Source organism: Phocaeicola dorei, assembly GCF_013009555.1.
Classification (GTDB): Bacteria; Bacteroidota; Bacteroidia; order Bacteroidales; family Bacteroidaceae; genus Phocaeicola; species Phocaeicola dorei.
This window is the reverse complement of sequence record NZ_CP046176.1, coordinates 873,528-931,198: the sequence shown is the minus strand read 5'-3', so window position 1 is coordinate 931,198 and position 57,671 is coordinate 873,528. Positions and strand designations below refer to the sequence as shown.

51 protein-coding genes, 1 tRNA gene and 1 pseudogene (2 of these 53 cut by a window edge) are annotated in these 57,671 nt (G+C 41.0%); 23 read left to right on the top strand and 30 right to left on the bottom strand.

The features are described 5' to 3' along the window. The 3 genes in view from GKD17_RS03620 to GKD17_RS03610 are tightly spaced (at most 23 nt apart) and all read right to left on the bottom strand, a layout consistent with a single transcriptional unit that may run on beyond the window. A protein-coding gene (locus tag GKD17_RS03620; RefSeq protein WP_008656313.1) for an SAM-dependent methyltransferase crosses the window boundary here: on the bottom strand, positions 1 to 353 show its 5' portion. It extends 352 nt beyond the left edge of the window; 353 of the gene's 705 nt are visible here — the first part of the coding sequence; it begins with the start codon at positions 351 to 353; its stop codon lies beyond the left edge, outside the window. Between the two features lie 23 nt (positions 354 to 376). Next, on the bottom strand, positions 377 to 1,378 hold the full coding sequence (locus tag GKD17_RS03615; RefSeq protein ID WP_007836120.1) for a gliding motility protein GldB-related protein: 1,002 nt from the start codon (positions 1,376 to 1,378) through the stop codon (positions 377 to 379). Between the two features lie 7 nt (positions 1,379 to 1,385). Beyond that, positions 1,386 to 2,243, bottom strand: coding sequence for an enoyl-ACP reductase FabI (locus GKD17_RS03610; RefSeq protein WP_005845903.1), 858 nt, complete (start codon positions 2,241 to 2,243; stop codon positions 1,386 to 1,388). A gap of 376 nt (positions 2,244 to 2,619) precedes the next feature. Here GKD17_RS03610 and GKD17_RS03605 point away from each other — a divergent pair, with 376 nt between their 5' ends. The 9 genes from GKD17_RS03605 (at position 2,620) to GKD17_RS03565 (ending at position 16,602) form a co-directional block, all read left to right on the top strand. Continuing rightward, entirely contained in the window at positions 2,620 to 4,239 is a 1,620-nt protein-coding gene (locus GKD17_RS03605; RefSeq protein ID WP_007836126.1) for a glycoside hydrolase family 28 protein, read from the top strand. 138 nt (positions 4,240 to 4,377) lie between these two features. Then, on the top strand, positions 4,378 to 5,592 hold the full coding sequence (locus tag GKD17_RS03600) for a DUF4861 domain-containing protein (RefSeq protein ID WP_007836128.1): 1,215 nt from the start codon (positions 4,378 to 4,380) through the stop codon (positions 5,590 to 5,592). 13 nt (positions 5,593 to 5,605) lie between these two features. Continuing rightward, complete coding sequence (locus tag GKD17_RS03595; protein ID WP_007836130.1) at positions 5,606 to 7,270, top strand: glycoside hydrolase family 43 protein; 1,665 nt, start codon at positions 5,606 to 5,608, stop codon at positions 7,268 to 7,270. A gap of 100 nt (positions 7,271 to 7,370) precedes the next feature. Beyond that, positions 7,371 to 7,955 carry an RNA polymerase sigma factor gene (locus GKD17_RS03590; RefSeq protein ID WP_007836132.1) on the top strand — a complete coding sequence of 195 codons (585 nt, stop codon included), beginning with the start codon at positions 7,371 to 7,373 and terminating at the stop codon, positions 7,953 to 7,955. Between the two features lie 66 nt (positions 7,956 to 8,021). Further along, a complete protein-coding gene (locus tag GKD17_RS03585; RefSeq protein ID WP_007836134.1) occupies positions 8,022 to 9,182 on the top strand; it encodes a FecR family protein in 1,161 nt (386 codons plus the stop codon). 55 nt (positions 9,183 to 9,237) lie between these two features. Further along, positions 9,238 to 12,555, top strand: a complete 3,318-nt coding sequence (locus tag GKD17_RS03580) for a SusC/RagA family TonB-linked outer membrane protein (protein WP_007836137.1) — start codon at positions 9,238 to 9,240, stop codon at positions 12,553 to 12,555. A gap of 20 nt (positions 12,556 to 12,575) precedes the next feature. Continuing rightward, entirely contained in the window at positions 12,576 to 14,066 is a 1,491-nt protein-coding gene (locus tag GKD17_RS03575) for a RagB/SusD family nutrient uptake outer membrane protein (protein WP_007845836.1), read from the top strand. Positions 14,067 to 14,084: 18 nt separating this feature from the next. After that, positions 14,085 to 15,251, top strand: coding sequence for a thioredoxin family protein (locus GKD17_RS03570; RefSeq protein WP_007836142.1), 1,167 nt, complete (start codon positions 14,085 to 14,087; stop codon positions 15,249 to 15,251). A 1-nt stretch (position 15,252) separates the two neighbouring features. Continuing rightward, complete coding sequence (locus tag GKD17_RS03565) at positions 15,253 to 16,602, top strand: TlpA family protein disulfide reductase (RefSeq protein WP_007836144.1); 1,350 nt, start codon at positions 15,253 to 15,255, stop codon at positions 16,600 to 16,602. A 197-nt stretch (positions 16,603 to 16,799) separates the two neighbouring features. On the opposite strand, the gene GKD17_RS03560 is transcribed toward GKD17_RS03565, so the two are convergent. The 4 genes from GKD17_RS03560 to GKD17_RS03545 all read right to left on the bottom strand — a co-directional run bounded on the left by GKD17_RS03560 (position 16,800) and on the right by GKD17_RS03545 (position 20,948). Continuing rightward, entirely contained in the window at positions 16,800 to 18,035 is a 1,236-nt protein-coding gene (locus GKD17_RS03560) for a sodium ion-translocating decarboxylase subunit beta (protein ID WP_007836146.1), read from the bottom strand. Further along, positions 18,035 to 19,897: a biotin/lipoyl-containing protein gene (locus tag GKD17_RS03555; RefSeq protein ID WP_007836148.1), complete on the bottom strand. Its 1,863-nt coding sequence runs from the start codon at positions 19,895 to 19,897 to the stop codon at positions 18,035 to 18,037. Before GKD17_RS03555 ends, GKD17_RS03560 begins: the two co-directional genes overlap by 1 nt. Positions 19,898 to 19,927: 30 nt before the next feature. Beyond that, complete coding sequence (locus GKD17_RS03550) at positions 19,928 to 20,179, bottom strand: OadG family protein (RefSeq protein WP_007836150.1); 252 nt, start codon at positions 20,177 to 20,179, stop codon at positions 19,928 to 19,930. Positions 20,180 to 20,447: 268 nt separating this feature from the next. Further along, the gene (locus GKD17_RS03545) at positions 20,448 to 20,948 is read right to left on the bottom strand and encodes a nitroreductase family protein (RefSeq protein WP_007840726.1); all 501 of its coding nucleotides are present in this window, start codon (positions 20,946 to 20,948) and stop codon (positions 20,448 to 20,450) included. Between the two features lie 62 nt (positions 20,949 to 21,010). Between GKD17_RS03545 and GKD17_RS03540 the strand changes: the two genes are divergently transcribed. Continuing rightward, entirely contained in the window at positions 21,011 to 21,664 is a 654-nt protein-coding gene (locus tag GKD17_RS03540; RefSeq protein WP_007836153.1) for an HAD family hydrolase, read from the top strand. 9 nt (positions 21,665 to 21,673) lie between these two features. On the opposite strand, the gene pfkA is transcribed toward GKD17_RS03540, so the two are convergent. Beyond that, complete coding sequence (pfkA, locus tag GKD17_RS03535) at positions 21,674 to 22,654, bottom strand: 6-phosphofructokinase (RefSeq protein ID WP_005845888.1); 981 nt, start codon at positions 22,652 to 22,654, stop codon at positions 21,674 to 21,676. Positions 22,655 to 22,913: 259 nt separating this feature from the next. On the opposite strand from pfkA, the gene GKD17_RS03530 reads away from it, so the two are divergent. Continuing rightward, entirely contained in the window at positions 22,914 to 23,354 is a 441-nt protein-coding gene (locus GKD17_RS03530) for a DoxX family protein (RefSeq protein WP_007836156.1), read from the top strand. A 5-nt stretch (positions 23,355 to 23,359) separates the two neighbouring features. Here the strand turns inward: GKD17_RS03530 and GKD17_RS03525 are convergent, their stop codons facing one another. Together GKD17_RS03525 and GKD17_RS03520 are read right to left on the bottom strand one after the other, a co-directional pair. Next, positions 23,360 to 24,355: a DUF4435 domain-containing protein gene (locus GKD17_RS03525; protein WP_007836159.1), complete on the bottom strand. Its 996-nt coding sequence runs from the start codon at positions 24,353 to 24,355 to the stop codon at positions 23,360 to 23,362. 21 nt (positions 24,356 to 24,376) lie between these two features. Further along, positions 24,377 to 25,198 (bottom strand): AAA family ATPase, encoded by an 822-nt coding sequence (locus GKD17_RS03520; protein WP_007836167.1) that lies wholly within the window; start codon positions 25,196 to 25,198, stop codon positions 24,377 to 24,379. An 82-nt stretch (positions 25,199 to 25,280) separates the two neighbouring features. Between GKD17_RS03520 and GKD17_RS03515 the strand changes: the two genes are divergently transcribed. Further along, positions 25,281 to 26,207: a DMT family transporter gene (locus tag GKD17_RS03515; protein WP_007836169.1), complete on the top strand. Its 927-nt coding sequence runs from the start codon at positions 25,281 to 25,283 to the stop codon at positions 26,205 to 26,207. Between the two features lie 108 nt (positions 26,208 to 26,315). Here GKD17_RS03515 and GKD17_RS03510 read toward each other — a convergent pair whose 3' ends face one another. From GKD17_RS03510 to GKD17_RS03480, 7 genes and pseudogenes are all read right to left on the bottom strand, one after another. After that, the gene (locus GKD17_RS03510) at positions 26,316 to 27,176 is read right to left on the bottom strand and encodes an SDR family NAD(P)-dependent oxidoreductase (RefSeq protein ID WP_007836171.1); all 861 of its coding nucleotides are present in this window, start codon (positions 27,174 to 27,176) and stop codon (positions 26,316 to 26,318) included. Beyond that, entirely contained in the window at positions 27,173 to 28,399 is a 1,227-nt protein-coding gene (locus GKD17_RS03505; protein WP_007836172.1) for an NADH:flavin oxidoreductase, read from the bottom strand. The genes GKD17_RS03510 and GKD17_RS03505 overlap by 4 nt, the downstream gene beginning before the upstream one ends. Before the next feature lie 59 nt (positions 28,400 to 28,458). Continuing rightward, a complete protein-coding gene (locus GKD17_RS03500; RefSeq protein ID WP_007836177.1) occupies positions 28,459 to 29,223 on the bottom strand; it encodes a DUF1295 domain-containing protein in 765 nt (254 codons plus the stop codon). A 407-nt stretch (positions 29,224 to 29,630) separates the two neighbouring features. Continuing rightward, a complete protein-coding gene (locus tag GKD17_RS03495; protein WP_007836180.1) occupies positions 29,631 to 31,196 on the bottom strand; it encodes an AAA family ATPase in 1,566 nt (521 codons plus the stop codon). Next, positions 31,193 to 32,053 (bottom strand): DNA adenine methylase, encoded by an 861-nt coding sequence (locus GKD17_RS03490; RefSeq protein ID WP_007836183.1) that lies wholly within the window; start codon positions 32,051 to 32,053, stop codon positions 31,193 to 31,195. Before GKD17_RS03490 ends, GKD17_RS03495 begins: the two co-directional genes overlap by 4 nt. A 4-nt stretch (positions 32,054 to 32,057) precedes the next feature. Then, positions 32,058 to 33,446, bottom strand: a complete 1,389-nt coding sequence (locus GKD17_RS03485) for a hypothetical protein (protein ID WP_007836184.1) — start codon at positions 33,444 to 33,446, stop codon at positions 32,058 to 32,060. Between the two features lie 294 nt (positions 33,447 to 33,740). Next, a pseudogene (locus tag GKD17_RS03480) lies at positions 33,741 to 34,772 on the bottom strand (phage integrase SAM-like domain-containing protein); the annotation flags it as partial. 399 nt (positions 34,773 to 35,171) lie between these two features. Here GKD17_RS03480 and GKD17_RS03475 point away from each other — a divergent pair. Both GKD17_RS03475 and GKD17_RS03470 read left to right on the top strand, forming a co-directional pair. Then, positions 35,172 to 35,633, top strand: coding sequence for a GNAT family N-acetyltransferase (locus GKD17_RS03475; RefSeq protein WP_005848970.1), 462 nt, complete (start codon positions 35,172 to 35,174; stop codon positions 35,631 to 35,633). Between the two features lie 194 nt (positions 35,634 to 35,827). Then, positions 35,828 to 36,055, top strand: coding sequence for a hypothetical protein (locus GKD17_RS03470; RefSeq protein WP_007836193.1), 228 nt, complete (start codon positions 35,828 to 35,830; stop codon positions 36,053 to 36,055). A 235-nt stretch (positions 36,056 to 36,290) separates the two neighbouring features. Here GKD17_RS03470 and GKD17_RS03465 read toward each other — a convergent pair whose 3' ends face one another. From GKD17_RS03465 to GKD17_RS03455, 3 genes are read right to left on the bottom strand one after another with little or no spacing between them, the layout of a single operon-like run. Beyond that, entirely contained in the window at positions 36,291 to 37,634 is a 1,344-nt protein-coding gene (locus GKD17_RS03465; RefSeq protein WP_005848990.1) for a citrate/2-methylcitrate synthase, read from the bottom strand. Between the two features lie 12 nt (positions 37,635 to 37,646). Then, entirely contained in the window at positions 37,647 to 38,792 is a 1,146-nt protein-coding gene (gene icd, locus GKD17_RS03460; RefSeq protein WP_007836194.1) for an NADP-dependent isocitrate dehydrogenase, read from the bottom strand. 3 nt (positions 38,793 to 38,795) lie between these two features. Then, positions 38,796 to 41,039, bottom strand: coding sequence for an aconitate hydratase (locus GKD17_RS03455; RefSeq protein ID WP_032936420.1), 2,244 nt, complete (start codon positions 41,037 to 41,039; stop codon positions 38,796 to 38,798). Between the two features lie 171 nt (positions 41,040 to 41,210). Here GKD17_RS03455 and GKD17_RS03450 point away from each other — a divergent pair, with 171 nt between their 5' ends. Next, the gene (locus GKD17_RS03450; RefSeq protein WP_007836196.1) at positions 41,211 to 43,103 is read left to right on the top strand and encodes an AAA domain-containing protein; all 1,893 of its coding nucleotides are present in this window, start codon (positions 41,211 to 41,213) and stop codon (positions 43,101 to 43,103) included. 187 nt (positions 43,104 to 43,290) lie between these two features. Here GKD17_RS03450 and GKD17_RS03445 read toward each other — a convergent pair whose 3' ends face one another. Beyond that, the gene (locus GKD17_RS03445; protein WP_007836198.1) at positions 43,291 to 43,665 is read right to left on the bottom strand and encodes a thioesterase family protein; all 375 of its coding nucleotides are present in this window, start codon (positions 43,663 to 43,665) and stop codon (positions 43,291 to 43,293) included. Positions 43,666 to 43,899: 234 nt separating this feature from the next. Further along, positions 43,900 to 44,766: a PepSY-like domain-containing protein gene (locus GKD17_RS03440; RefSeq protein ID WP_007836200.1), complete on the bottom strand. Its 867-nt coding sequence runs from the start codon at positions 44,764 to 44,766 to the stop codon at positions 43,900 to 43,902. Between the two features lie 273 nt (positions 44,767 to 45,039). Here GKD17_RS03440 and GKD17_RS03435 point away from each other — a divergent pair, with 273 nt between their 5' ends. After that, the gene (locus GKD17_RS03435) at positions 45,040 to 47,181 is read left to right on the top strand and encodes a DNA topoisomerase 3 (protein ID WP_007836205.1); all 2,142 of its coding nucleotides are present in this window, start codon (positions 45,040 to 45,042) and stop codon (positions 47,179 to 47,181) included. Positions 47,182 to 47,318: 137 nt separating this feature from the next. Here the strand turns inward: GKD17_RS03435 and GKD17_RS03430 are convergent, their stop codons facing one another. Beyond that, positions 47,319 to 48,746 (bottom strand): methyltransferase RsmF C-terminal domain-like protein, encoded by a 1,428-nt coding sequence (locus GKD17_RS03430; RefSeq protein ID WP_007836211.1) that lies wholly within the window; start codon positions 48,744 to 48,746, stop codon positions 47,319 to 47,321. A gap of 131 nt (positions 48,747 to 48,877) precedes the next feature. Here GKD17_RS03430 and GKD17_RS03425 point away from each other — a divergent pair, with 131 nt between their 5' ends. The 5 genes from GKD17_RS03425 (at position 48,878) to GKD17_RS03405 (ending at position 51,903) form a co-directional block, all read left to right on the top strand. Next, positions 48,878 to 49,585 (top strand): DUF6249 domain-containing protein, encoded by a 708-nt coding sequence (locus GKD17_RS03425; protein ID WP_007836212.1) that lies wholly within the window; start codon positions 48,878 to 48,880, stop codon positions 49,583 to 49,585. 2 nt (positions 49,586 to 49,587) lie between these two features. Beyond that, positions 49,588 to 50,136 carry an RNA polymerase sigma factor gene (locus tag GKD17_RS03420; RefSeq protein WP_005845869.1) on the top strand — a complete coding sequence of 183 codons (549 nt, stop codon included), beginning with the start codon at positions 49,588 to 49,590 and terminating at the stop codon, positions 50,134 to 50,136. Further along, on the top strand, positions 50,120 to 50,449 hold the full coding sequence (locus tag GKD17_RS03415; protein ID WP_032936373.1) for a DUF5056 domain-containing protein: 330 nt from the start codon (positions 50,120 to 50,122) through the stop codon (positions 50,447 to 50,449). The genes GKD17_RS03420 and GKD17_RS03415 overlap by 17 nt, the downstream gene beginning before the upstream one ends. An 81-nt stretch (positions 50,450 to 50,530) precedes the next feature. Beyond that, positions 50,531 to 51,325 (top strand): thymidylate synthase, encoded by a 795-nt coding sequence (locus tag GKD17_RS03410; protein WP_007836216.1) that lies wholly within the window; start codon positions 50,531 to 50,533, stop codon positions 51,323 to 51,325. An 83-nt stretch (positions 51,326 to 51,408) separates the two neighbouring features. Beyond that, the gene (locus GKD17_RS03405; RefSeq protein ID WP_007836218.1) at positions 51,409 to 51,903 is read left to right on the top strand and encodes a dihydrofolate reductase; all 495 of its coding nucleotides are present in this window, start codon (positions 51,409 to 51,411) and stop codon (positions 51,901 to 51,903) included. Positions 51,904 to 51,906: 3 nt separating this feature from the next. Here GKD17_RS03405 and GKD17_RS03400 read toward each other — a convergent pair whose 3' ends face one another. After that, entirely contained in the window at positions 51,907 to 52,383 is a 477-nt protein-coding gene (locus GKD17_RS03400) for an Lrp/AsnC family transcriptional regulator (protein ID WP_007836220.1), read from the bottom strand. Positions 52,384 to 52,510: 127 nt separating this feature from the next. Here GKD17_RS03400 and GKD17_RS03395 point away from each other — a divergent pair, with 127 nt between their 5' ends. Together GKD17_RS03395 and GKD17_RS03390 are read left to right on the top strand one after the other, a co-directional pair. Beyond that, positions 52,511 to 53,797, top strand: a complete 1,287-nt coding sequence (locus tag GKD17_RS03395) for an IgA Peptidase M64 (RefSeq protein WP_008656274.1) — start codon at positions 52,511 to 52,513, stop codon at positions 53,795 to 53,797. A gap of 33 nt (positions 53,798 to 53,830) precedes the next feature. Further along, positions 53,831 to 54,367 carry a GNAT family N-acetyltransferase gene (locus GKD17_RS03390; protein ID WP_007836222.1) on the top strand — a complete coding sequence of 179 codons (537 nt, stop codon included), beginning with the start codon at positions 53,831 to 53,833 and terminating at the stop codon, positions 54,365 to 54,367. A gap of 198 nt (positions 54,368 to 54,565) precedes the next feature. On the opposite strand, the gene GKD17_RS03385 is transcribed toward GKD17_RS03390, so the two are convergent. The 6 genes from GKD17_RS03385 to GKD17_RS03360 all read right to left on the bottom strand — a co-directional run. Further along, positions 54,566 to 55,030: an ExbD/TolR family protein gene (locus GKD17_RS03385; RefSeq protein ID WP_007836223.1), complete on the bottom strand. Its 465-nt coding sequence runs from the start codon at positions 55,028 to 55,030 to the stop codon at positions 54,566 to 54,568. After that, the gene (locus tag GKD17_RS03380; protein ID WP_007836224.1) at positions 55,030 to 55,620 is read right to left on the bottom strand and encodes an ExbD/TolR family protein; all 591 of its coding nucleotides are present in this window, start codon (positions 55,618 to 55,620) and stop codon (positions 55,030 to 55,032) included. Before GKD17_RS03380 ends, GKD17_RS03385 begins: the two co-directional genes overlap by 1 nt. Positions 55,621 to 55,665: 45 nt before the next feature. After that, positions 55,666 to 56,124, bottom strand: a complete 459-nt coding sequence (locus GKD17_RS03375; RefSeq protein ID WP_007836225.1) for a hypothetical protein — start codon at positions 56,122 to 56,124, stop codon at positions 55,666 to 55,668. Positions 56,125 to 56,132: 8 nt separating this feature from the next. Then, positions 56,133 to 56,906, bottom strand: a complete 774-nt coding sequence (locus GKD17_RS03370) for a MotA/TolQ/ExbB proton channel family protein (RefSeq protein WP_007836226.1) — start codon at positions 56,904 to 56,906, stop codon at positions 56,133 to 56,135. Positions 56,907 to 56,994: 88 nt separating this feature from the next. Then, positions 56,995 to 57,082 (bottom strand) — tRNA-Ser (locus GKD17_RS03365). Positions 57,083 to 57,251: 169 nt separating this feature from the next. Then, a protein-coding gene (locus GKD17_RS03360) for a TatD family hydrolase (RefSeq protein WP_007836234.1) crosses the window boundary here: on the bottom strand, positions 57,252 to 57,671 show its 3' portion. It continues 354 nt past the right edge of the window; 420 of the gene's 774 nt are visible here — the last part of the coding sequence; the start codon falls outside the window, past its right edge; it ends in the stop codon at positions 57,252 to 57,254.

Below are 57,671 nucleotides of genomic sequence, written 5' to 3'. Positions count from 1 at the left end.
AAAGGCACCACTTTAAGATTCTTACGCTGAGCAATAGCAACCACATCCGCTCCAGGATCGGCAACAGCCGGACAACCGGCTTCAGAAATAACTCCCATGGACTGTCCGGCTAACAAAGGTTTCAGATAACCGGAAATATCTTCAGGAGAAGTATGTTTGTTCAATGGATAAAAAGTCAATGCATCTATGTCAATCCCACGATCTACCTTTTTCAAAAAGCGACGTGCCGAGCGTACATCTTCTACAATAAAATGTTTGATGCCGAGAATGACCTCTTTATTATACACAGGTAACACATTTTCCACAGGAGTTTCGCCCAATGTGACAGGCAATAGATACAAAGCAACTTCCATCATACTACTAATCAGTCAAAATATCAAGGTTTGAAATCTGTTTCAGCTAACATCTGATGATAATCTGTTTTAGCCAACAAATCCTTTATTGTCATATCAGGATGCTTTTTCATATATTCATCAATCAGCAAAATCCCCATCCATACTCCAATGCTTGCAGGAGTTTTCTCACCCATAATAGAAATAAAGGGATCCTTGCGTATATAAGTACGTACAACAAGAGGATCGGTAGCATATAAATGACCATTTTCAACCATTGTCTTCCACAGACTTATTTTGTTCTTCCTGCACCACTCAGCCTCATCCTCACTATATCCCATCTCTTTCTCAAAAGATTCATACCCTAAAATATGAGCCACTATCCAATTTATCTTTCCACGATGCATAATCATATCTAATAAAGTACGACCAGGCTGCCATGGCAAAGGATACTGACTCAGCAAATAAAAGGTAAAACAATCCGGAACAATACGATCAGGCTCCATACTGCGACATTGATAGTCATAATAGAAGCGTTTATATAAAGGATAATCCGCCCCCATATACTTATCAATACTAAAGCCCAAAATACTATCCCCAACTACAACCGACTGATTCAGCGCAGCTATTTGAGCATAAAAATGAGGTACAAACAATGCAGGAACCTCTTTCTTCAAACGTTTGAAACCTTTAGTCAGTTTTTCCTCAACCCAACTAAGATCCTTAAATTTCTCTTCGGCATCGTGCATCAAAGTCAATAAGGTAGAATCCGAATAATATTCCAACATCCGGTCGTTAATCTTCATGTCATCCACCTCACCTATCGCCAATACATCTTCTATCAACAGCTTGGTAACCTGAGGATAGTCCGTATTCATTTTTTGCAGTGCCGAGAAACTATTCATCGTAACATACTCATACTGCAAACGATCATAACGGGCAACTCTTACATCCACATCAGCAGTATTGCCACTCTTCCCATCCCATTGACAGGAGGAAAGAGCAACAAGACATCCCACTAATATGAATATAATTTTGCGTATCATCTATTTCTTATCCGTAAATGATATTTCCGTTTTCGTCTTTATATTCGTCCAAACCTTTTTCATAAGTTGCCATGGCACGCAAACTCATACCTACACTGGAGAAGCCTCCATCGTGATATAAATTCTGCATAGTCACTTTGCGAGTCAGGTCAGAGAACATTACAATACAGTAATCTGCACATTCGTCTGCCGAAGCATTGCCTAATGGTGACATACGGTTAGCAAAATCAAACAGTTTATCCATACCTTTCACACCTGAGCCGGCAGTAGTCATAGTCGGCGACTGAGATATGGTATTCACACGCACATGATGTTCACGACCATAAATGTAACCAAAACTGCGCGCGATAGATTCAAGCAATGCTTTTGCATCCGCCATATCATTATATCCATAGAATGTACGTTGCGCAGCAACATAACTCAATGCCAGAATTGAACCATACTCTGCAATAGCATCCAGCTTTTTAGCAGCTTGAATCATTTTGTGGAACGAAACGGCAGATATATCCAAAGTCTTGCTCAACATATCATAATCGAGGTCATCATAAGTACGTTTCTTACGAACGTTAGGAGACATACCGATAGAATGAAGAACGAAATCTATTTTTCCACCTAATATTTCCATCGAACGTTTGAAAACATTCTCCAAATCTTCAACGCTAGTTGCATCTGCTGGAATTACCTCACAATTCAGTTTCTCAGCTAAAGCAGAAACTTCTCCCATGCGGACAGCTACCGGAGTATTGGACAATGTAATGGACGCACCTTCTTCTACAGCCTTTTCAGCAACTTTCCATGCGATAGACTGTTCGTTCAATGCACCAAAAATAATACCTCTTTTTCCTTTCAACAAATTGTAACTCATACCTTCTTTATTGTTAAATTAGTTTGCAAAGATACAAACAAATAAATTAATCATAGCTTTTTTTGCACACAAATGAAGAAATAATGCAATTATAAAACTAATTTTTACCATTTAAGGTTTCAGCTAAATGAGAATTTAACAAAAAATCCACTTATTCTATCAAATAGTGCACATAAAGGACAATTCTTTCAGTTATATTTGCCATCGAATTAAGAGGTTTTTTCATAATATTTATTTAAGGTTAGAATTAGGTTAACATGAAACATTATTGCTACTCCCGTAAATAGCCCGTGAGGGTCTTTTACGGGAGAGTGATAAGACTTCTTAAAGCAACAATCAACTAGATAATTATTAATCTTAAACATATATAATACCAATGACTACTTTAATAAAGAAGATTCTATTACTTCCTGCCACATGTTTAATCCCCCTTTTGACCGGATGTAATAATTGTCCGTCTACGACTATTGTAGAAGATATCATAGATCCCGCCATCTATACAAGTCTCCCTTTCAAGATGGATAAAGTTGAACAACCTACTTTCCCAGACTATTCGGTAAACATCATAGATTTCGGTGCCAAACCAGACGGTATTACTTTAAACACAAAGGCTATTAATGATGCAATCCAACAGGTTAATGCCAAAGGCGGTGGTAAAGTCATTATCCCTGAAGGCTTGTGGTTGACCGGTCCCATCGAACTATTAAGCAATGTGAATCTATATACAGAAAAGAATTCATTAGTATTATTCAGTGCAGACCATTCACTATATCCCATTATAAACACGTCTTTTGAAGGTTTGGAAACCCGTCGTTGCCAGTCTCCTATTTCAGCACGTAATGCTGAAAATATAGCGATTACAGGTCACGGAGTATTTGATGGTAATGGAGACACATGGCGTCCGACCAAGAAAGATAAACTGACTGAAGGTCAATGGAAAAAATTGATCGCCTCTGGTGGTGTAGTAGATGCCGACGGAAGAATCTGGTATCCCAGTGAAGGTGCATTGAAAGGTGCTATCCTATCAAAAGACAACTTCAATGTACCTCGTGGAGAACTTACCGATTCTGACTGGGACTACATGCGCGATTGGTTACGTCCTGTATTGCTAAGTTTCATCAAATGTAATAAGGTATTGCTGGAAGGAGCGACATTCAAAAATTCACCTAGTTGGTGCTTACATCCGCTATCATGTGAAAATATTACAATTAATAAAGTTACAGTTTCTAATCCTTGGTACTCACAAAACGGAGATGCTCTTGATTTGGAATCATGTAATAAAGCATTGATTATCAACAACTCATTTGATGCAGGAGATGATGGTATCTGTATAAAGTCAGGAAAGGACGAACAAGGGCGCAAACGCGGTGAACCTTGTCAAAATGTCATCGTTATGAACAACACCGTATTACATGGACATGGAGGTTTTGTTGTAGGTAGTGAGATGTCAGGAGGCGTAAACAACATATATGTAGACAATTGTACTTTCATGGGTACAGATGTTGGCTTACGCTTTAAAAGTAATCGTGGGCGTGGCGGATTGGTAGAGAATATCTACATCAGCAATATCAACATGATTAATATTCCGAACGAAGCATTAATATTCAATTTATACTATGGTGGAAAAGGTCGTGGTGAAGACCCTAATCAGGATGAAAAGAAAGCAGAAACTACCATCCCTCCTGTAACAGAAGAAACTCCGATATTCCGTAATATCTTTATCAAAGATGTAACCTGTAACGGAGCAGGCAGGGCTGTGTTCTTCAATGGCTTGCCTGAGATGAGAATCAAGAATATCAATATGGAGAATATCATCGTATCTAATGCTAAAGAAGGTGTAGTATTAAGCGAAGCCGACGAAGTTAATATGAAAAATATCAAAATAGAGTTATTAAAAAGTGGAAAGAACTTGAAGATGCAAAATGTTTCCAATGTAATGATAGACGGAAAGAATCATGCTGAAATCGGGGCACAAGGAGAAGAACTCAACTTCTAATTCTTACACCCATTAGTGCATTTCTCCACTTAATTTATAAAAATAGTAAAGCACGGATTGCACGGATAAACACGGTTTTCATACTAACACTGTGTAATCCGTATGATCCGTGCTTAAAATAATAAACTATACATCATTATGAAAAAGCGCTCAATTATTGTCCTCACATTATTAGCAGGATGCTTTACCAACTCTTTTGCACAAAAAGGCGAAAAGACACTGACCGTAGAAGTCAGTAATGAATGGACTCAAAATAAGACCGATGAACCGGTAGTGATAGATTTAAATAACCTGAAAGCAGGTTTCAACATCAAATCCGCCACTGTATGGGAAGGTAATAAAGAAATTCCGTCCCAACTAGACGATCTGAACGGTGACGCACGTGCTGACGAACTGGCTTTCCTTATCGATATGCCAGCCAAAAGCAATAAAAGTTTCCGTGTAATTCTCTCTTCAGAAAAAAGTGAAAAAAACTATCCGGCACGTACTTATGCCCAAATGAAAGCTTACGGACATAACAACAAATTCGCCAATATTACGGGATTTTCAGCGGCAGGAACCGAGAATGTATATAGTTTTGTTTACCATCACGGACCGGCTATAGAGAGTGAATTAGTTGCCTATCGTATCTATTTCAACGAAAAACAGACGGTAGATCCATATAGCAAAGTAAATAAAAGACTGGAAATAAAAGAGACTTGTTTCTACCCTACCAAAGCGCAACGTGCCAACGGCTACGGAGATGATGCGCTACGTGTTTACAATAGTGGTGGTGTAGGTGCATTAAAAGGTTGGAATGGTACTGAAGCGACCCACATAAAACCAGTAGTAAACCGCACGGAACGTGTACTAGCCTCCGGACCTGTACGTGCCATCGTCGAAGCAGAAGTCATCGGTTGGGAATATCAAGGAAACGATTTGAACATGATCAATCGATATACCATCTATGGCGGTCATCGAGACATGAAGGTAGATGTCCTGTTTGACCGTCCGCTTAAACAGGAAGTCTTTGCAGCAGGTGTACAGATTCTGAAAGAAGGAGGTCACATGAGCGACCATAAAGGACTGACTGGAAGCTGGGGAACCGACTGGCCTGTCACAGACACCATAGGCTATGTGAAGGAAACAACAGGTATGGGAACTTTCATTCCTAAATATATCGGTAAAGAAGTACAAGACGGATCAAACTACTTATATACCTTACAAGCACCGGGGCAACAGCATTTCCACTATTACGTTACTTTCACCTCAAAAAAAGAAAGTTTCGGATTTAAAGATATGAAAGACTGGTTCAATTATCTTCCCCAATGGAGAAAAGAATTGGAACATCCTTGCAAAATTACGATTAAATAAAAAATCTAAAACCATGAAACGACTAATCACTCTCTGTCTGCTAGGAAGCTGTTTTTTATCTGCTCCCGCACAGAATTATGTATCCCAAGCCTGGGTGGCCGATCAAGGCAATGGAACCTACAAAAATCCAGTCCTGTATGCGGATTACTCCGATCCGGACATTTGCCGTGTAGGAAACGATTATTATTTGACCTCATCCAGTTTCAACTGTCTGCCCGGTTTACAAATATTACACTCCAAAGACCTTGTCAACTGGACTATCATAGGTGCGGCTGTACCCTACGCACTGCCCCCTGTTACCGATGTCCGTCCTGAACATGGCAACCGTGTATGGGCACCCAGTATCCGTCACCATAACGGTGAATTCTATATATTCTGGGGTGACCCGGACCAAGGAGTATTCATGGTGAAAGCCAAAGATCCGAAAGGTCCCTGGAGCGAGCCAGTTTTGGTGAAAGCTGGAAAGGGCATCATCGACACGACCCCATTATGGGATGATGACGGTCGTGTATATCTGGTTCACGCTTATGCAGGAAGCCGGGCCGGACTGAAAAGTGTAATTACAATTTGTGAGCTAAGTGCTGATGCAAGTAAAGCTATCACACAATCCCGTATCATTTTCGATGGTCATGAAGCACATCAAACTTGTGAAGGGCCCAAATTCTATAAACGTAATGGATACTATTACATCTTCCATCCGGCAGGCGGCGTTCCTACAGGATGGCAAGTCGTACTTCGCTCAAAAAACGTATACGGTCCATACGAATGGAAAACAGTATTAGCGCAAGGCAACTCTCCCGTCAACGGACCTCATCAAGGCGGTTGGGTAGACACCCCTACAGGAGAAGACTGGTTCATGCACTTCCAAGACGTAGGAGCTTACGGACGCTTAGTCCACCTGCAACCTATGAAATGGGTTGATGACTGGCCCGTTATAGGTGTTGATAAAGACGGCGATGGTTGTGGTGAACCTGTTCTGACTTATAAAAAGCCTAATGTAGGTAAGAACTATCCTATTTGTACCCCGCAAGAAAGTGACGAGTTTGATGGTTATACATTGTCTCCTCAATGGCAATGGCAGGCTAACATCAATGAAAAATGGGCTTATTTCAACGGAGGAGAAGGATTTGTACGTCTATACTCCTACCCAGTTCCCGAAGATTATAAAAGTTTATGGAATGTTTCTAATCTGATGCTACAAAAAACCCCGGCTCCCAATTTTACTGCCACCACCAAGCTTACTTTCAAGCCGACAGAAAAATATAAAGGTGAACGTACGGGACTGGTTGTAATGGGAATGGATTATGCCGGATTAGTTGTTGAAAACACAGACAACGGACTTGTCCTGTCACAAGTGGAGTGCCTGAAAGCCGATCGGGGGGCTACTGAAAAAGTAAATGCTTCCGTTCCCTTAAAAGGCGGCACAATCTATCTTCGCGCTAAATTTTCTGCAAAAGGAGACAAGATTAAAGCCAGTGAAGGCGGTCACGACTTATTAGTGAAATGTAACCTCAGTTACAGTACGGACGGCAAGAAATTCCAGCCATTAGGAGAAACTTTCCAAGTAAAAGAAGGTAAATGGATAGGAGCCAAGGTAGGTATCTTCTGTACGCGCCCCGCTATTGTAACCAATGACGGAGGATGGACAGACGCTGACTGGTTCAGAATTGAAAAATAAAGAAAATATTCATAATACATTGTACTTTTTGCATTTTTAATCGGTGAAAGTCGTATATCGTGTCGGTTAAATTCCTAATTTTGTGCCGCAAAAGGCATCCATGAACAATAATGCAAGAAAATACAATAGATATAATGAAGTAGACGAAAGGATACTAGCTCTCTTTGCTGAAAACAAAGAAAAGGCCTTTCGTCTACTGTATGATACTTATTATCTCCCTTTATGCCTCTACTCTGTACAATTCACAGGCTCTACGGAAACTTCAGAAGATATTGTACAGAATCTATTTGTCAGTTTTTGGGACAAAAACTCACATACCACCATTTCCTCCAATCTGCACGCATGGTTGTTCAATGCCGTCCGTTTCTCTTCACTGACAAAAGTGCAGCGAGAACGTTACTTTTCTTTAGACGAAATGGAAGAAGAATCTTATTCTCCTATCGATGACTTTTATGATGAGGAAGAACTATTGCAAAAAAGAAACCAGCTACTGACTGAATTAAAAAAATTGCCAGAACAAGAGTACAATGTTCTAGTCAAAATTGTTCTGGAAGATAAAAAGTACAAAGAAGTAGCTGAAGAGCTCCATATTTCCGTAAATACAGTAAAAACCCATCTATCACGCGCACTAAAAATGTTGCGTCGTTTCAATATGATAGAAATTCTAATCTTATTTAATTTATAAATTTATTCAGATTTTTGTCACCCATTTTGCGTATTTGTGATACTTCTGTTAAACTGTACAACAATTATGCAAAAGAGTAAAACGGAAACACTAATTCAAAAATACCTGTCCCATCAGCTTAACGAGCAGGAATTGGAAGAATTAAAGCTATGGATTGAAGAAGACGCATCGCATAGAGAAATCTTTGTGAAGTTACTTTCACTCCACCATGTAAACAACCAACTTAACTTATTACATCAGTTTGATAAAGAAGCCTCATGGAAGTCTATTCAACACCGTTGTAACCGGTCCCATACTATTCATCGCCGTATCGCTATTTATTCCTCGGCCGCTGCAATAGCAATACTAATAGGAATTACCTCCATTTTATATTTCAATGGCCAGAAGCCAGTACCTGCCATTGCCCAAAACGAACAGCCACAACAATCCCCTCTTCCCAAAAACACAGAAACTCCTAAAGCCACCTGGGTACAAGCAAACCATTCTGTAGTTCCCCTCTATGAAAACCAACGGGAAATCAATGGAAGTCATATCAACAATGGAGAAATCATATTTCCTCAAGAAAGTGATTCCCCCCACAAACCCAAACTGGATACTGAATTATTACAGAATAAAATTATAGTGCCAAAAGGTTCGGAGTACGCAATAGTATTAGCTGATGGCACAAAAGTAAAAATGAATGCGGACTCTCATATTGATTTTCCGGTTCAATTCGGAGATACCCGAGAAGTCACTTTGGAAGGAGAGGCCATGTTTGAGGTAACACACGATGAAGCCCGCCCTTTCATAATAAAAACACACGACCATGCTATTTATGTATTAGGAACAACTTTCAATATCTCGGCTTATCCCGATGAAGAATTATCAGTAACCTTAATTGAAGGAAAATTAAAGGTAAATGCTCCATCAGGTGAATATTATCTACTACCAGGCGAACATTACTCTTCTGCACAATCAAAAGTTTCCAAAGTAGATACTGAATTCTATATTTCATGGACTGAGGGTGCTATGGAGTTTGACGCAATGCCATTTCCTTTGCTGATAGCCCGTCTGTCCCGATGCTATAATGTAGATATTCAAATAGCATCCAAGGAATTAGAAACCATGAAATTCACCGGAGTTATTTTCCGTAACAAGCCTTTGGACTTTGCACTAGACATCATTCATCGTGTATCCGATGTCAAGTTTGAGAAAAAGGGAGAAACCATATTAGTAAAAAAACAATAATCAAGCCCTGTATAACAGGAACATTCTAAATTATTAAATAAGTTATTTGAGTTTTATGAAAAGAAACGAGCTTTGGAAGCGTTTAGTAGCTAAACCTCCAAAAATGAGGTTTTTAGTAATGCTAATGTGCATATTCTGCACATTCAACGCTGTGTTTGCAAATGTATCAGCTGACAAGACAGTCACTATCAAAAGTGAAAACATCAGTGTGAAAGAGGCCCTTAACATGGTCAAAAAGCAAACCGGCATTAATATCATGTACGAAGATGCAACTTTAAACAATGTACCTTTGAAACTAACATTAAACAAAGAACCTCTGGAGCAAGCACTTTCAGTGATTTGTAGCCAGGCAGGTATGCGTTATGAGTTGGTAGAAAACAATTATGTGTTAATATTACCGATTGACAGAAATGCCAAACGCAGAACGATTACCGGAGTTATCAAAGATGATACGGGTGAACCGGTCATTGGAGCTTCTATTGTCATCCAAGGTACAACTTTCGGTACTGTAGCCAATATGGATGGGCAGTTCATGTTGTCTTATCCCGAAAATACTAAAAACGACGAACTGATGATCAGCTTTATCGGTATGCAGACGGTTAAGGAGAAAATTGGTAACAGACATGTCTTCAATATAAAAATGGAAAGCGAAGTAACCAATCTGGATGAAGTGGTCGTAGTAGGTTATGGTACTTCTTCTGTAAAAGATTTGACCGGTTCTGTGGCTTCAGTAGGGTTAAAACAATTAAGTCAATTAAATACTCCTAATGTAACTTCCATGCTTCAAAACTTGGCCGCTGGTGTACAGGTATCACAAAATACCGGTGTACCGGGCGAAACAGTCCGCGTGCGTGTGCGTGGTGCTACCTCATTGACCGGTTCCAATGAACCCTTGTATGTGATCGATGGAGTTCCTGTAGAAGATCCCAGTATGCTGGATGCAATTTCGCCCAATGACATTCAGTCTATGGACGTACTGAAAGATGCTTCTGCGGCTGCTATCTATGGTTCTCGTGCTGCAAATGGTGTAGTTATCGTTACCACCAAAAAAGGAGTAGAAGGTTCCAAACCCACCGTCAACTTCAATTATAATGTAACCACTGATGTCCAGATCAAGAATTTCCGTATTTTATATGGTGACGAATGGCGCGAAACAGTACGCCGCTTCGCTAAAGAAACCTTGGTATATGATCCGTCCAACCAATATGCATTAGAAATTCTTGAGCCTAATTCCACTGCATTAGGTAGTGCTAATACCAACTGGTTTGACGAAGTGAAACAAACTGCCATCCGCCATAATGCCGACTTGACTGTAAGCGGAGGCAGTAAAGTATCCAAATACCTTATTTCATTATCAGTATTCGATCAGCAAGGTATGGTCAAAGGAGGTGACCTGAGCCGGTATAACGCACGTGTGTCTACAGAAATGAATGTGCTGCCTATCCTCCGTTTTGGTATTAATGCCAATATGAGCTATACAGACCAAGATAATGCAAACACTTCACTATTTAGTGCGCAAGGTTTCCGTCCTGACCTTCCTATATACAATGACAATGGTGAATTTGATTTATCAAGTGGCAGTGCCAATCCGGTAGCTAACACCTATAAGAAGAACCATAATAATATTTACCGTATCATGGGAACCGTATATGGAGAAGTTGATATCTGGAAAGGATTCCGTTTCCGTTCCAGCTTATCAGGTAATTTACAATTTACTGAAAACAATTCATTTAGTCCAAGTTTTCTAAGTACTAGAAATGAAGCTAGCGGATCTGAATATCATTATAAATATTCAAAAACCGTATTCGACAATACATTGAATTATAACTATGAGTTCAACAAGAACCATGTACTGGATGCCGTAGCCGGTGTCTCCTTTGAACGCGGCATCAGCCGTAGCACCACCATGAACGGCCAAACTTATCCGGATAATGACATCTACACCAATCTGGGAAGTGCTGCAAGCATCTCATCTTGGGGCAACGGATATAATGCAAGTGGTTTGTTCTCTTCATTTGCCCGTATCAATTATAAATTAATGGAGCGCTACCTGTTTACTTTTACAGGACGTTATGATGGTTCATCCATGTTTGGTTCGAACAACCGTTATGGTTTCTTCCCTTCGGGAGCCATTGCGTGGCGTATCTCTCAGGAAAACTTCATGAAAAACCTGACATTCATTAATGATTTGAAATTGCGTGCCAGTGTAGGTACTACCGGTACCCAAAACTTAACCAGCTTCTCTAATCGTGATTTATACGAAGCAACCAGCTATAACAATCTATCAGCCATTATACATAAACAAGTGGGTAACCGCGACATCCGTTGGGAAAAATCGACCCAATATGATTTAGGTCTTGATTTCGCATTGTTCGATTACCGACTGACCGGTTCTATCTCCGGCTATATCAAAGATACCAAAGACTTGATCTGGTCATTTGATTTCCCACCCAGCGCAACCGGCGGCTCCATGCAGATGAACCGTAACATCGGAGCACTGACCAACCGCGGTATTGAAATAAACCTGGTGGGCCGTGTATTATCTACTAAAGACTGGAGTTTGGATTTGACCTTGAATATGTCACATAACAAGAATAAAGTCACCAGACTGGTTGAAGAAGGTAAAGCACAATCAGCTATGGATGTAGTAGTTCAAGGCAGCTATGCCGACCAAGTATTGGCTGTAGGTTATCCAATGGGAGCTTTCCATGGTTATGAATATGCCGGTATCATACAAGACCAGGCCAGAATAGATGAATTGAACGCCTATGCTAAATCAAAGGGACAAAGTTATTACGATGGGAATTCCTTAAAACCAGGACATTTGGAAATCAAAGACCTGAACGGGGATGGAATCATCAACTACAATGACCGTGTTATTATCGGTAATCCTGATCCGGATTTGTTCGGCGGTTTGACTGCTAATTTATCTTATAAACAATTTAGTTTGTTCGCCAACTTCGGATATCAGATTGGTGGCTTGAAGATCTATAACAAGACATTGCAGAATCTACCCGGACAATTAACCGGTTTGATTGACTATGGATTGAATGACAGATGGTCTGACACCAACAAAGATGCCAAATACCCGGCCTTGTATATAGGTGACGGTGTACCTAGACTCACCGATCATGAATTGTTTGATGCCTCCTTCTTCCGTTTGCAGGAAGTGCGTCTGACTTATAATTTACCTTTAAACAAAGTAATTAAAGGACAACTATTTATCTCGGCTACCAATTTGTTCACGATCACCTCTTATCCGGGAACAGACCCTGCTACCGTAAACAGTAACAGTAATTATGGCGGTAACTATGAAACCTCGGCTTATCCAGGTTTCCGCTCTTTCTCGGCAGGTTTAAAAATTAACTTATAATCATTTAAATGTATAATCGAATGAAAAAATATATATTCTTAGCTTTACTTACAATGGGCGTTTCCTCGTGCCAGTTGGTAGATGTCTTGGACCAAAAGCCCGAATTCGAAGCAGATTTAGACGGCGCCATCACAACACCCGCTGCTGTAGAGTTAGCTTTAAACGGAATCTATTACTCCTTGCCCGGGAATGGGTTCAATGTCATATTTCCTACAGTAAGTGGTTCATTCAAAGCCGGAACCATGTGGCGTCAAGAAATTGTAAGCGCCGGTAATGCCGTTTACTACTCCGAGCGAATGTTGCCTACCCTATCATTCAGTGATGCAACGGAATGGGACGCAGATTACGCTGTAATCAAAAATGCCAACTTCCTGGAAACAGCCTGTAACCGTATGAGTGACGGAGAGTTCTCAGGAAACCGTAGAGCCGAAGTGTTAGGTGAAATAGCCTATTTACGTGCTCTGGCCTACTTCAACGTCTTGGTTCGTTACTGCGAATTTTGGGATATGAACAGTGAATACGGGGTGGTCATGCGCAATGAAGCTCCATCCGTATCCAATGCTTTGAAGGCGCGTAGCTCCGTAGCCGATTCTTATCAATATATTCTGGATCAACTGGAAATAGCGATTGAAAAAGCTCCTGATTGGAAAAAGCTTTCACAAGCTTCTAAAGAAGCAGCCAAGGCATTAAAGGCAAGAGTATTGCTGTATGCAGGAAAATACACAGAAGCGGTAGCAGCAGTCAATGATGCGATTGATACAAATGCTCCATTGCCGGAAGCAAACTACGGTGACGTTTTTGATAAGTTTTCAACAACCAAAGAGATTCTGTTCGCTCGTGTATTCGACCAAAAAGATGCAACCAACACTTCCACCCGCCAGCAATGTTATGGTAACAGCCCCACGAAGAAACAAGGCTATTGGGGGCCCACCAATGAGTATGTGGAACTGGTGGGAGATGATCCTCGCGCCGATGCCATCTTCTCTAAAGTAGACAGTTTGATGGACAGTCGCAGTTCTGCTGTAGCTTATAATTTGAAATCAGTGAAAAAGCTGCTGAATGATGCCAATGACATGCCTGTCATCTTCAGCCGTGTTTCTGAACTTTATCTGATTAAAGCCGAAGCCTTGTATCGTTCGGGAGCCTCTATATCCGAAGCCTACGCACCGATCCGTAAACTACGCGAAAGAGCAGGAGCTGAAATTATTCTTCCAGCCAATAATGAAGAACTGGAAACGGCCATATTCAACGAATGGATGCTGGAACTGTCTTTCGAGAATTGGCATGAATGGTTTGCCATGATCCGTTTTGCAGGATACACAGAGAAACCCGATTTCACCCGTCTGCTTGCCTTGAACAAGACGTTAAGAGAAGCTTTGGAAAAAGAATATGAGAAATCGGAAGCACAAGGAGACAATTATTACCAACGCATCATAGACCGCCGTATTGATGCCATTCCGTCGTCAGAAATCAGTTCTAATCTGGAATGTAAACAAAACCCCGGTTATTAACATATTAAATTCAAAGACATGAAAAAATATATCTTACTCATTTTCGCATGTATCTATGCGATTCACTTAAGTGCCCAGAATGCAGGAATCAATTTCCTGCACGGCACTACTTGGACAGAAGCCGTAGCCAAGGCCAAAGCAGAAAATAAACTGATATTCATTGATTTCTATACCCAATGGTGCGGACCTTGCCTGAATATGGCACAAACCGTATTCTCATTGCCTACAGTGGGTTACTACTATAACCAAACTTTCATCAACCTCAAAATTGATGCTGAAGAAGGTGAAGGAATTACATTAGCCAAGAAATACGGTGTACGCAGTTATCCCACCTATGCATTCATAGATCCTGCTACCGAAGAAATCGTCCATCACAGCAGCAGTCGTCAGACTCCCGAACAGTTTATTCAGACAGGAAAAGACGCAACCGTTCCTACCAAACGTTCTTTTTACCTGCAAGACCAATATACCAAAGGAAACAGGGAGCGTGCTTTTTTAATTGATTACATCAATTATCACTATTCAGTCTATGCACGCAAGAACGTACAGGCCGCTTTTGACGAATTAATAAAAGGAGGCGCCAAACTGACTGATCCGGATGTATGGGAAGTATATGTAAACACCATCAACGGCATGAACCCGTACCTAAAGCAAGTATCAGACAATTATGCAGATTTCTGTCAGCGTTTCGGTAAAAAAAATGTTGATGCCAAACTGGCAAAAGAAACTTCATACGGCGAATTGGCGGAAATTGAAGCCTTATGCAACTATGAAGGAAAAGATTTTAATCTGAAAATGATTCGTATCAATAACGACATCCGGGAACAAAAGTATGAAGCGGCAGCTACCCAGATTGATGCGATGATTGCAGATACCACAATCAACCAACAAGAGTTGATCGGCAGATTGAAATTTATCGCCCGTTTGGGATACAAGGCAGAGGAACTTCCCGAATTCTGGTTCAACAAATGTGTAGGCTATCTGCAATACATTGCTTATAACCAAACAGACAGAGATGATGCTTTCATCCATCAGGAATATGCAGCCGCCTTGGAAATGGTGCTTCGTAAACTGAACGGAAAAGCCCCCATCCCTGCCAGCCTCAGCACAGAACCCGCATACGGAAAGAAAGTCTATAACATGCGTCCCGATGCATTGAAAATGAAACCTAAAAGAAAAAAATAAGATGAGAACTCTAAAATCCATCCTGGTACTTGGCCTTGCGCTGAGTACCTTCACTGCTGCGGAAGCTGCAAAGCTCACTTTTAAGGTCACCAATCCCAATGAGAAGGTCAAAGTTATATTGACTTTCAGCCAAAGTGGCGAACAAAAAGAAGTAGCGATTGACGCCGCAGGAAACGGCAACATAGAAATCACGGGATTCACTCCGCAATATGTAACCATGCAATACACACGCGGACGCCGTACCCTTTATTTGGACCCTAATCAAGACCTTACTTTGTCATTCGACAGTGATAACATGTGGAGAAACACAACCTTTGAAGGAGCAGGCGCCGCTATCAACACCTATCTGGGAAGCAAAGAGCTCCGATCACTCGGCATGCCCGACATGAAAATGCAGGAAGCCGCCCTTATACACAAAGGAGACAGCCTGTATGCAGTCAATTGCCAAGTATTGGAAGCCGCAAAACTTCCAGCCGATTTCACTGCACAGGAAAAAATACGTCTGCAATTCTATACGTATTATTATTTCTCCAAATACGCTTTGTATCATCCTCATTTTGGAAAGGATGACAACTATATTCCTTCCAAAGCATATTATGAGAAACTGGAAGCTATTACTCCGATCAATGCCGGTTTATTAGCGCTGAAAGAATATAAGGCTTTCCTTCCCGATGCTATCAGCGCCTTTAGTAATAAAGGAAAAACGGTTGCATCAAGTTCAACAGAACAATGTGTAAACTACATAGATGCAACCATACAGGATGAAAAGGTTGCAGAATTTCTGATTGACCAATTTGTTTATAACTTTGTAGACAATAACGGACTGGATGAAGCAGACGGACTGATTGTCCTATTCCGCAAACACGTGAAGGATACAAAGTCCATAGAAAAATTCAACGCACTTTGTACCAAGTGGGAAAAATTAAGATCAGGCAATCCCTCAGCAGCTAGCTTCTCCTATCCGGATATAAATGGAAAGACGGTTTCAATGACTGACTTGAAAGGAAAATATATCTATATTGACGTGTGGGCTACCTGGTGTGGTCCTTGCCGTGGAGAACTTCCCGCGTTAAAGGAACTGGAAGAGAAATATGCAGGAAAGGATATTCATTTTGTCAGCCTGTCATGCGACAAGAACAAAAAGGCATGGGAGAACATGGTAACAAAGGAGCAGTTGAAAGGGATCCAGTTACACATGGGAACAGACAGGACCTTTATGGATGCTTACCTCATTAACGGCATTCCCCGTTTTATCCTGCTGGATCGGGATGGTAACATCATCTCTGCTAATATGACACGTCCGTCAGATCCCAAAACAGCAGAGAAGTTCAATGAACTGTTAGGACTATAAAACTCTCTCTTATATTAAACATTAATCGGATGATAGGCTTTCTTCGTGAGGAGAGGGCCTATTCTATTTGTTTTAGCTAGGAGAACGATACAGAGAGAATGAATAAAAAACACGAACTATACAGATTTTACAGTATTGTCTAAAACACCTGTAATTTCCGTATAATTCGTGTCCGAATAATTTAAATACAATGTATTTTATTGTAGGAATGAAATCAGCACACCGGCAGCCACGGCAGAACCGATAACTCCTGAAATGTTACTTGCCATACAATATTGAAGCACATGATTTTTGGAGTCATACTTCAAAGCAATTTCATTAGCCACACGGCTGGCCATGGGCACAGCACTCAAACCTGTAGCACCAATCAGTGGATTGATTTTCTTTTTGGTGAAAAGATTCATCAACTTCACAAACAAGATACCACCGGAAATAGACAAGGCAAACGCCAAGAAACCACCTACCACAATGCCGATAGTAGTCCAGTTCAAAAATGCCTCCGTAGTCATTGTCGCACCGACTGACAACCCCAAGAAGATAGTTGCCGCATTCATGATACTATTTGAAGCTGCATCAAACAAACGTGAAGTATCACTACCTATTTCCTTAATCAAGTTACCAAACATCAACATACCAATCAAAGGCACTGCACTTGGCACAAACAGAGCGACCACCGTAGTCACTACAATCGGAAATACAATCTTCAGCACACGAAGATTCTTGATTTCTACCGAAGAAGGATATTTCTTTTCCTGTTCCTTCATATTGATACTCAATTCTTTCTTCGTACACCAGATTTTCACAACCAACGGAATGATAACGGGTACCAGAGCCATATACGAATAAGCGGCAATGGCAATCGGCCCTAGCAAATGGGGAGCCAGTTTAATAGTGGTAAAGATAGCGGTAGGACCGTCTGCTCCACCAATAATCCCCAATGAAGCCGCTTCTTTCGGAGTGAACCCCATCAAGATAGCTACCAGCAATACAGTGAAAATACCCAACTGTGCAGCTGCTCCGAAAATAGAAAGCCGCAGATTACGCAACATCGGACCAAAGTCTGTCAAAGCACCTACCCCCATAAAAATAATAGGCGGAAGAAAACCGGTCTTAATCAACATGTAGTAGATAAAGTTCATCAGGCCCAAGTCGTGCGCAATTTCGTGCAACGGCATTTCCCAGATGTTCTTCAGTGCTCCATTCACCATTACCATGCCATTCTCATCGGCCTGGACAACCCCCATCTCACCACCGGGAAAGTTAGCCAGCAACACTCCGAAAGCTATCGGAATCAGCAGCAGTGGTTCGTACTTTTTCTTGATACCCAAGTAAAGTAAGATGAACGCAATGGCATACATTATCAAGAATTGCGGCTCAGCAATAATATTGCTGAAAGCAGTCATATCATAAAGTCTTTCAAATATATCTTCCATTATACTATTTTCATTAATACGTCATCCTCTGAAACCGTGTCACCCGAATTAGCGCAAATAGCAGTTATAGTACCGTCATATTCCGCACGGATCGCATTATAGGTCTTCATTGCTTCGACGTAACAAATCACATCACCTTTATTAACCTTTTCACCCACCTTCTTCGGGGTTTCCTGAGCATTCTTTACCAAGAAGAATTTACCTTCCAACGGAGAAAGCACATCTTTCCCTTCACCTACCGGAGCAGGAGCAGTTTGTGCAGGAACTGCACCCGAAGCAGCTGTCAGCATAGCAGGATCTACAGCACCATATGCCACTGTAACACGATAAGGTTGTCCGTTCACATCCACTGTCAGTACTTTTGTTTTGTTTTCAGCTTCGACAGGAATAGTGGCATTCGCCTTCTCCTCACGACGTTTCTTCACATCTGCCAAGAAGTCTTCTTTCGCCTTTCCACTCTTATAAGCTTCATACTGGGCCGGATGCATGGCATACTCAAACAGTTCTTCGTCATCCTGTCCTTTATCCCATTGTTTTTCAAGCATCATCTTACGATATTTTTCCAACTGGTCGGGATAATTGTCCTGAGGATTGCCATCAAAGAACTTGCGGCCTTCACGTTCTGCCTTTTCAATAATTTCAGGGGCCAGTTTACCCGGTAAACGTCCTGCTTTACCCAAAATCATATCCCAAATATCATCGGCAATCATTCCCCAACGTTCCTTACCTTTCTCCATAGCCATTACATTCATCATGGCAAGGTTCTTCACATACTGGCTAAACGGAGTTACCAAAGGAGGATAGCCCACACGCGGCCATACGTAAGCAACTTCATTGAACAGCTTGATCAACAATTCATCCTGGGTCATAAACGGCAGGTTACGTTTTGCCTTATACTTGTTGATAGATTCCAGGTTCGTTTCAAGATCGGCCATCAAACTTCCCATCATGCCGCCCGGTAATCCCGGAGCAATCAGTAAAGAATTCATCAGACGGTTTTTGGGACTGATATATAAACCAAGGAAATCATCCATAAACTCCTGAATCATAGAACGCACTTTCATATACGCTTCCATATTAATTTCGGGCACTTTAAATCCGGCATCTTTCAACATGGCTTGCACACTAATCAAATCAGCATGGCCGGTTCCCCATGACAATGGTTCCATACCTACATCAATATAGTCGCAACCAGCCTGGCATACTTCCAAAATAGAAGCCATATTGAATCCGGGCCCCGCATGAGAGTGATACTGTATAGGAATATTTTTAATCTTCTTGATTCCGGCAACAATCTTTCCCAATGAAACGGGACGTCCGATGCCGGCCATATCTTTGATACAGATTTCATCGGCTCCGGCTTCTATAAGCAGTTTGGCCATATTCACATAATATTCCACAGTATGTACCGGAGAGAAAGTGATACAGAGCGAACATTGTGAAATCATTCCGGCTTCATGAGCATAGCCGATAGAGGGGATAATGTTGCGGACGTCATTCAATCCGCAGAAAGTACGGGTAATATCCGTTCCCTGCGCATGTTTAACCTTATAGAATAATTTACGGACATCTGCCGGAACGGGACTCATACGGAGACCGTTCAACGCACGGTCCAGCATATGGGTCTGGATGCCTGCTTCGTGGAAGGGTTTCGTCCACTCGCGCACAGCTCTATTCGGATTTTCACCAAACAATAAATTTACTTGTTCAAAACCACCACCATTTGTTTCCACACGGGCGAAACAGCCCATTTCAATAATAGCCGGGGCAACCTTAACCAACTGGTCTACACGAGGCACGTACTTACCTGCACTCTGCCACATATCGCGAAAGACCAGACTAAATTTTACTTCTCTTTCCATTTTTGATAAATGTGTTTTTCTTTTTTGGGATTATAACTTCTCAATCTTTATCACCTGACCTTTACCTGCCGTCAAAATCTCAACTGCCGCCTTAATAGCATCCATAGCACCAGTATCTGCCGTAGGTGCTACAGCAGGTGCTTTTTTAGGAGCTTCTTCGGGAGCCACTTTGTTGACAACAGTAATAAGGTACTTGCTTAGATAGATAACGATGAGGAGAATGACAAAGACAGTCGCCATACCGACCACCATCAACATCAATCCAACTCCTATGTTCTCCATAATTTTTAGTGTTATTAATAGTACTTACTACACTCATAGGTTATTCAAAGCCTAAAAAGTGCTCAAATTTAGCCATTTCGGCTTTACTTCTATCATAAATGGAATACAAAATATGCAAAATTATCAGAAAATAAGAAGAGACTAAAAAGAATGAGCTTAAAATCCGGAACAGTCATCAGGCCAAGAGATTAATAGTACCTTCGTCCACTGTAAAAGGAAATTAAATCTGCCTGCCCGATGGCACTCCGAAAGGTGTTTTTGTGATTTTTTAAAGAAGGATTTCATTTAATGGTTTCCGCTTCTTTTCTGTGGGTTCATCCTCCGCATAACCGACCGGAATCAAGACGGCCGGTTCCAAATTTTCAGGCAATCCCAAAACCTCACTGCATCGCGGAGTGTCAAAATTACAAACCCAACAAGTACCCAGTCCTTGTTCGGCAGCAGCCAGACAAAGATGTTCTACTGCAATAGCAATGTCAATATCAGCGTGATCCTTATTATCGGCACGCCGATGCCAAGACTCATTATGATTCACACAAGCCACAATGATACAAGGAGCCGTAGCAAGCCATTCCCGTTTATAACATGAATACAACGTTTTCAGTACGGCCTCATCTGTAACAATACGGAAACGCCATGGTTGAAAATTAACTGCAGACGGTGCAAAACGTACACATTCCATGATATAATCCAACTTTTCAGCCTCAATAGGACGATTGGCATATTTGCGTGCAGAGTAGCGCGCCTTCACTAATTCTAGAAAGTTCATAAGCATTATTATTAGTTTGCATACAAAAATAGTAACTTTGCACCGATAAAAGAAGTACAAATATGAAGAAACTTGTAATATTCGACCTGGACGGCACATTACTGAACACTATTGCCGACCTAGCTGCCGCCACCAACCAAGCCTTACAGTATTATGGCTATCCTACACATGAAATGGAAGCATACCGTTTTTTTGTAGGAAACGGAATCAATAAATTATTTGAGCGTGCTCTGCCTGAAGGGGAGCGTACGGAAGAGAATGTATTAAAGATACGTTCACAATTCATCCCTTATTATGATGAGCACAATGCCGATTTAAGCCGCCCTTATCCCGGTATCTCCGAATTATTAAAAACACTGCAACAGCAAGGGATCATGATAGCGGTCGCCTCCAATAAATACCAAGCAGCTACCCGAAAGTTAATAGCACACTATTTTCCAGAAATAAACTTTGTGGAAGTACTGGGACAACGCGAAGGTATCCCCGCAAAACCCGATCCATCCATCATAAACGAAATCATGACAAAAGCAGGAGTCAAACAGGAAGATATACTTTATGTAGGTGATTCTAATGTAGATATGCAAACAGCGCATCATGCCGGAGTAACAGCTATAGGTGTGGCATGGGGATTCCGGCCGCGCACAGAATTGGAAGCCTTACATCCGGCACATATCATAGAAAAAGCAGAAGAATTACTTCCGCTTCTCCTTTCATGATTATTTTCATTAAATAGATAATTCATCAAGCACCTTGATAAGCGATTTATCAAGGGGCTTGTCTTTTTTAATTGCCTCAGAAAAAGGTACATATACCACCTCATCGTTATGAATGCCAATCATCACGTTGCGCTGCCCTTCCAATATGGCATCAATAGCTCCCGCCCCCAGACGGCTGGCAAGAATACGGTCATAAGCACTAGGCGAACCTCCACGTTGCAAATGCCCTAAAATGGTAACACGCACATCATATTGAGGATATTCTTTCTTGACACGCTCTGCATAATGCATGGCACCTCCGTCTTTCGGACTCTCGGAAACAATAACAATACTGCTATTCTTTGTCTTACGAAAACCGCGCCCGATAAATTTCTCCAATTGATCCACATCCGTACGATCTTCAGGAATAATCGCTGCCTCAGCACCAGAAGCAATGGCACTGTTTTGAGCCAGAAAACCGGCATCACGTCCCATCACTTCCACAAAGAATATACGGTCGTGAGAGGTTGCCGTATCACGGATTTTATCCACACATTCCACAATCGTATTTAAAGCCGTATCGTAACCTATGGTAAAGTCAGTACCATAAAGATCATTATCTATTGTACCAGGTAACCCGATACAAGGCACATCATATTCTTCCGCAAAAATCCGGGCTCCTGTAATAGAACCATTTCCACCTATAATCACCAAAGCATCAATTCCTTCTCGCTGCATAGTATCGTATGCTTTCTTGCGTCCTTCTACTGTTTGGAATTCAGCAGAACGGGCTGTCTTCAACATCGTTCCTCCACGTTGAATAACACTGCTCACATCCTGGGTGGTCAGTTCCTTCACTTCTCCATTAATCAGCCCTTCATATCCTCTATAAATACCCTTCACTTTAAATCCGTTACAAATTGCACTCCGGGTTACCGCACGGATAGCGGCATTCATGCCAGAAGCATCCCCTCCGGATGTCAGCACTCCAATACATTTAATTGTTTTCATATATTCGTATGTTAGCTTTTATCGTTACCTAAGGTACGACAAACATTATACCATATAGAACTAATATTTATTATAATTGTTCTTTTTTTATTCCTTTTGCACGAAGTCCTGACATTCGTTTCAAGAGTTTTTCTACAATAAAAAATTAATATGAGCGAATCAACCATCTCCAAAGAAACAAACAGTGAATGATTTGAACATTTCACCCTTTTGTTACGTTTATATAAATATAGTATAAACAAAAAAATAAAAACGTATTATGTCAGTCATTTATAAATTCTTATTTCCATCCAAGCCCGATGGCACTGCTATGTCACTTCTGATATTAGCTTTACGAATCCTGTTTGGTATTTTACTCATGTCGCACGGTGTACAGAAATGGGCCAACTACGATGTCATGTCCGGCAGTTTTCCCGATCCTTTAGGAATAGGCAGCCAACTTTCACTGGTACTGGCTATTTTTGGTGAAATGGTTTGTTCGATGGCTTTCATTTTCGGATTCCTTTATCGCTTGGCAATGCTTCCGATGATCTTCACCATGTGTATCGCATTCTTTGTTGTTCATGGTTCTGATCCTTTCGCCGTTAAAGAATTAGCCTTTATTTATCTGGTAGTATTCATATTATTGTATATAGCAGGACCGGGTAAATTCTCACTAGATCATTTCATAGCCAAAGCACTTGCCTCCCATAAGAAATAACCGATTCAGATATGTTTCAAGAAACGTTCTATATCTGCTTCCAATTTTTTATAAAGAGGTGATAACTTATAGCTGGTATGTTTGCGGAGTACAATGTCTACTCCCAACTGCCGGCGCTGATAGCTGGTCAGTTCATTATGAAACTGCATATTATGCTCTGCCAGTTCTTTAATCTCCGTTTCACGTTCACGGCGTAACACATTGCAGACAGGTACTAACAATCTCATCACTACACTATCCATAATGTGATGTCCTTGAATAAACATATAGGTATTGTCCTCATTCACTCCCAATTTGGCAAATTCCCGCTTCATCGCCTCTATTTCCTCCAAGGCTTTCGGATGGCGGCGTTCCAGTTCCAATAATTTACGCCTCACCCTGCGGCTCATACTCTCTAAACTCCGTTCAGGATGATAGACACTGACTCTATCCAATTTCACATACGAACAGAAGTCAAGCAAAGAAAATTCGGAAAGATTATGTTTTCTATAAAACCACACCGACCAAATGAACAACGGATAAGCTATTTGGGAATACATACGCATAAAAGCGACAAAATCCACCAACGGATGGTCATTCAACGTTGCCATGACACAAACCTCATGCAATGCTTCAGCATAACACTGATAGTTTTCTATAGCATATGCATAGGTATGAAAAACATATTTGTTATTTATAATATAACGTGAAGTATGGGTAGCCCCCTGTAACAGATAGTCATAATCACTATCTACACAAGCTATCATATTTTGTCCCAACTGAGGTCCCAGTTCATTCATCAGCACAGACTTCTTACCTTTAGCCAAAGTGGTTTTCGAAGGAAGCATCACTTCGAAATAACGAGTTTCATTTTCGTATTCACCTAACAAGGTACGCCAGAATGAAATATCATCATAGCTCTCAACGTATGCAATAATCTTGCGTCGCGAACATTTAGGTTTCAATTTGTTGGCCGCACCAATATATAAGGAGGACAGATTCTCGGACAATCTTTTTCCCATAGTATCGTCGTTAGAAATTGTTTATTTTGTAATATCACTCACCTCGGTCACTGCATCCAGCCAGCCATCCATAATCACAGCAGGCGAATGAGTTGTCAACACAATCTGTACATTAGGATTCAATTGCCGTATCAATGAAATAAGGCGTTGCTGCCATTCCACATGCAAGGATACTTCAGGTTCATCCATAAACAGGACTCCCCGACGGTTGTCTTGTACCAGAACCGTCAGCAAGATAACCAAAATCTGCTTCTCACCGGAAGACAGTTGATAAGGATAAAGTATATCTCCATCCTGTTCAAACAAAATCTCATTACTTTTACGAATGATTTTTTTACCGGTTTCACCAAACAAGTCATCCATCAAATCCTGGAATTTTGTCTTGGGGTAAGACATTTCGGCAGCACGAAGCTGACCGTCAGGGCCACCGGAAGTAAGGCACTCAATAATGCGGTTACCAATATTTACCTGATAATCCAAATAACGCCGCTGCAATTGATAAAGTTGCCAATCCAGTTCTGTCTTAACATTCTTATCCGCCATCTTTTCGAGAAGTTCCGAATGAATCAACGGACGGTCAAAACTACGGATTACATCAAAGTGTATCAGGGTCGCATCTTCCGGAGAAAAGACAAAATGTACCCCGGGAGTCGAACCGTTACTCAACGCTCCGCCTTCCAAAGCCGTCAGACTGTTCACAGATCTGTTCAGGATAGTGCTCTTGCCGATACCATTCACTCCGCTCAGAATATTGACATCCGGACGCAGTTCCCATGAGATATCTTTACGGCCCCAAAGCCGCTTTATCTCAATACGTTTTATATAATCAGCTTGTTTTTTCATTTTTGATAGATTTACTTATAAGCAAAGATAGAAAATATAAAAAAAACCTCCTACATTTGCACTGTTATTTAAGGTAAAAAGAATGGCTATTCAAAAGTACAAAGGACATTTGGCATTGCTAGGCGCTGCCATAATGTGGGGATTGATGTCCCCAATTGGTAAAACGGCGTTAGAAAACGGTATTTCAGGTCTTTCCCTCGCTACATTTCGAATGACAGGAGGTGCTATCTGTTTTTGGATAGCTTCTATTTTCGCTCCTAAAGAACAAGTAAAGCCGCACGACTTGATGATGTTGTTCTTTGCAGGATTATTGGGTATCGTCCTGAATCAGGGATGTTTCACTTTCGGACTATCACTGACTTCCCCCATCGATGCTTCCATTGTAACAACCACAGCCCCTATCGCTACTATGATTGTCGCTGCCATTTATCTGAAAGAACCGGTTACAGGGAAAAAAGTGATTGGCATTTTTCTAGGTTCCATCGGAGCCTTGACACTCATATTAAGCAGTCAAGGCTCAACAGATGGAAAAGGCGGAAGTATTCCCGGAGATTTGCTTTGCCTGTTGGCACAAATCAGTTTCTCATTCTATCTGGCTATTTTTAAAGGACTGATCAGCAGATACAACATATTTACTTTAATGAAATGGATGTTCACCTATGCAGCCATCTGCTTTATTCCATTTTCCTATCATGAGGTCTCGACCATACATTTTCACGAAATTTCCACTTCTACATGGGCCTGCGTAGCCTACGTCATTGTAGGTGGAACATTCCTTGCCTATATTCTGATGATGATCGGACAGAAAACATTGCGCCCTACTGTCATCAGTATGTACAACTATGTGCAGCCTATCGTAGGAACCAGTGTCTCTATCTTGTTAGGAATGGGAACCTTCGGCATTGCCAAAGGAATAGCTGTGGCACTGGTATTCACGGGAGTTTATATTGTGACTCAAAGTAAAAGCCGTGAACAGATGCTGGCTGAACAAGCAGCCAAGAAAGAATAACCTCAACTACACTGCAATCCGAAACCAGACACTCTTCACCGACCATAAAAGCCGTATCCACTCTACTTTTAAGTAATGATACGGCTTTTTATGTATTTAAAGGAATTCTCAGACAATTGGCTCCTCCAATTTCAGTTTCTCCAAATATGCTTTCGTATCCGCCCAAAGCTGTCTTGCCTGTGGATGATTCATAAACTTATCCTTTACTTTTTTAGGCTTGCAAGAAGCGAACATTTGCCCTGTAACTTCTTTCCATCGATCATCCAAAAGCAAACTGACAGCTGTCGCGGCTCCTTGCTTCGGAGTACGGATACAAGGACGGAACAGTATGTCAGTCAACGGGTCAAACCACATATCCATACGGATGATATTGGTAGAAACAATACCAGGATCGGCAGCATTGACAGTAATTCCTTCTGTTTTCAGCCTTTCAGAAAGTTCACGGGTAAAAAGCCACAAAGCCAATTTTGTATTACTGTAAACAGGGATACGCCAAAAACTGCCTCTTTTTCCACGAATCAAAAATTCAGGAGTAATCTTCCCTATGGAATACGTGCAAGAAACCATGTTCACAATCCGGGTTCCTTGTCCCATCAGAGGCAATAATTTCAAAGTCAGTAAAAAAGGGGCCACATAATTCACAGCTACCGTATATTCCAAACCATCCTCCGTTGTAATCAAACCGCCGGAACTCATTGTTCCCGCATTGTTCATCAGTAAATCGATATGCTTTCCGCGCCCCAACAAGTCGTCCGCGATATTAGTCACAGAAGCCATGGAAGAAAGGTCAACTTGTCTGACTTCTATCTCTTTATTGCCAGTTTCCAAAATCAACTGGTTCTTACGCTCCTCTCCTTTAAAAAGAGTGTAACACAACATTATTACATGATAGCCGGCCTGTGCTACCGCACGGGTTATTTCAGTACCCATTCCTCCATCGGCACCGGTTATTATGGCTAATTTACTCATTGGTTCTCTAATTTTTCTATTTCACGTTCCAAGCAAAGGGGTAATTTCTCTTCCAGATGTTTGTGACATGCCATATCAATAGTGTACATTCTCGCAATACAATAATTACTATGACCGCAATTGCAACGAGCCTTTTCTTCAGTCCGCAACCGATTCACAAAACCAGGTTCATTCAGCAACGCCCTTCCCATCTGTACAAATTCAAAACCATCATCCAATACCTCATCTATCTTTTCACGAGATACCAGCCCTCCCACATATACTAACGGAATTTCCTTTATTTCTGTTCTGAATCTTAACGCATCTTCCAAGAAATAAGCCTCTTTAAAAGGTACTGTCGGAATCATCCATTTACCTACCATACGTACCCCATATTTCAGCCACCAGCAGCTCATATAATGTGTCATACTTTTTATAGGCATCGCTCCCCGCATGACATACATAGGCGCTTTGCTTACAAAGCCTCCGCTCAGCACCAACGCATGAGCCCCATCTTGTACCAACCGTTTCGCTACCTGCACAGCTTCATCTATTTCCATGCCGCCTTTAAAACCGTCACGCATATTGGTTTTTACCAGAACGGCCATGTCATTACCTGCGGCACGCATCACTTCCTCCATTACCATATCCATAAAGCGCATACGGTTCTCCAACGAGCCACCGAACTCGTCCTTACGATGATTGGTGTAAGGTGAAAGAAACTGACTGATAAGATAGCCATGCCCCGCATGTATCTCCACCGCGTCAAATCCGGCCTCACGTGCCCAGTTGACCGACTGACCGTATGCCTTTGCCATCTGCGGCAGTTCCTCCTTGCGCAAGCCACGCACGAAAGTAGGCGAATAAAGATTAAAACCGGAAGAAGCTCCTACGGGTGTTACCCCACAAATACTTTTGTGCGACATATTTCCACAATGTCCCAACTGAATACTTGCAGCAGCTCCTTCTTTATGAACCGCATCGGTTATTTCCCTTAATCCCGGTATAATTTCAGGGCGCATCCACAATTGCCTGTCGAAAGAAAGGCCACTCTGTGTAACAGCTGCATAAGCAATAGTAGTCATTCCCACTCCACCTGCTGCCACCGAACAGTGATAATCCTTCAATTGCCGGGACGGCGCATTGCCCGGACACATGCTCTCAAAAGCAGCCGAACGAATCGTACGGTTACGCAAAGTCAGCGGCCCGATAGAGGCGGGAGTAAATAATTTAGAGTTCATCATTCATATGTTATGTTTCGCTTTCATCATTTCCTGAAACAGAAACGATATACTATTCAAATTCAATAAATAAAAGGAATCATTCTTTTCTTTTTTCCTACCGCATCCTTACCAAACTCTTCCCGGTAACGGTTACGGATGGAATTAGCACGTGGAGCCAGATTAGCAAACGTCCACAGTACAAACACCCATGCAGCAGGCGAACAAGTGAGTACGGCAAACCCTATCCATTCCACCAACTCGCCAAAATAGTTGCCCGAAGTGACATATCGGTACATTCCCTTCTGCGGCAAATAATGACGTGTATCGCCCGGTTTACGTAAATGGCGGATCACACTGTCGGAATGTAGATTAATGCCCATCCCTATAAAGAACAAAATGATCCCAAACCAAAAAGAAGGAGTACTGAGCCAGGCATCTGTATAGAGTCCTTCCGGAGCCAGATAGAACAACCATTCGCCCTGCATCAGTCCGTTCAGGACATTAAAGACCACTCCCATCAACATAATGGCAAGGGGCATCCGGCTCTTTCCTTTCATCAGGAAAGGGAAGATAAAAGAGCGCTGGAAATAATGTAATTCAAAAAGAAGAAAAAAGAGGAAAGGAGCGGCATCAAAACGCACGCTGCTGTTCCACCACAGATAAAGCATTACAAGGAATACAGGCGCTTCCATCAGCACCCAACCTAATTTATTGTTCACTGAAAGTCCCCATTTCGGGGTGTGGAATATACCATAACCGGCACGTACATAATAGAGGGCTACAAATACAATCACCGCAAGTGCGGACATTGCCAATAGCAAAAATTCAAAAGTCTGTTGTCCCATACTCGTTCCTCCCTGTATTAAATTTAGTAAGTCACTAACAAATTTAAGGGAAAAATCAGAGGAAAGCAACAATTAAGAGATTTTTTGCAAGAAAAGGATACGATTTTTATCGCAGAGAAGGCTTTACTTAGAGAGGAATGTACTATTTTCTACAGGTTTTCCATTGATTTCCGACTTCCCTCCCCCGCCAATCATCAAAGTACCATCACGTTGCATTTCAGCATCAGACATATACAGGAAGCTCGTAACGCCATTAGCAAACTGGACATGCTTTTTTATTGTACCCAGACTTAGACACAGAAAAAAGAGTTGGGATAAGATCGTACATAAAATGTACCTAGATTTTATATCAAGCAATTTCATGACTAAACTTTCGGTGTCCACAATGAAGTGTGGACACCGAAAGTTTAGTCATGGATATACTGTTTAATCATATTGTCAAAATTTGTTCTAAACTCTTGTGCCTCCTCAGAAATTGAACTTAAAAAAGGATTAAGGACTTTACAACCGTTTCGCCCCCAATATTCTAATTGGCTATTAAACCATTTTTTTGCATTTTGGCGCCCCAGTTCACCTCCTGCATTTATTTGTTCCATGGAATACTCTCGGAAACAGAATTGTTTTGTGTACCCATCTGCAATCTTAGACCATAATGGGTCTACATCAGATAGATTATACAAATAAGAGGCCAATAGTCTTTCTGGAGACTTATTTCCCGGTAAAATCAAAATGTTATCTGCATTGTTGATTTTCCTGAGATCATTTTTATTCATTCTAACATCCCCATCTAATATAACAATAGAATATGGATATATAAAAGCAGGCACTCTTTTGGTTACAAGTTCCATTAATGTTGAACATGGTAATGTTACATCCACAAAATCCAACACAAAAGCCTTGCTCTTTAAAATAGCTTTTACAAATAAGATATTTTCCTTGTCTTCCGTATATGCTGTAATTCTGTTTTTCTTGCGATTATTTCCTTCTGCAACAACATTTAAATCCAATTGAATGCCTTTGAAGTTCACGCCCTGTTTAATTGCAATCTTATCATCAACCTTCTTAAGGTAAAGGATCTTTGCTTGATTGGCTGTTTCTTCTTTTTTAGTTACTTCTTGAACTAAATCATCCATTGCCTTAAGAAGAGACATTGAATGAGTTGTAAATAAAATTTGCAAATTCAACTTAGATGCATATTTGCGCAAAACCTTTAACAACTCTACTTGGGATGCGGGATACATTGTTGCATCCATCTCATCAATGGCCAAAATACCGCCTTTGTATTGTCGGGGATATTTGTCATGTAATCTTTTAAAAGAAAATAACGCCAAGATAATTTTACCTAAATTATCTTGCCCCATAGAGTTTTGATTCCAATCGTATAGTTCTGTGGATACACCTATAGATTGCTTGTTTTTTGATGTGATTGTTGTTGCGGAAGAAATGGGAGTTTGTGCTATTAGAATTTTATTATGCAATTGCTTAAACTCATTTAGTTCTTCTTGCGTTAATAATGTATCATCTGTAATGATTTTAGCTTCCTCTGCCACTGGAACTAATCGCTTTAGACTTAAAAAGATTGTGGGGAAGGAAATGTATCCATCTCCTTCTTGCCTAGCTCCTTTTTTCCAAAAACGGACATTAGGATCTCCTGTTCGTTTGATACTTTCAACAGTAAAATCATCCATTCCTGCATCAAAGGAAATAGTCCATTCATGACCTTTTGGTTTATCAAAAGTAGGTGATAACCTAAACTTATCTTTGAATGCGGAAATATAACTACCACCACACAAGGGCTTTTCAACTCTCATAGAATCTTCTGTCTTAAGAGTGAAAGTTTGTGTTATAATACCAAGTAATGTTGACTTTTGAGTTCCGTTTTGCCCTGCAATTGCTGTTAACAAAGAGCCTACTTCAAAATCTTCATTTTGAAATCCTCGAAATCTTTCGATATGAATGTGCGTTATTTTCACTTTGTAGAATGGTTAAATAGTTTGTGTTTGGGGATAACTATGCCATCGCAAAATACCATTATCTCTTTACCTTTCCCGGAATTACTCGCACTATAATTCAATTCAAAACATTGCTGTCTATATTTTGAATATAGGCTGGTTATGAATGGTACATTATCATAAGAGACAATCCACTTACAATTTGCAATCTCACTTATAGTGTTAGCTATATTTTGATGATCTGTATCATTATAGTAATTCAGATAAAGTCCTTTACCTTTTACATAGTATGGTGGGTCTAAATAAAATAACGTATTATACGGTAATTCATTTTTTAACCGTTGTACTAAAGAAACAGCATCTTCATTTGTTAAATGGATTCTATCTGCATAATCTGCTATACGTTGAATCCTTTTTATCAAATCTTCTTTGTTGAATCTTGCATCAATCTTATAATTTCCAGTTTGGTCATAACCGCCAATGACTCCTGCTTTCAAGATTCCTGAGCGATTAGTCCTATTCAAGAAGAATGTAGAAAAGCCTAATTCTAACAAGTCAGAATTCTCTTTATTGGATTGAATTTCTTTTTGTTTAAACCAAGTTTCAACATTTAAAGGGGTATCCTTTATCATCTTGCAGAGAGCATCCACGTTATTTAAGGCACTATACCAAAAGGCATAAATAGATATATCCTTATCATTTATATGTATGTCGCTGACATATTCATTAAAGAGCAAAGATAATGCAACGGAACCACCTCCAACATATGGTTCAACATAAGTGCCATCGAGCAATGCGTTTTCTTTGATTAAGCATTGTACGAAATCAGCAACTTTAGCCTTACCGCCAGGGTATCTTAAAGGTGATAGAAATTCCATAATATTATTCTTTATTTTTTATTGATTCCCACAATTGGATAAAAAAACTTTCTATGTTGTCCCATCCAGTAATCAAATTATCTGCTTTAGGGTAGAAAAACTCGTTATGAACATATGCATTCAATGATTCGATTGAAAGAACTGAATTTTTATCATTTATTTCAGACCTTATGCCCTTTGATAAGTCATTACTCATTGTTCCTAATTGGGTCATATGATTTAAGACTTTACCAACTTTCCCTTGCAAACTTTCACCAGAAGAACAAGCTGTAATAGCATTGTTTCTTACTAAATCAAATTTCTCCAAATAGGCATCAACAGATAGTTCTAAAAATACTCTTAAAAGGACTGAAGATGCATTGGGGCATGTCTTGACCTGAACATGTTTTAGCTCCTCGAAAATTTTATTAATTTTCGGGTTACTGATATGTAAATTCAAAGACTTGGGCACTAAAGCTCCTCTGTTTCTTGTTTTCCTGTTTTTATCCCCTTTTATTTCTTGTTTCTCGCTATTTCTTGATGCTTGTTCTTTATTGTTTTCAATATCTTGAACACTCCATTGTTCAGATGCTTCATTAGACAAATCTGGCTTTTGACTCTTGTCAAAATTATCAATATATTGCTTTCTTTTTTCTCTGTTATAGATATCAGAAACTTTGAATTCCGGATTCAGAATGTCTGTAACAACTTTTAAAAGCCCCTTAATGACTTCGGACACTTTAACCTTTGAAACTAAAATTCCATTGTTAATTTCCAAGCCAAGGTGTTCTCTAACATATGGATCCGACATCAAACGTTGCAAGTTGGTAATGTTTAATTTAGATAATGAATCCTTAATCGTATCAGAAACCTCTTCTTGTGATTTCAGCAAAGTGATAATTTGCAATGGAATTGATGATTTTCCTTCTGTCTTCTCCTCGAATCTTTGCTTTTGTTGAGCGTTCCAAGTGACAGTTCCGATACCATTAAGTTCTCCAGAGTGTTTACGTTTTATCCATATATCAGCTTCAGTAGGGGTTTCAAAAACAGCACAAGCAATATTCTTCAATTCAGAAATAGCATTAGGTTTTTCTTTTTGTAATTTCTGAAATTTCTTCCTTAAAGGAGAGTATTTGTCATCTATTAGTGTCGGATTATTTAATAGTTTTAATGACGTTATTCGCCTATTTCCTTCAAGTACAACATACTTATTGCTGTCTTCGTTGGGTGTTACAATAATCAAATCGACGGGGCTAAGACCATTGGTTACAATATCGTCCACAAGAGAATATAATTTATCCCCTTGATCCTCTATCATCTTATCTATTGCTTCTTTTTGTGATGATAAAGGCTCAAATCTATAATTTTCCGTATTGACAAATAGTGATGTCAATTTTATCATTCTTATAACCATGGCAAAACCAATACTTGTTAGTTTGCAAAGTTACTCATTTTTAGTGAAGTTAGCAGTATTTGAACAATAAAAATGCACAGGAATCTGCGATTTTGCACGATTTTGCAGGATGAAGTTTATTGTAAATCAATTCTAATCACTATCTTTGCATTGCAAAAAGGCGTTCTTTTGATTTAATGCAAGACGAGGTAAAATACAGAACTTCACTCGTTTCCAAATCGTTACCTATCAAGAAACTAATCTTTGCAATCTATTCAAATTCAGCGACAAAGGCAATTCAATATGCCTGCTTTAATGCCACGTGACGTTCTTTTCGATACCGCACTTCTTCGCTATTGCTTTGATGCCGTTCTTGCAGTTGGCGTAACAGGGAACTGGCAGCAGTTTGTCCCTTTCGGCCATGCCGTCGTATTTCTCGATGATGTGTCTGGCAACGTCCAACAACCGGATATTCGTTTCGACGCCTGTTTTCTGGCAGTTCGTGTCGATCCACAGATGCCCGTCGAACGAGGTGCGCAGGTTGGCTTTCGTCAGGTTCGCCATATCCGTCCAGCTCAAACCCGTAAAGGTGCAGAAGATGAACAGATCGCGGATCAGCTCGTAGCTTTTCTTTTTGAATGTGCCGTTGATCAGGAGTGTGATTTCCTCTTGGGTCAGAAAACCCCGTTTGGTCTCCTCCTTCGTGATGCTGTACGCGAAGAACGGGTCGCGCTGCAACAAACCGTTATTGACGGCCATATAGATTATTTTCCGGAACGGCATCATATAAGACCAGACCGTGTTGTTGCAGTGATTCTTTTCTACCCGCAGGAACAACTCGAAGTCCGTGATAAATGCCGGAGTAAGCTCTTTGAACGCGATGTCGCTGACCTTATACCGCTTTTCGACGAACTCCGAGAGGTGTTTGTACATGGTGCAGTATTTCCAATAGCTGCGCGGGCTTTTGAGCTTGCCCACCTGCTTCCCGTAATCCTCGTTGTGCTGACGGAATACCGCCAGTAGTGTTTCATGGTTCATCCCCAAACCGAGATAGGCGTTGCGCACTTTCTCGGCGGTAACATAATTATCCCGGTCGGCGATCTTCTGGTAGGCTTGGTTGATACCTACACGGATTTTATCCAGCATACGGTTGGCCTCCTGTGCAGCGATGCTGCGGCCGGAGACACGGCCTAACTCCACGTTCCACGACTTCTCCTCCACGTCCAGCTTGCAACTGAACTGGGCTATTTTGCCGTTTATCGTGATACGGCACATGACGGGAATAAGCCCGTCCTTTTTCGGGGCATTGCATTTCAGATAAAACAAAACTTTGAATGTCGATCTCATAACTCTACGATTTTTAATGAAACAAAATTATTACTTGTAGAGCTGTTCGACGAAATGCAGACCGCAGCGAATCAGTGCAATCGAGGCGGAAAACAGACTTTTTTCACGGCAGCAAGCCCAAAATCCGAAAATCCGACCGTTTTTACAGTCGAAGATTCCCGAATCGTGCCTGTAATTCAGCGTTTTGAAATCCTCCCAAAACCGCCTTTACCATTCGGAACAGAGTAACGGGATGGTAACGCAACTCCGGTTTCAATTGGCTTCGAGAAGGGTTTCGCTTGGGTTCATCTTTGCAGTCAAATTCTCGCTAAAACCTTTATTTTCAACCTTCTTGAACCTATCCGCTCTAACTCTCGTTTTTATCACTATCTTTACCAATAAATTTCAAACGAAAGTTCTATGACACAAGATAATTCAATTGTAATTAGAGAATATTTGACGACAGATAAAGAAGTTGTCATGAATTTAATTAAATTAAACACACCCAACTTCTTTGCAAAAGAGGAAGTTAATGATTTGAGCAATTATTTGGATAAAGAAATAGAGCTCTATTATGTCTTGCTCGTTGACGGGAAAGTGGTTGGATGCGGCGGGATAAATTTCGCAGAAAAAAGAACCATTGGAAAAATAAGTTGGGATATTATGCATCCCGACTATCAAGGCAAATCTTTAGGTAAAAAGCTTTTAAGATACAGAATTGAGGTTTTAAAGGCTATTCCCAGTATCAAAAAAATAACAGTCCGAACCTCGCAATTAGCATATAAATTCTATGAAAAGCAAGGATTCACACTGAATGAAATCAAACGCAATTATTGGGCTGACGGTTTTGATATGTATAGTATGCAATATAATGAATTATAATTGTAACATATTCAATAGTAACGTATCATCCCACACGTTATTAACCTTCCGGCATACACGTTACTAACCTTTCAAACGTCTTGTTCTTTTTTTTAAAGGCCTTGTTCTTTTCAGAAAAGAACAAGACGTTTTCATTGAAAGAACAAGAGCTTTTTAAAATTTGACCTGTTGTTTTTTCCCATAACGGTATCTACATGCCGAAACGCCTTATTTTTACTTCAGATCTTTCAGCCATTCCGCAAACGCCCTGCCCGTCGGCATTCCGGCTGAAGGATATGCATTGTGAAATGTTTCAGCCGGAAAATATCCTTCAGAAAAACCAATTCCCTAAGAACTGGAAGAACACCGGTCTGGCTGAAGGATTCCCGAACCCAATTCTTCAGCCGAAAAGCCGACGGACAGGGCATTTGCGAGCAGGCTGAAAGATTTGAAGGATTTTTCAAGGTACTCTATATAGAGTATTATGAACGACCATATCTCACTGAAAAAAGTAAGATATCTTCGTGGAACAAATATGTGGTGTTACTTTGCTCGGAAACATATCTTACTTTGCCCACGAAGATATCTTACTTTTCTTTACAACAATACAGACCTTATTGCCTCCAAGCTAAAACAATAATACCAAAGCTTATCGCCAACCGAGGTGCCTCTAAACCGTTATCTCTGTTTCAAAGGCACATATTCCAGTTCTTCCAACACATTCTTGTATGCCGGACGAATAATGCGTTTTCCTTCAAAATTCAGCTCCTCATTGCGGTGTGCGCACCACCCCACGATACGAGCCATCGCAAACAAAGGTGTAAATATTTCCTGTGGCAGACCAATCATTTCATATACGAAACCTGAATAGAAATCGATATTGCTGGACACCGTCTTGCCGTTATTCTTAATCTTTCCGAACATAGCAATGGCACGTTCCTCCAACAATTCCAGGAAGGCAAATTCTTCTTCCTTGCCTTTTTCTTTTGCCAAGTCACGAGCCAATTCTTTCAACAAAATAGCACGAGGATCGGATATCGTATAGACCGCATGGCCAATACCATAAATCAGACCGGACTTATCATACGCTTCCTTATTCAACATACGGGTAAAGTAAGTATCAATTTCGTCCACATTCGTCCAATCCTTGATATTTTCCTGCAAATGATGGAACATATCCGCCACCTGGATATTTGCCCCTCCATGAAGCGGACCTTTCAACGAGCCGATACCTGCGGCGATGGCCGAATAAGTATCCGTACGGCTGGACGAAACTACACGGACGGTAAAAGTAGAGTTATTACCACCTCCGTGTTCAGCCTGAAGTACCAACAGCAAATCAAGCGTGCGCGCATCAAGTTCCGTATAATCCTTTTTCAACATATACAGGAAGTTTTCTGCGATAGACAGTTTTTCACGCGGATGACGGATATGCAACGAACGACCATACGTGGCATGGCGCAACATGTTATAAGCGTATGCAATAATGGTCGGGAACTTGGATATCAAGTCAATACTCTGACGCATCAGGTTATCACGCGAAGTATCATCCGCCTGCGGGTCAAAACGGTACATTTCAAGCACGCTACGGGCCAGAATGTTCATAATGTTATTTCCCTCCAACTCAATGATATTCATTTTGGTCTTCTGTTCCAACGGAGTATTGTCATTAATCAACTCACAGAAAGAAGCCAACTCTTCCTTGTCAGGCAAATGACCGGACAATAACAGATAAGCCACCTCCTCAAAACCAAAACGTTTCTCCTTAATGATACTATGTGCCAAATCTTCCAAATCATACCCACGATAGAAAAGTTTGCCGGGAATCGGCTTCAATCCTCCGCCGGGAATACGTTCATACCCTACTACATTGCCTATCTTGGTCAACCCTACCAAAACACCAGTGCCGTCCTCGTTACGCAATCCGCGTTTTACATCAAACTTCTTGAACAATTCGTTCTCAATCCGGGTTGCATTCTTCATTTCCTCGGAGAGCTTGTAAATGATATATTCTTTCTTCATATCCGTGAGTTTTTAGGAGTTTATTCTTTCTATGATTTCTTTTGTAAATGCCGACGTGCCAAGCGAGACACCTCCGGGCATAAAACGGGCAAGGTCATGTGTGGCACGTCCCTCGCCAAAACTGGATTCCAAGGCATTCACTATCAGCTCCGCCACCTTATTCCAGCCAAAATGTTCCAACATCATGACAGCCGAGAGGATTAATGAACAAGGATTCACCACATCCTTTCCGGCAATATTGGGAGCCGTACCGTGAGTTGCTTCAAAAATGGCATGACCGGTATTGTAATTGATGTTCGCTCCGGGAGCAATTCCGATGCCGCCTACCATGGCAGCCAACTGATCCGAGATGTAATCTCCGTTCAAATTCAAGGTAGCCACCACCGAATATTCTTCGGGAATCAATAACGTATTCTGCAAGAATGCATCGGCTATGCAGTCTTTTATCACCAACTTGCCTGACGCAATGGCATCTCCGAATTCACGTTCCGCCAGTTCATATCCCCATTTCTTGAAGCCGCCTTCAGTAAACTTCATGATATTTCCTTTATGCACCAACGTCACTGACGGCAAGCCATGCTCCAAAGCATATTTACATGCCGCACGTACCAGACGTTCCGTTCCTTCTTTGGATACCGGTTTCACGCCAAACGAAGAACTTTCGGGAAAGCGCACCTTAGCCACTCCCATTTCATCATGCAAAAAACGATAAAACTTCTCAGCTTCCGGTGTTCCGGCTTCCCATTCTATACCTGCATAAATATCTTCCGTATTTTCGCGGAAAATATGCATATCCACCTTCTGAGGCTCTTTCACCGGAGATACCACTCCGCTGAACCAACGTACGGGGCGCAGACACACATACAGATCCAGCGTCTGGCGCAAAGCCACATTCAAGGAACGGATACCACCTCCTACCGGAGTAGTCAACGGACCTTTTATGCCCACACCATATTTCTTGAAAGCCTCCATCGTCTCATCCGGCAACCAGGAACCTGTTTCGTTGAAAGCACGTTCACCTGCCAGCACTTCTATCCATTCTATTTCGTGTTCGCTGCCGTATGCCTTTTTCACGGCTGCATTCACTATGGCTTGCATGGCTGGAGTGATTTCCACTCCCACTCCGTCGCCTGTAATATAAGGTACTGTCTTCTTCATTTTTTATCTTGCATTTAGAGCAGAGCCGGCACGGAACCAACCTATCTGCTGTTCGTTATAGGTATGTTGCACTTCAAAACTATCCTGAGTGCCATCTTCATGGTGTAAAGTCACAGTCAGATTCCTGCCGGGGGCAAAGTCCGCCAATCCGCTGACGGTAATCAAATCATGTTCTTGAATCTTGTCGTAGTCCGCCTTGTCTATAAAGGTCACCGCAAGCATTCCCTGCTTCTTCAGATTCGTTTCGTGGATGCGGGCGAAACTCTTCGCTAAAATAACCTTTACATTCAGGAAACGAGGCTCCATAGCGGCATGTTCACGACTGGAACCTTCACCATAATTTTCTTCTGCAACAACAATGGAGCTGATACCTTCAGCCTTATATTGCTTGGCTGTACCCGACACACCCTCATACGTATTTGTCAAACGGTTCCACACCTTGTTCGTTTCACCATTGAAAGCGTTCACCGCCCCCATCAGCATATTATCCGAAATATTTTCCAGATGACCACGGAAACGCAACCACGGACCTGCCATTGAAATATGATCTGTGGTACATTTACCTTGAGCCTTAATCAGTAAAGGCATATCCGTAAAATCCTTTCCATCCCATGCCGGGAACGGAGCCAATAACTGCAAACGTTGTGATTCGGGATTCACCTTAATTTCCACCTGTGCACCGGCAGGAGCCAAATAACCAGGATTTCCCTGAGTAAAACCGGTCGACGGCAATTCATCCCCTTCCGGAACTCTCAGTTTCACCTTCTCACCCTCCTGATTGATCAAAGCATCCTTCAACGGATTGAAACACAAATCACCTGCAATGGTCAGGGCCAGCACCACTTCGGGAGAAGCTACAAACGCATGTGTATTCGGATTACCGTCTGCACGTTTGGCAAAATTACGGTTGAAAGAGGTCACAATCGAGTTCTTGCGGAGCGGATCATCTGTGTGCCGCTTCCATTGTCCGATACAAGGGCCGCAAGCATTGGCCATTATAGTAGCTCCTATTTTCAGAAAAGCATCTATCATGCCGTCACGTTCGGCTGTAGCGCGAATCTGTTCCGATCCCGGATTAACAATCAACGGAGCCGCCACACTCAACTGTTTTTCATCTACCTGTCGGGCAATAGATGCCGCACGGCTTAAATCCTGGTAAGATGAATTGGTACATGAACCAATCAAGCCCACTTCCATTTTGCGCGGATAACCATGGGCCAGCACTTTCTCGGCAAACTCTGAAATAGGAGTAGCGGCATCTGGTGTGAACGGACCATTAATATAAGGTTCAAGTTCGGACAAATCAATTTCAATCACCCGGTCATAATAAGCTGACGGATCAGCAACCACTTCTGCATCAGCCTGCAAATCGGCAGACACTGCATCGGCCATTGCAGCTACCTCCTTACGTCCGGTCGCCTCCAGATACACCTTCATCCGTTCGTCATACGGGAAAAGAGAAGTCGTAGCCCCCACCTCTGCGCCCATATTACAAATAGTCGCTTTGCCGGTAGCCGAGAGTGAAGCCGTACCTTCTCCAAAATATTCGATAATGGCATTCGTCCCCCCTTTCACAGTCAGAATTCCAGCCAGTTTTAAAATGACATCTTTCGGAGAAGCCCATCCGTTCAACGCACCTTTCAAATGTACTCCGATCAGTTTCGGCATTTTCAGCTCCCACTCCATACCGGTCATGACATCCACCGCATCAGCACCGCCGACTCCGATTGCCACCATTCCCAAACCTCCGGCATTCGGAGTATGGGAATCAGTACCCACCATCATACCTCCGGGGAAAGCATAATTCTCCAGCACTACCTGATGAATGATACCCGCACCCGGCTTCCAGAATCCAATGCCAAAGCGCGAAGACACATCCCTCAGAAAGTCATATACCTCGCGGTTACTTTCTGTTGCTGTCGCAATATCCGGACCGGCACCTTTATATGCTTGGATCAAGTGGTCACAATGCACGGTAGAAGGGACAGCCACAGTCTCCTTACCGGCATTGATAAATTGCAGCAGCGCCATCTGTGCCGTCGCATCCTGCATAGCCACACGGTCGGGTCGGAAATTCACATAATCCTCACCACGTTTGTATTTCTTCAACAGTGCATCATCATACAGATGCGTGTACAGAATCTTTTCTGCCAACGTCAACGGACGCTGCAACACTGCTCTTACCCGCCCTATCTTCTTTTCAAAAGAAGCATAAAAGGCTTTTAACATGTCCAAGTCATATACCATATCCATCACAATTTATAATTATTACAGTTTTAGATTCTTTTTATTTTTGGCAAGATAGAAAAAAGAATTGAATTCTTGCGTAATCTATAATACGTTTAACAAAATAAAACATAAAGTGCTTTTAGAGGGATAATTATTATCTTTGCAATTCTTATAGAAAAAAGAATAAATATGAACCAGCATAAATCCCTCTCTACTATTATTAACAAATTACAACGCAAAGAGTTGTTGCTTCACATGGAATATAATTACGAAAAAGAAACTTTCAAGCAACAAACCGAAGCGATGGGCATCGACCGCAAAGTGAAACGTGGCATGTGCTGGTATCCTGTCAGCACAGGAAGAAGCTATTACAACTCTTTAAACCAACTGGTTATAGAGGTGGAAAGACAGGAGGACAAAGAAATAGAACATGTATTCGAATTCGGACGTCCTGTTTGTTTTTTCACTCAAGACGCCCCGGGAAACATCCATTATTTCAATTTCACAGCCACTGTGAATTATGTGGATGAGGACCGCATGGTCATCGTTCTGCCATCGGCAGACGCTTTACTCAGCATACAGGCAACCGAGCGTCAGTTGGGGGTTCAACTTTATTTTGATGAAACTAGTTACCGACTGATGTTTGAAGCCTTAAGCCAAGTTATTAAAGCAAAAGACAATCGTCTGGCAGAACTACGGGATATTTTCCACGGCACATTAAAAGCACAAACGTTCAGTTTTGGTTTCACTCGTTTCCCGTGGCTGAATAATTCACAAGAAGAGGCTGTGAACAAAGTAATGCATGCAAAAGATGTGGCCATTGTCCACGGCCCTCCCGGAACTGGAAAGACCACCACGCTGGTAGAAGCCATTTATGAAACGCTACACCGGGAAAACCAAGTGATGGTATGCGCTCAAAGCAATATGGCTGTAGACTGGATTAGTGAGAAACTGGTAGACCGGGGCATTCCCGTTCTCCGTATTGGTAATCCTACCCGTGTCAATGATAAGATGTTATCCTTTACCTACGAACGACGCTTCGAAAGTCATCCGGATTATCCGCAGCTTTGGAGCATCCGAAAGGCCATACGCGAACTCTACAGCCGTTCGCGCAAGGGAGCGGAACGGGAAAATATACGTCTGAAAATTAATTCATTGAAAGACCGGGCCACCGAGCTGGAGATCCGCATCAACGAAGCCTTGTTCAGTGAAGCCCGTGTCATAGCTTGCACATTGGTAAGCTCTGCCAACCGGGTTCTGACAGGGCGTAGATTCGGAACTTTATTTATAGATGAAGCCGCACAAGCATTGGAACCCGCTTGCTGGATCGCCATCCGCAAAGCAGACCGGATAGTCCTGGCAGGAGACCATTGCCAGCTCCCTCCTACCATAAAATGTGTGGAAGCTGCACGAGGCGGATTGGATCAGACTTTGATGCAGGAAATTGTGCAGAACAAACCGGAAACTGTTTCCCTGCTGAAGGTTCAATACAGAATGAATGATGAGATCATGCATTTCTCTTCGGAATGGTTCTATCAAGGGGAATTGAAATCCGCTCCCGAAGTAAAATACCGTGGGATTCTGGATTACGACACTCCTATAGAATGGGTGAATACGGAAGGAATGAACTGCAATGAAGAATTTGTAGGTGAAAGTTTCGGCCGTATCAATAAAGCCGAGGCGGCACTTTCCATTTCCCAACTGACCCATTACATTAATAAAATAGGAAAAGAACGTTTTTTGGAAGAACGGATTGATGTAGGACTGATTTCTCCTTATAAAGCACAAGTACAATATCTCCGCCAACTGATAAAACGGGATGCATTTTTCAAGCCTTACCGACACCTCATCACCATCAATACGGTAGACGGTTTCCAAGGACAGGAACGGGATGTGATCTTAATCAGTCTGGTACGTGCCAATGAAGACGGACAAATCGGTTTTTTGAATGATTTGCGAAGAATGAATGTCGCTATTACACGTGCACGTATGAAACTTATTATATTAGGAGATGCCTCTACGCTGACAAAACACCCGTTTTATAAGAAATTATACGAATATATCCTAGCACTGCAAGAATAAGAAAAAGGAGGACAGAACTCTAATAACACTGTTTTCCAGATTGTCATTAGTTTTGCTCTCCTTAAAGATTTTTTTATTAAAGCACATTCTTCATTCCTCTTTCTGATCCTCCCGTTATCGAAATAAACAATATTCAGAATCACAAAAGGACAGAAGATCTCAGTTGTGGTATAATTTCAAATAATTATTAAGACAATTTACTCATAAACTTCTCCTTGTCCACAATATAACGTACATGTGTACCTTCCCCAATCACACCCTTGCTATCTTGTGCCCGCACTTCAAAAGTAAGTTTTCTGCCTTCTACCTCTTTTAATACGGCAGTAGCCGAAACCGTATCTCCCACAGCCGAGGGCTTGATATGAGTAGTGTTCATCATGGCTCCTACTGTAGTAGAACCTTCGGGCAAACCGCCTGCCACCGCATTCATGGCAGCATTTTCCATCAACGCTACCATAGCGGGAGTAGCAAACACATTCAAATCGCCACTACCCATAGTGGCAGCTACATTTTCTTTTGAAACGACAACAGTCGAAGTATAAGTTAATCCTGTTTCCATCATGCTATTTTTTATTCTAAATGCAAATGTAACTGAATATCATATATCATACAAATCTATTTTTCCATATTTATCTTTTACCCTCTCATCAAAATCACAAAAATATGTATAACAGAAATACAAATTCCACACTCCAACTGCCTGCCACAAAAGTCATAATATTTGAGAACAAAAAAGCTGTCTGGCCCTAGTAAACAACCACCTGATTACCTAGCATAAGTCTATGGGATAATAAAATTATAACCAAGTACCGTCCTTATCTACCTTTGCTTTAAACTCTTTACCTGTCTGTTTGTTTTCCAAATCAAGTATATACCATTCATTATCAGGTGTCACTACATAATCAGCATCATCTATCACATAGTCTGAATATTTTTCCATAACCGATTTTTTTACCGCTTCCGGTAAATTTGCCACCTGTACATCCCAGCTTGTTCCCATCCATTCGTTCCGCTCATTGAAATAAACCTCTTTCTCTTTGTTTTCATCTAAAATAGTAACTTCCTGCAAACCTTTCTCACGTTCTATTTCCACAATTGTCGCATTAGGATATTTCTGCTTGACAATAGCTATAATGCCATTTGCATCAGGCTGCGGCAAATAATCATCATAATCTTCTTCGTATCCGGTATCTACAACAGTTTTTACCAATATGCCTGTAGACGAATAAAACAAATCCAGCTCAGACTCTCCTTTTTCTACCTCAATGACATAAAGAGTTTCCATTCCCTCACGAGTCAACTTATCCACATCATCCACCCGCCAATCAGCATATTTGCTTGCTTTATGGGCAGTAAGTATAGGTTCGGGAAGATTTTCATAACGAACATCTGTTTCTGTCATATACCAGGCAGCCGATAACGGATTGAACCATGCAGAATGCTCCCCACCATCCCAATTAAAATCTACTACAGCATAATCACCTTTCAGCTCCCATTCCACGTCTTTAGCTTGCGGATATTTTGCATTAAATGCAGCCTGTACTTCTTTTGAAACCAAATGTGTGTTTTCAGGAACATCGCTATTGTCATCATCACTACAACCACTAAAAGTTAGTGCAGCAGAAGCTGCGAAAAATAAAAATAACATCCAATTCTTTTTCATAATCACATTGTTTTATAGTATCTTTTTGATGCAAAATTCTTATAGGATTCTGAAAAGAAACTGAAATCATAAAGAAAAGTTCAAAAGACATTCGTCAAACAGCAAATAACAGAAAAGCCATACCTAATAGCCCACTTGCACTGAAATGACCTTGAAGCCCCCGATATCTACTTTTAAATTCTTATAAAAGAAGAACTAATAAAGACAAAACAAAATCTCTTCCGAGGTTTTTATTACCTTTGCAATCCTATTTGAACAGAAACGAAAAAAAATATGATAGTTTGTATTGCCGAAAAACCTTCCGTAGCCCGTGACATAGCGGATGTACTGGGAGCAAAAAACAAAAAAGACGGATATATAGAAGGAAACGGATATCAGGTTACCTGGACATTCGGACACCTCTGTACTTTGAAGGAGCCTCATGAATACACTCCCTCATGGAAAGCATGGAGCCTGTCCAGCCTTCCCATGATCCCACCTCGTTTCGGCATTAAGCTGATCAGCGATCCGGGCATTGAAAAACAATTTCGCATTATAGAAGGACTGATGCAAAATGCCGATGAAATTATAAATTGCGGTGATGCCGGCCAAGAAGGAGAACTTATTCAACGATGGGTCATACAGAAAGCAGGAGCACACTGCCCGGTGAAACGTCTATGGATTTCATCCTTGACTGAAGAAGCCATACGCGAAGGATTCAACAAACTAAAAGACCAAAAAGAATTCCAACCTTTATACGAAGCCGGATTAAGCCGTGCTATCGGCGATTGGGTATTGGGTATGAACGCCACCCGGCTCTATACCTTGAAATACGGACAAAACAGACAAATACTATCTATAGGACGGGTGCAGACTCCGACTCTGGCACTGATAGTAAAGCGTCAGCAAGAAATAGAAAACTTCACTCCGCAACAATATTGGGTGCTGGCTACTTTATACCGGGAAACCACATTCTCTGCCATCATCCGCAAAAGCGATGAGGAATTAGCTCAGGAAGAAAGCGACGCCAAAGAGAATCCCAAGAAAGCCAAAAAGGCTGAAGAGAACAGGGGAATTCCTCCCATCATTGATCTTGCTACCGGACAGGCACTCATGGAGCGTGTCAAAAATGTTCCTTTTACTGTGACAGAAGTAGCAAAAAAACAAGGAACAGAAGCCCCCCCCCGTCTTTTCGACCTGACTTCCCTGCAGGTGGAATGTAATAAAAAATTTGCTTATTCAGCCGATGAAACTCTAAAACTTATCCAGTCATTGTATGAAAAGAAAGTGACTACTTACCCTCGTGTAGATACTACTTTCTTAAGCGATGATATCTATCCCAAATGTCCCAATATATTGGCGGGACTAACTCCATACACAGCATTTACCGCTCCGTTGGCAGGACAAAAGCTCATCAAGTCCAAAAAAGTATTTGACAATTCAAAAGTAACGGATCACCATGCCATTATTCCTACGGGACAACCTCCTGTAAATCTGACAGAAATGGAGAAACGGGTATTTGATCTGGTAGCGCGCCGCTTTATTGCCGTATTCTATCCCGACTGTAAGTTTGCCACTACTACCGTAATAGGCGAAGCTGACAGTATAGAGTTCAAAGCCACAGGAAAACAGATTCTAGATCCCGGATGGCGCGTTATCTTTGCCAAACCACAAACCAATCTGCCTGAAGGTATGACCGATCCTGACGCAGAAGCCCGTGAAAGTGACGAAGAACACTCCTTACCCGCTTTTGTGAAAGGAGAAAGCGGGCCACATCTGCCCAAACTAGACGAGAAGTGGACACAGCCCCCACGGCCATATACAGAAGCAACTTTACTGCGCGCTATGGAAACTGCCGGTAAGCTGGTAGATAATGACGAGCTACGCGATGCATTAAAAGAAAATGGAATAGGACGTCCGTCTACACGCGCAGCCATTATTGAAACCCTGTTCAAACGCCATTATATCCGTAAAGAACGCAAAAATTTGATTGCAACCCCTACCGGAATAGAACTGGTGGGACTAATCCGCGAAGAACTGTTGAAATCTGCCGAATTAACGGGTATATGGGAAAAGAAACTACGTGAAATAGAAAAGAAAAGCTATGATGCAACGACTTTTCTAAATGAATTAAAGCAGATGGTGAGTGAAATAGTACACAGCGTTTTAAGTGATAATACAAACCGCCGTGTCACCGCAATAGAGGAAACAGCGACAAAAGCTGCAACACCCTCTACGGCCAAACAGCCTAAAAAAAAGACCGGCACCCCACGAAAAAACACTTCTTCAGCCACGTCCGCTCCCGCTATCCCATCCGATAACGAATTGGCGGGAAAAACCTGCCCGCTATGTGGCAAAGGAACGATTATAAAAGGAAAAACCGCGTATGGCTGTTCAGAATGGAAAAACGGGTGTACCTACAGGAAGTCGTTCTGACAACCACACTTTCCTTTGTACAAGGCCAACAAAATTTGTATATTATAGAATTCAAGCAAGTCTGTACCCGGAGAAGCATTGCGTCAGTCTATGAAAAGCAATATGCACAATCTTCCCGAACAAATTTATGGCTCCTTTTAGCATACAAAAGAAAGTTCTTCGGGCAAATAACCGCTTCGGATACGCCACTCCTGCGGATAGAGGTTATTAGCCCGATTACCAATGTTCTTGGCAAATCCCAATGGAATATTTTTATAAGTTAAAAGTATATAGCCACGCGGAACAGAAGCATCCAATGTGATCGCTTCTTTACGCAAATAAGCAATAGCTTGTTCATAGGTCAATTCAAAACAAGAGAAACCATCATGATTCAGCTGTGTGCTCATTGCCAACGAATGATCCGGTATCACGTCTTTTCCTTTCAACTCGCCTATAGTAACGCCCGCATGAACAACTTTTAATTCCTGTCGGAACAGGTCATATTCCGAAAGATGAACATTGGGGAATGCTATCACCTTCGTACCTCTTACCTCAAACCGGAAATCCTCTGCCTGCTTTAACCAACTTTTTACTTCTTTGGGAAAAGGAGCAACCTGAGACAAATTCCCTTTTTCTCCTTTCCTCTTCTTTTTCGTTATTTTCTCCTTGTCATCCCGACAGCAAATGCAAGGAACAGCATGAGAAATGGCGGCACTCTTCCTCAATACAGCCAAGAAAAATCCTTCTCCTTTTACTCTATGAGGCAAAAAACGATAAACAGGAAAATTCTGTCCCGCCAAATTTCCGATTATCCCCCATTCCGATACCACTGGCACTTTCAGTATCTCCGCCCCCAATTCATCAGCAATCCAAGCCACATTTTTCTCATCTTCTTCCCTATTATAAGTGCAGGTACTATAAATCAGCAGGCCACCGGGTTTCAAAGCCGGCCATATATCCGCTAAAATCCTACGCTGACGTTGCCAACAAACCTGCACATTGTCCGTACTCCATTCCTCTACAGCCACAGGATCTTTACGGAACATCCCCTCACCGGAACAAGGCACATCCGCCAAGACAACATCAAACACCTCTGTCAAAGAAGTGAAATCGGCCGGATCGTTGTTCGTCACCACAACTTCTACATTTCCCCACTTTATCAAATTTTCAGCCAATACCTGAGAACGGTTACGCATCACCTCATTAGCCACCAACAAACTACCTACGGGAAGAACTGAACGCACATGAGTAGACTTGCCACCGGGAGCAGCACATAAATCGAGCATCACCACAGGCCCGGTAATATAAGTGCGTAATACCTGTTCCACAAACATGGAAGACGCTTCTTGCACATAATAGCAACCAGCATGAAACAACGGATCGAATGTAAAAGTCGGTCGTTGCGATAAATAGACCCCTGCGGATGCCCAAAGTACCGGTTCTCCTGTAACTTCCCCACTCCACTTCGTACGATTGACACGGATACTGACAGGAGGCTCTGTCTGTAAAGCAGCTTCCAACGCACGATAAGTTTCTTCCCCCATCCATTCCAGGGTTCTTGCTTCAAATTCTGATGGTAATTTCATATTTCTTCCTTTTTATACTACAAAAATACGATGATATTTTGGGATTATCTGAAAATTTTCTGTCTATTTGCAACCTATTTCCTAATTCGTTCCGTCTAACTAGCAGAAAACAATAATAAAGATATAAAAACATGAAACAGTTACTTTTTATTTTGGCCTTACTCATAGGGACTTGCTTCGCAACCCATGCCAAAACAATCAAATTAGTACCTTCCGCCCTTGACAGCACCCGGATGGATACAGTCGTTATAAGCGACCTGCAAGATGTAGATGAGGATCAGAATGCTGCCATGCATAACATTAGTTCGGATTTCGGTGACTGGAATAGCGGTCCTCCTACTTCGGTAGCAATTGTCGCACTCATCATCTGTTGTGGACTCCCTTTCTTTATCGTAGCTATTGTACTTTGGTTCAGGTACAAGAACAAACAAGCCAAATACAAACTGGCTGCAGAAGCTCTGGCAGCAGGACGAACCATTCCGGCCGAACTGTTCAATGACCCCGAAGAACAAGGAAATGCTGTAATGACAAAGGGGATCAAGAATATATTCTTAGGCATTGGTTTGGGAGTATTCCTTTGGGTATTGACAGAAGAAGAAGGATTGGCAGCAATCGGATTCCTTATTTTCTGTATGGGGTTGGGACAAGTATTGATAGCTTATACTACCACTCCACACAAAAAGAAAAAAGATGATCCTTTCCCTCCTACCCGAATAAACCAGGATGAAAACGGAGCCAAATCAATGAAAATTGAAAATATTGAACTGGAACGTAACAAAGAGGCCAAAGAAACACAAAACATAAAGAACAATATAGATACTCCCCACAACGAAGAATAAAAATGAGCCAAATCAACGACATAGCGTTGGTAGCACAAGTGGTGGTCTTTAAAAACACCCGGGCGTTTGATACTTTGGTCAAAAAGTACCAATCGCCCATCAGGCGTTTTTTCCTGCACCAAACATTAGGAGATACAGAGCTCAGCGATGACTTGGCACAGGAAACTTTTATAAAAGCATACACCAACTTGGCTTCATTTAAAAATTTGTCCAGTTTTTCCACATGGCTTTACCGTATTGCTTATAATATATTTTATGACTATATTCGCAGCAAAAAAGAAACGTCCGGACTGGAAACTTGGGAAATAGATGCTGTTTACCAAACAGAACAAAGGCAAGTAGGTGAACACATGGACATATATCGGGGATTGAGCCAATTAAAAGAGGTGGAGCGAACCTGCATCACCTTATTTTTTATGGAAGATCTTCCGATAGAAAAAATCGCAGTGATTACAGGAATGCCTGCAGGAACAATCAAGTCCCATTTATCACGCGGAAAAACAAAATTGACAACTTTCTTAAAACAGAATGGTTATGATGGAAAACGATGATAAATTAATTAAGAATTTCATGCTTGCCTACAAACATGAAATTGAGGACAATGGATTTTCACGCCGGGTTATCCGCCGCCTCCCCCAACAAGCCAAGTGGTTATCGGATATACTCAGTGTAACTTGCGCCATTATCTGCTGTGCATTATTCTATATTTTCAATGGCTTTGAAATTCTATGCCAGACAATCAGTGACATAGTCGCTTCCCAAACTTATTATTTGATGAGTGATACTAATTTCCAATCACTGATCATCGCCACAGTGGCTCTTATCATCATCGGTGTACAACGTGTATGCAGTTTAAAATGGTAAAAAACGAAATAGACTCATTCTCATGCTCGGAAAAAGAAAGATTTTATGTACTTTTGCAATCCATAAAATGATTTTCCGAGCATGAAACAATATTTAGATCTGTTAAACCGTATCTTAACCGAAGGCGTTCACAAAGAGGACCGTACCGGAACAGGAACCATTAGTATATTTGGTCATCAAATGCGCTTCAATTTGGAAGAAGGCTTCCCCTTGGTCACAACTAAAAAACTACATTTAAAATCTATCATCCACGAACTTTTATGGTTTTTGCAAGGTGACACCAATATAAAATACCTGCAAGACAACGGAGTACGCATCTGGAATGAATGGGCCGATGCAAACGGCGATTTGGGACATATCTACGGTTACCAATGGCGTTCCTGGCCAGATTACAATGGAGGCTTTATTGACCAGATTTCCGAAGCAATAGAAACCATCAAACATAATCCGGATTCACGACGCATCATTGTCAGCGCATGGAATGTAGCCGATTTAAACAATATGAATCTTCCTCCTTGCCATGCTTTTTTTCAATTCTACGTTGCCAACGGACGTTTAAGCCTACAACTTTACCAACGCAGCGCAGATACATTCCTAGGAGTACCTTTTAATATCGCCTCCTACGCATTGTTGCTACAAATGGTAGCACAAGTTACCGGATTACAAACCGGCGATTTTGTTCATACACTAGGTGACACACATATCTATACCAACCACTTGGAACAAGTAAAACTTCAATTGAGCCGTGAACCTCGTCCCCTACCTCAAATGAAAATCAATCCGGACATAAAGGATATATTCAGTTTTAAATATGAAGATTTTGAATTGGTGAATTATGATCCATGGCCACACATTGCAGGTAAAGTATCTGTTTAGTAGTTATGGTGAATAAGCTACGCAAGGTTATTCATCACTTACCACTAATATCACTAAACATTCACCACTAATCACTCATCACTATGAATATTTCAATTATAGTAGCAATAGCACGCAACCACGGCATTGGATTTGAAAATAAATTATTATACTGGCTTCCCAACGATTTGAAACGTTTTAAAGCCTTAACAACCGGACATACTATTATCATGGGGCGCAAAACCTTTGAATCACTTCCAAAAGGAGCACTTCCCAATCGTCGGAATATTGTATTAAGCCGCCGGGAAGGAGCAGCCTTCGCCGGGGCTGAATGTTTCCCCTCATTAGAGATCGCTTTATCCCACTGCAAAGAGGAAGAAGAAATATTTATTATAGGCGGTGCCAGCTTGTATAAAGAGGCAATGCATATAGCCAGACAATTATATATCACATTTATTGATGACACATCCAAGGAAGCTGATGCTTATTTTCCCGAAATAAAGAAAGAGGAATGGAAAGAAACAGGTAGAGAAGATCACCCGACAGATGAAAAACATCTCTACCCGTATAGTTTTATTAATTATAGCCGCATAAAGTAACAATTAATCTTCATCAGCTAAATCGAGAATAGGCATTTGTCTCTTAATAGCCTCATTAAATGATATAATAGTTTCTGAACGAGCCAAGCCCAATGGTTGTAACTTATCATGGATTATGCTAAGCAAATGATGATTGTTCTTTGCATAAATCTTGATAAACATATCATATTGTCCCGTAGTGAAATGACATTCTACGACTTCAGGAATACCTTTTAAAGCCTCTGTCACTGAATCAAATTGTTCCGGATCTTTCAGATAAAGACCAATATATGCACATGTTTCATATCCGATCTTTTCTGGATCAATGACATATTCAGATCCTTTAAGAATCCCCAAATTGGTTAGCTTCTGAATACGCTGATGAATGGCAGCACCGGATACATTGCAAGCACGGGCTACTTCCAGAAACGGAATACGAGCATTGCTGGCTATCAACCTTAAGATCTGCTCATCCAAACTGTCTAATTGATGATGTCCCATTCTTTTTAGTTTAATTTTCTGCAAAGATATGACTTTTCTCGACAATATTCGTGCGATTCATAACTTTTATTGTATAAATACCAATAATTTAATAGAATATTCTATCTTTGTAGAAAATGCGCAAACGATGAAAAAGACATTTATTTTTATTTTATGGAGTTTATTCAGCGTAGCTGTAAACGCACAAAATTTTAATGACTATTTCGAAGACAAAACGCTTCGAGTAGATTATATTTTTACTGGTAATGCCACTAAACAAGAAATATATTTGGACGAACTGTCAAGTCTTCCGAAATGGGCTGGACGCAAGCATCATCTAGCAGAGCTTCCCTTGGCTGGCAACGGTGAAATCACGATGAAAGATAAGGCAACAGGAAAAACTATTTATCGAACATCATTCTCAAGCCTTTTCCAAGAATGGGTAAGCGAAGAAGAAGCAAATAGGATAAAAAAAGGATTCGAGAATTCTTTTCTTTTGCCTTATCCCAAAAAGGAAGCAATAGTGACCATATCTTTAAAAGATGTATATCATAAAGTAAATGCCTCACTCACACATGAAATAGTCCCCAATGATATTTTAATCCATCAACGGGGAACAAACCATATTACCCCCCATCGCTATCTTCTGCAAAGCGGAAATACCGCAGATTGTATCGATGTAGCAATCATGGCAGAAGGATATACAGAAAAAGAGATGGATATATTTTATAAAGATGCCCAGACGGCATGTGACGCCCTGTTCAGTCATGAACCTTTCAAGAAACTGAAGGAGAAATTTAATATTGTTGCTGTAGCAAGCCCTTCGGAAGACAGCGGAGTCAGCATACCGGGACAAGGCAAATGGAAATCTACGGCTGTAAGTTCACATTTCAACACTTTCTATTCTGACCGGTATCTCACTACCAGTCGGGTAAAAAGTATTCATAATTGGTTGGCTGGAATTCCTTACGAGCATATCATTATTCTAGCCAATACAGACACCTATGGAGGAGGTGGCATCTATAACTCATATACACTGACCACAGCTCACCATCCGGATTTTCAACCAGTTGTAGTTCATGAATTCGGCCATAGTTTTGGAGGATTAGCAGATGAATATGCATATACCGAAGCTCCAAGCCCGCAATATCCATATGAAGTGGAACCTTGGGAACCGAATATCACCACATTAATTGATTTCGACAGTAAATGGAAAGATATGATTCCGAAAGGTACTGCCATACCTACTCCGGTAGCTACAGAAAATGCCGACTTATACACCAAAGTAGGAGTCTATGAAGGAGCAGGCTATACGCAAAAAGGACTTTATCGCCCTACTACCGAATGCAGAATGAAGATAAACGAAGCACCTGCATTCTGCCCGGTATGCCAACGTGCATTAGAAAGACTAATAAACTTTTATACCGCAAAATAGGTTTATACTTAAGACTAAACAAAGACAGATAAAATGATTGAAATTAAACAAGTAAAAACACAAGATGAGGTAAACTATACCTTTGTAGAAAAATTAATGCATACGGCATTCCCTCAAGAAGAACGTCGTGATACTGTACAACAGAGAGAATATTCTGATAATAATCTCCGGTTCTGTAACAACATTATTTTAGAAAACGGTAACAGCATTGGTATGATCAGTTATTGGACAATGGGAGATTTTTACTATATCGAACATTTTGCTATTGATCCCAGTCTCAGAAACGGCGGTTATGGAAAACGTGTACTGGAAATGATAAAAAAACAATTAAAAGGTCCAATTGTATTGGAAGTAGAGGAGCCTAATGATGAAATGAGCACACGCCGTATTCACTTCTATAAACGTTTGGAATTCACTTTGCATAAAAAGCCCTATATGCAACCTCCCTACCGTAAGGGAGATAACGGTCTACCAATGCTCTTAATGACCTATGGGGATATAGATATGGAAAGTGATTTTGAGAAAGTTAAAAAGACTCTTTATAAAGAAGTTTACGGACAAGAAATCTGAACATTCATTCTTCATCTTTCTTCAATTACTATAATGCTGACTCGCGCAGGAGTTTATCCTCAAAAGGTCCATTGTACATACTATTACTATACCATAGGTAGCAGATTAAATCCGTTCATAACAAATAAATAGAATAGAAGACATAAAAAAGGAAGCTGTTAAAAACAGCTTCCTTTTTTATCTATGCTTATATAACTATTACTGACGTTGAGTAGCTGAATAGTTAATTTTCAAAGCGTAAGCCTGACGAAGTGCCTGTTTAACATCGGTTACGATACCCATTCTTGTGTCCTTATCAACTTTCAAAGAAACGGTCATAAACGGCTGATCTTCTTCTTTCATATTCAAACGCTCTTGAGTAATGTAGTCCTGAACTTCAGATACTTCAGCAAACTTATCGTTCAACTGAATACGGCTTTCAGCACCCATTTTCTTTTGGAACTCCGGCAACGGCTTACCTATATAGATAAAGGAAACCAAAGACTTCTTTTCCAATTTTTCCAACTCTGTTCCTTGAGGAACCTGAAATTGAACCTTCAATGTAACCTCACGCATGGTTGTCACAATCATAAAGAAGAACAACATGGTAAAGATAAGGTCAGGCAATGAAGAGGTATTCAACTCAGGCATTCCACGTTTACCTGTTTTATTAAATTTTCCCATTACTTACCTCCATACTTTTTAGGTTCAGCTTCAGAAATCTTCTGCGGATAATATTCACGAATTGCTTTTTGCTCATCTTCATCACATTGAGCGTAAGTCTTGCCGAATTTAGCCTTTCCTAGCTCGTCTCGTAACTCATTATAAGCAGCAACCAATTCATTCTGTACGTCAATATATGCTTTATAGCTAGTACCAACGTCATTCTGAACAGAGATTACATGCTTTTCCGTAATCATACAATCACCCAGCAAAGGAATATTCTTTCTATGCTTTTCAGGCAATTTTTCATCATCATACGGATTGACTATAAATTCTTTTGCCTTTTCTTTTAATTGCTTAATGTCAATGTAGTCCTGACCACACATCAGTTGGTCATCTTTGTTCAAACGAACCTGGAGTACATTACGTTCCTTTACAATAATATCATCTTGTTTCTGATCCTTGTTTTCGGGAGGAGGCGGAAGACGTCTCGCCAAACCACGGTCAGTATCCATTGATGTTGTAATCAGGAAGAAAATAAGCAACATAAAGGCAATATCAGCTGTTGAACTGGAGTTAATTCCAGGTACGGCTCTTTTCTTTCTTGCCATTTTACTTACTTTGTTTTTTAATTGTTAAATATCAATGAGATAATATTATTTCTTAAAGATACCTGTCATATTTACCAAAGTTGCTAAAGCAGCAATACCCAGTAAGAAATAAATTGAATAGATAAACATATCTGTTATCTTCAACCAGAAAGTATCCGTATAAGGAGCTTCATTAGCTGTAATCGTTGCATCAGATCCCATAGCATAAGATATTAATACTACAGCAACCAACAAAACGAGACCAAGTAAAGATTTTATAGCTCCCATCGGATTATCTTTTAAAGCTGCGCCAAACTGTGCAATTGCTGCAATAACCGTCAAGCCAACAGTTACACCAAACAATGCATACATTAAGTATATCAATGTTTCAGTGTGTTCGGGAGCATTCATATCTCCCACCGGATTATTATATCCTACCAAGAAGAACATGCCCAATACTACCAAAATAACGGCAAAGCAGACATATAAAGCATAGTAGGACATTTTATATGATAATTTAGCCATTGTCCTAATTATTTTTTGTATTTCAAGTTGTACTTCATGATCATGTCAAGCAAAGTAATAGAAGAATCTTCCATAGCGCTTGTCAAAGCTTCAATTTTAGAAAGGATGTAGTTATAGAATACCTGCAGAATCAATGCTACAACCAAACCAAAGATAGTAGTAATCAAAGCCACTTTCATACCACCTGCTACAACTGTCGGAGAAATATCACCTGCCTGCTGGATTTTATCGAACGCCATAACCATACCGATTACAGTACCCAAGAATCCCAAAGACGGAGCCATGGCAATAAACAATGTAATCCAAGAACATCCTTTTTCAAGATAACCAGCCTGAACACCACCGTAAGAAACAACAGAACGTTCAACAACATCAACACCATCGTCAATTCTCATTAAACCCTGATAACAAATAGAAGCAACAGGACCGCGAGTATTACGACATACGGTTTTTGCAGCTTCTACATCACCTTTTTCCAAAGCAGCCTCGATGCTAGTCATCAACTTCTTTGTATTAACTTCTGCCAAGCTCAAATAAATAATACGTTCAATGCAGAAAGCCAAACCTAAAACTAGTGCTATTGCTACCAGAGACATAAAACCAGCATCACCTTCGATGAACTTAGTTTTTAACTCTTTGTGAAGACCACCACCTTCTTCAACCACTGCTGCTTCAGTAGTCTGTTCTGTTTGAGCCGGAGCTGCGTCTTGAGCCATAATAGGCTGAACTGATCCTAAAGTAAGGACTCCCATCACTGCAAGAATTGCAAATAACTTTTTCATTGTGTGTCTAATTTTTTAAGATTAATTAATTAATTGTTATTTATTTGTTTTAATTGTTTTCCTGCTTTTACGTTTTCCATAACAACAGCGGAGAGAGCGGGATTCGAACCCGCGAAACACTTTTGGCGTTTACACGCTTTCCAGGCGTGCCTCTTCAACCACTCGAGCATCTCTCCTTATTTCGGGCTACACAATACTATCTTTTTTAAAATCGGGTGCAAATTACAAAGAAAATCGGGAATTGCAAGCGATTTCAGCTACAAATGTATTCTTTTTTTTCGTCTTACGTAGAATTAACCCTGTCATTATTGGAATTACTCATCAAAATTAATAAACTTTAAAAACTTATTCAGCCATTTTGAACACTTTTAAAGCATTATTGGTCGTGATTCTGTCTATGTATTCAAAATCCACAGCATAGATTTCAGCAAGTTTCATAGCTACATTCTTTATATAAGAAGACTCGTTCCGTCTTCCCCTAAAAGGCACTGGAGCCAAATAAGGAGAGTCTGTTTCAAGGACAATTCTATCCAAAGGCAGATGCGTCAAAATTTCGGGCAAACTACTCTTCTTGAATGTAACAACTCCATTTATTCCAAAGACAAAACGCGAATACTCCAACACCTTCTCAGCCTCTTCTAAAGTTCCCGTAAAACTATGGAAGACCCCACTTAACTCAGTCGTTTTGTAAGGCTCCATCACTTCAAACAACTCAGGAAAAGCTTCACGACAATGCAGCACCAAAGGCAAATGATATTCTAATGC

What these genes read in the sequence shown, in the direction of transcription:
- GKD17_RS03445 (WP_007836198.1), bottom strand. Translation starts at nt 43,665, where the DNA reads ATGATGGAAACAGGATTAACTTATACTTCGACTGTTGTCGTTTCAAAA.
- GKD17_RS03485 (WP_007836184.1), bottom strand. Translation starts at nt 33,446, where the DNA reads ATGGTTATAAGAATGATAAAATTGACATCACTATTTGTCAATACGGAA.
- GKD17_RS03560 (WP_007836146.1), bottom strand. Translation starts at nt 18,035, where the DNA reads ATGGAAGATATATTTGAAAGACTTTATGATATGACTGCTTTCAGCAAT.
- GKD17_RS03615 (WP_007836120.1), bottom strand. Translation starts at nt 1,378, where the DNA reads ATGATACGCAAAATTATATTCATATTAGTGGGATGTCTTGTTGCTCTT.
- GKD17_RS03440 (WP_007836200.1), bottom strand. Translation starts at nt 44,766, where the DNA reads ATGAAAAAGAATTGGATGTTATTTTTATTTTTCGCAGCTTCTGCTGCA.
- GKD17_RS03385 (WP_007836223.1), bottom strand. Translation starts at nt 55,030, where the DNA reads ATGGGAAAATTTAATAAAACAGGTAAACGTGGAATGCCTGAGTTGAAT.
- GKD17_RS03510 (WP_007836171.1), bottom strand. Translation starts at nt 27,176, where the DNA reads ATGAGTAAATTAGCCATAATAACCGGTGCCGATGGAGGAATGGGTACT.
- GKD17_RS03590 (WP_007836132.1), top strand. Translation starts at nt 7,371, where the DNA reads ATGAACAATAATGCAAGAAAATACAATAGATATAATGAAGTAGACGAA.
- GKD17_RS03605 (WP_007836126.1), top strand. Translation starts at nt 2,620, where the DNA reads ATGACTACTTTAATAAAGAAGATTCTATTACTTCCTGCCACATGTTTA.
- GKD17_RS03610 (WP_005845903.1), bottom strand. Translation starts at nt 2,243, where the DNA reads ATGAGTTACAATTTGTTGAAAGGAAAAAGAGGTATTATTTTTGGTGCA.
- GKD17_RS03465 (WP_005848990.1), bottom strand. Translation starts at nt 37,634, where the DNA reads ATGAAGAAAGAATATATCATTTACAAGCTCTCCGAGGAAATGAAGAAT.
- GKD17_RS03405 (WP_007836218.1), top strand. Translation starts at nt 51,409, where the DNA reads ATGAATATTTCAATTATAGTAGCAATAGCACGCAACCACGGCATTGGA.
- GKD17_RS03390 (WP_007836222.1), top strand. Translation starts at nt 53,831, where the DNA reads ATGATTGAAATTAAACAAGTAAAAACACAAGATGAGGTAAACTATACC.
- GKD17_RS03415 (WP_032936373.1), top strand. Translation starts at nt 50,120, where the DNA reads ATGATGGAAAACGATGATAAATTAATTAAGAATTTCATGCTTGCCTAC.
- GKD17_RS03455 (WP_032936420.1), bottom strand. Translation starts at nt 41,039, where the DNA reads ATGGTATATGACTTGGACATGTTAAAAGCCTTTTATGCTTCTTTTGAA.
- GKD17_RS03430 (WP_007836211.1), bottom strand. Translation starts at nt 48,746, where the DNA reads ATGAAATTACCATCAGAATTTGAAGCAAGAACCCTGGAATGGATGGGG.
- GKD17_RS03555 (WP_007836148.1), bottom strand. Translation starts at nt 19,897, where the DNA reads ATGGAAAGAGAAGTAAAATTTAGTCTGGTCTTTCGCGATATGTGGCAG.
- GKD17_RS03470 (WP_007836193.1), top strand. Translation starts at nt 35,828, where the DNA reads ATGCCGAAACGCCTTATTTTTACTTCAGATCTTTCAGCCATTCCGCAA.
- GKD17_RS03550 (WP_007836150.1), bottom strand. Translation starts at nt 20,179, where the DNA reads ATGGAGAACATAGGAGTTGGATTGATGTTGATGGTGGTCGGTATGGCG.
- pfkA (WP_005845888.1), bottom strand. Translation starts at nt 22,654, where the DNA reads ATGAAAACAATTAAATGTATTGGAGTGCTGACATCCGGAGGGGATGCT.
- GKD17_RS03435 (WP_007836205.1), top strand. Translation starts at nt 45,040, where the DNA reads ATGATAGTTTGTATTGCCGAAAAACCTTCCGTAGCCCGTGACATAGCG.
- GKD17_RS03425 (WP_007836212.1), top strand. Translation starts at nt 48,878, where the DNA reads ATGAAACAGTTACTTTTTATTTTGGCCTTACTCATAGGGACTTGCTTC.
- GKD17_RS03600 (WP_007836128.1), top strand. Translation starts at nt 4,378, where the DNA reads ATGAAAAAGCGCTCAATTATTGTCCTCACATTATTAGCAGGATGCTTT.
- GKD17_RS03395 (WP_008656274.1), top strand. Translation starts at nt 52,511, where the DNA reads ATGAAAAAGACATTTATTTTTATTTTATGGAGTTTATTCAGCGTAGCT.
- GKD17_RS03420 (WP_005845869.1), top strand. Translation starts at nt 49,588, where the DNA reads ATGAGCCAAATCAACGACATAGCGTTGGTAGCACAAGTGGTGGTCTTT.
- GKD17_RS03540 (WP_007836153.1), top strand. Translation starts at nt 21,011, where the DNA reads ATGAAGAAACTTGTAATATTCGACCTGGACGGCACATTACTGAACACT.
- GKD17_RS03505 (WP_007836172.1), bottom strand. Translation starts at nt 28,399, where the DNA reads ATGATGAACTCTAAATTATTTACTCCCGCCTCTATCGGGCCGCTGACT.
- icd (WP_007836194.1), bottom strand. Translation starts at nt 38,792, where the DNA reads ATGAAGAAGACAGTACCTTATATTACAGGCGACGGAGTGGGAGTGGAA.
- GKD17_RS03565 (WP_007836144.1), top strand. Translation starts at nt 15,253, where the DNA reads ATGAGAACTCTAAAATCCATCCTGGTACTTGGCCTTGCGCTGAGTACC.
- GKD17_RS03575 (WP_007845836.1), top strand. Translation starts at nt 12,576, where the DNA reads ATGAAAAAATATATATTCTTAGCTTTACTTACAATGGGCGTTTCCTCG.
- GKD17_RS03545 (WP_007840726.1), bottom strand. Translation starts at nt 20,948, where the DNA reads ATGAACTTTCTAGAATTAGTGAAGGCGCGCTACTCTGCACGCAAATAT.
- GKD17_RS03520 (WP_007836167.1), bottom strand. Translation starts at nt 25,198, where the DNA reads ATGAAAAAACAAGCTGATTATATAAAACGTATTGAGATAAAGCGGCTT.
- GKD17_RS03570 (WP_007836142.1), top strand. Translation starts at nt 14,085, where the DNA reads ATGAAAAAATATATCTTACTCATTTTCGCATGTATCTATGCGATTCAC.
- GKD17_RS03375 (WP_007836225.1), bottom strand. Translation starts at nt 56,124, where the DNA reads ATGGCTAAATTATCATATAAAATGTCCTACTATGCTTTATATGTCTGC.
- GKD17_RS03410 (WP_007836216.1), top strand. Translation starts at nt 50,531, where the DNA reads ATGAAACAATATTTAGATCTGTTAAACCGTATCTTAACCGAAGGCGTT.
- GKD17_RS03475 (WP_005848970.1), top strand. Translation starts at nt 35,172, where the DNA reads ATGACACAAGATAATTCAATTGTAATTAGAGAATATTTGACGACAGAT.
- GKD17_RS03380 (WP_007836224.1), bottom strand. Translation starts at nt 55,620, where the DNA reads ATGGCAAGAAAGAAAAGAGCCGTACCTGGAATTAACTCCAGTTCAACA.
- GKD17_RS03515 (WP_007836169.1), top strand. Translation starts at nt 25,281, where the DNA reads ATGGCTATTCAAAAGTACAAAGGACATTTGGCATTGCTAGGCGCTGCC.
- GKD17_RS03530 (WP_007836156.1), top strand. Translation starts at nt 22,914, where the DNA reads ATGTCAGTCATTTATAAATTCTTATTTCCATCCAAGCCCGATGGCACT.
- GKD17_RS03490 (WP_007836183.1), bottom strand. Translation starts at nt 32,053, where the DNA reads ATGGAATTTCTATCACCTTTAAGATACCCTGGCGGTAAGGCTAAAGTT.
- GKD17_RS03585 (WP_007836134.1), top strand. Translation starts at nt 8,022, where the DNA reads ATGCAAAAGAGTAAAACGGAAACACTAATTCAAAAATACCTGTCCCAT.
- GKD17_RS03595 (WP_007836130.1), top strand. Translation starts at nt 5,606, where the DNA reads ATGAAACGACTAATCACTCTCTGTCTGCTAGGAAGCTGTTTTTTATCT.
- GKD17_RS03450 (WP_007836196.1), top strand. Translation starts at nt 41,211, where the DNA reads ATGAACCAGCATAAATCCCTCTCTACTATTATTAACAAATTACAACGC.
- GKD17_RS03500 (WP_007836177.1), bottom strand. Translation starts at nt 29,223, where the DNA reads ATGGGACAACAGACTTTTGAATTTTTGCTATTGGCAATGTCCGCACTT.
- GKD17_RS03525 (WP_007836159.1), bottom strand. Translation starts at nt 24,355, where the DNA reads ATGGGAAAAAGATTGTCCGAGAATCTGTCCTCCTTATATATTGGTGCG.
- GKD17_RS03370 (WP_007836226.1), bottom strand. Translation starts at nt 56,906, where the DNA reads ATGAAAAAGTTATTTGCAATTCTTGCAGTGATGGGAGTCCTTACTTTA.
- GKD17_RS03580 (WP_007836137.1), top strand. Translation starts at nt 9,238, where the DNA reads ATGAAAAGAAACGAGCTTTGGAAGCGTTTAGTAGCTAAACCTCCAAAA.
- GKD17_RS03400 (WP_007836220.1), bottom strand. Translation starts at nt 52,383, where the DNA reads ATGGGACATCATCAATTAGACAGTTTGGATGAGCAGATCTTAAGGTTG.